Origin of the sequence: Pseudomonas japonica (genome assembly GCF_013522925.1) — a bacterium.
Taxonomy (GTDB): domain Bacteria; phylum Pseudomonadota; class Gammaproteobacteria; order Pseudomonadales; family Pseudomonadaceae; genus Aquipseudomonas; species Aquipseudomonas japonica_A.
The window spans coordinates 56,881-111,713 of record NZ_JAAMQU010000011.1 but is presented as its reverse complement, the minus strand read 5'-3'; the positions used below and the strand labels follow the sequence as shown (position 1 = coordinate 111,713).

General features: G+C 62.3%; 60 protein-coding genes and 1 riboswitch (2 of these 61 only partly in view). Of the genes, 27 read left to right on the top strand and 33 right to left on the bottom strand.

Annotated elements, in window-relative coordinates:
• Positions 1-516, bottom strand: the beginning of a protein-coding gene (locus G7016_RS17950; protein ID WP_181117078.1) for a nucleotide sugar dehydrogenase. Its footprint begins 804 nt before the window's first position; the window shows 516 of its 1,320 coding nt (coding positions 1-516); it begins with the start codon at positions 514-516; its stop codon lies off the left edge, out of view.
• Between the two features lie 842 nt (positions 517-1,358).
• Positions 1,359-2,129 carry a peroxide stress protein YaaA gene (gene yaaA / locus G7016_RS17945; RefSeq protein WP_181117077.1) on the bottom strand — a complete coding sequence of 257 codons (771 nt, stop codon included), beginning with the start codon at positions 2,127-2,129 and terminating at the stop codon, positions 1,359-1,361.
• A 141-nt stretch (positions 2,130-2,270) separates the two neighbouring features.
• Between yaaA and G7016_RS17940 the strand changes: the two genes are divergently transcribed.
• The 3 genes from G7016_RS17940 (at position 2,271) to G7016_RS17930 (ending at position 6,072) form a co-directional block, all read left to right on the top strand.
• On the top strand, positions 2,271-3,401 hold the full coding sequence (locus G7016_RS17940) for a polysaccharide deacetylase family protein (RefSeq protein ID WP_375139706.1): 1,131 nt from the start codon (positions 2,271-2,273) through the stop codon (positions 3,399-3,401).
• 373 nt (positions 3,402-3,774) lie between these two features.
• Positions 3,775-5,169, top strand: coding sequence for a PhoH family protein (locus G7016_RS17935; protein ID WP_181117076.1), 1,395 nt, complete (start codon positions 3,775-3,777; stop codon positions 5,167-5,169).
• A gap of 72 nt (positions 5,170-5,241) precedes the next feature.
• Positions 5,242-6,072, top strand: a complete 831-nt coding sequence (locus G7016_RS17930; RefSeq protein ID WP_181117075.1) for an SDR family oxidoreductase — start codon at positions 5,242-5,244, stop codon at positions 6,070-6,072.
• Between the two features lie 91 nt (positions 6,073-6,163).
• Here the strand turns inward: G7016_RS17930 and G7016_RS17925 are convergent, their stop codons facing one another.
• Genes G7016_RS17925 through G7016_RS17910 form a run of 4 tightly spaced genes read right to left on the bottom strand, consistent with a single transcriptional unit; the run spans position 6,164 to position 10,910 of the window.
• The gene (locus G7016_RS17925; protein ID WP_181117074.1) at positions 6,164-7,012 is read right to left on the bottom strand and encodes an efflux RND transporter periplasmic adaptor subunit; all 849 of its coding nucleotides are present in this window, start codon (positions 7,010-7,012) and stop codon (positions 6,164-6,166) included.
• A 10-nt stretch (positions 7,013-7,022) separates the two neighbouring features.
• Positions 7,023-7,223 (bottom strand): DUF1656 domain-containing protein, encoded by a 201-nt coding sequence (locus G7016_RS17920; RefSeq protein WP_181117073.1) that lies wholly within the window; start codon positions 7,221-7,223, stop codon positions 7,023-7,025.
• A complete protein-coding gene (locus G7016_RS17915; RefSeq protein WP_181117072.1) occupies positions 7,213-9,381 on the bottom strand; it encodes an FUSC family protein in 2,169 nt (722 codons plus the stop codon). The genes G7016_RS17920 and G7016_RS17915 overlap by 11 nt, the downstream gene beginning before the upstream one ends.
• On the bottom strand, positions 9,378-10,910 hold the full coding sequence (locus tag G7016_RS17910) for an efflux transporter outer membrane subunit (RefSeq protein WP_181117071.1): 1,533 nt from the start codon (positions 10,908-10,910) through the stop codon (positions 9,378-9,380). Before G7016_RS17910 ends, G7016_RS17915 begins: the two co-directional genes overlap by 4 nt.
• Positions 10,911-11,166: 256 nt before the next feature.
• Here G7016_RS17910 and G7016_RS17905 point away from each other — a divergent pair, with 256 nt between their 5' ends.
• Together G7016_RS17905 and G7016_RS17900 are read left to right on the top strand one after the other, a co-directional pair.
• The gene (locus G7016_RS17905) at positions 11,167-12,120 is read left to right on the top strand and encodes a LysR family transcriptional regulator (RefSeq protein ID WP_181117070.1); all 954 of its coding nucleotides are present in this window, start codon (positions 11,167-11,169) and stop codon (positions 12,118-12,120) included.
• A 124-nt stretch (positions 12,121-12,244) separates the two neighbouring features.
• A complete protein-coding gene (locus G7016_RS17900) occupies positions 12,245-13,219 on the top strand; it encodes a 2-hydroxyacid dehydrogenase (RefSeq protein ID WP_181117069.1) in 975 nt (324 codons plus the stop codon).
• Here G7016_RS17900 and G7016_RS17895 read toward each other — a convergent pair.
• A complete protein-coding gene (locus tag G7016_RS17895) occupies positions 13,209-14,123 on the bottom strand; it encodes a DMT family transporter (RefSeq protein WP_181117068.1) in 915 nt (304 codons plus the stop codon). The genes G7016_RS17900 and G7016_RS17895 overlap by 11 nt on opposite strands.
• Before the next feature lie 137 nt (positions 14,124-14,260).
• Between G7016_RS17895 and G7016_RS17890 the strand changes: the two genes are divergently transcribed.
• Entirely contained in the window at positions 14,261-15,148 is an 888-nt protein-coding gene (locus tag G7016_RS17890; RefSeq protein ID WP_181117067.1) for a helix-turn-helix domain-containing protein, read from the top strand.
• Here the strand turns inward: G7016_RS17890 and G7016_RS17885 are convergent.
• From G7016_RS17885 to G7016_RS17875, 3 genes are read right to left on the bottom strand one after another with little or no spacing between them, the layout of a single operon-like run.
• A complete protein-coding gene (locus G7016_RS17885; RefSeq protein ID WP_181117066.1) occupies positions 15,142-15,462 on the bottom strand; it encodes a DUF3325 domain-containing protein in 321 nt (106 codons plus the stop codon). The genes G7016_RS17890 and G7016_RS17885 overlap by 7 nt on opposite strands.
• The gene (locus tag G7016_RS17880) at positions 15,462-17,018 is read right to left on the bottom strand and encodes a PepSY-associated TM helix domain-containing protein (protein WP_181117065.1); all 1,557 of its coding nucleotides are present in this window, start codon (positions 17,016-17,018) and stop codon (positions 15,462-15,464) included. Before G7016_RS17880 ends, G7016_RS17885 begins: the two co-directional genes overlap by 1 nt.
• A complete protein-coding gene (locus G7016_RS17875) occupies positions 17,015-17,317 on the bottom strand; it encodes a DUF3649 domain-containing protein (RefSeq protein ID WP_181117064.1) in 303 nt (100 codons plus the stop codon). Before G7016_RS17875 ends, G7016_RS17880 begins: the two co-directional genes overlap by 4 nt.
• A 391-nt stretch (positions 17,318-17,708) precedes the next feature.
• Here G7016_RS17875 and G7016_RS17870 point away from each other — a divergent pair, with 391 nt between their 5' ends.
• Positions 17,709-18,047, top strand: coding sequence for a DUF3509 domain-containing protein (locus tag G7016_RS17870; protein ID WP_181117063.1), 339 nt, complete (start codon positions 17,709-17,711; stop codon positions 18,045-18,047).
• Between the two features lie 32 nt (positions 18,048-18,079).
• On the opposite strand, the gene G7016_RS17865 is transcribed toward G7016_RS17870, so the two are convergent.
• A complete protein-coding gene (locus G7016_RS17865; RefSeq protein ID WP_181117062.1) occupies positions 18,080-18,577 on the bottom strand; it encodes a phosphate-starvation-inducible protein PsiE in 498 nt (165 codons plus the stop codon).
• A gap of 151 nt (positions 18,578-18,728) precedes the next feature.
• On the opposite strand from G7016_RS17865, the gene G7016_RS17860 reads away from it, so the two are divergent.
• Entirely contained in the window at positions 18,729-18,974 is a 246-nt protein-coding gene (locus tag G7016_RS17860) for a YebG family protein (RefSeq protein WP_181117061.1), read from the top strand.
• Positions 18,975-18,983: 9 nt separating this feature from the next.
• Here G7016_RS17860 and G7016_RS17855 read toward each other — a convergent pair whose 3' ends face one another.
• Positions 18,984-20,147: an MFS transporter gene (locus G7016_RS17855; RefSeq protein WP_181117060.1), complete on the bottom strand. Its 1,164-nt coding sequence runs from the start codon at positions 20,145-20,147 to the stop codon at positions 18,984-18,986.
• A gap of 117 nt (positions 20,148-20,264) precedes the next feature.
• Between G7016_RS17855 and G7016_RS17850 the strand changes: the two genes are divergently transcribed.
• Positions 20,265-21,650 (top strand): aminotransferase-like domain-containing protein, encoded by a 1,386-nt coding sequence (locus G7016_RS17850; RefSeq protein WP_181117059.1) that lies wholly within the window; start codon positions 20,265-20,267, stop codon positions 21,648-21,650.
• A 7-nt stretch (positions 21,651-21,657) separates the two neighbouring features.
• Here the strand turns inward: G7016_RS17850 and G7016_RS17845 are convergent, their stop codons facing one another.
• Positions 21,658-22,686, bottom strand: a complete 1,029-nt coding sequence (locus G7016_RS17845; RefSeq protein ID WP_181117058.1) for a Glu/Leu/Phe/Val dehydrogenase family protein — start codon at positions 22,684-22,686, stop codon at positions 21,658-21,660.
• 167 nt (positions 22,687-22,853) lie between these two features.
• On the opposite strand from G7016_RS17845, the gene G7016_RS17840 reads away from it, so the two are divergent.
• Complete coding sequence (locus G7016_RS17840; protein WP_181117057.1) at positions 22,854-23,660, top strand: transglutaminase family protein; 807 nt, start codon at positions 22,854-22,856, stop codon at positions 23,658-23,660.
• Positions 23,661-23,893: 233 nt separating this feature from the next.
• Here G7016_RS17840 and G7016_RS17835 read toward each other — a convergent pair whose 3' ends face one another.
• Positions 23,894-24,349, bottom strand: coding sequence for a flavodoxin (locus tag G7016_RS17835; protein WP_181117056.1), 456 nt, complete (start codon positions 24,347-24,349; stop codon positions 23,894-23,896).
• Between the two features lie 120 nt (positions 24,350-24,469).
• On the opposite strand from G7016_RS17835, the gene G7016_RS17830 reads away from it, so the two are divergent.
• Together G7016_RS17830 and G7016_RS17825 are read left to right on the top strand one after the other, a co-directional pair.
• Entirely contained in the window at positions 24,470-24,925 is a 456-nt protein-coding gene (locus G7016_RS17830; RefSeq protein ID WP_181117055.1) for a PAS domain-containing protein, read from the top strand.
• Between the two features lie 67 nt (positions 24,926-24,992).
• A complete protein-coding gene (locus G7016_RS17825; protein WP_181117054.1) occupies positions 24,993-25,598 on the top strand; it encodes a hypothetical protein in 606 nt (201 codons plus the stop codon).
• A 1-nt stretch (position 25,599) separates the two neighbouring features.
• Here G7016_RS17825 and G7016_RS17820 read toward each other — a convergent pair whose 3' ends face one another.
• On the bottom strand, positions 25,600-26,550 hold the full coding sequence (locus G7016_RS17820) for a MerR family transcriptional regulator (protein WP_181117053.1): 951 nt from the start codon (positions 26,548-26,550) through the stop codon (positions 25,600-25,602).
• A gap of 237 nt (positions 26,551-26,787) precedes the next feature.
• Here G7016_RS17820 and G7016_RS17815 point away from each other — a divergent pair, with 237 nt between their 5' ends.
• The 5 genes from G7016_RS17815 (at position 26,788) to G7016_RS17795 (ending at position 29,258) form a co-directional block, all read left to right on the top strand.
• Positions 26,788-27,372 (top strand): antibiotic biosynthesis monooxygenase, encoded by a 585-nt coding sequence (locus tag G7016_RS17815; RefSeq protein WP_181117052.1) that lies wholly within the window; start codon positions 26,788-26,790, stop codon positions 27,370-27,372.
• Positions 27,373-27,454: 82 nt separating this feature from the next.
• Positions 27,455-28,162 (top strand): dihydromonapterin reductase, encoded by a 708-nt coding sequence (gene folM, locus G7016_RS17810; protein ID WP_181117051.1) that lies wholly within the window; start codon positions 27,455-27,457, stop codon positions 28,160-28,162.
• Between the two features lie 18 nt (positions 28,163-28,180).
• Entirely contained in the window at positions 28,181-28,552 is a 372-nt protein-coding gene (gene folX / locus G7016_RS17805) for a dihydroneopterin triphosphate 2'-epimerase (RefSeq protein WP_181117050.1), read from the top strand.
• Positions 28,553-28,618: 66 nt separating this feature from the next.
• A complete protein-coding gene (locus tag G7016_RS17800; protein WP_181117049.1) occupies positions 28,619-28,915 on the top strand; it encodes a DUF1244 domain-containing protein in 297 nt (98 codons plus the stop codon).
• Positions 28,908-29,258 carry a HopJ type III effector protein gene (locus G7016_RS17795; RefSeq protein ID WP_181117048.1) on the top strand — a complete coding sequence of 117 codons (351 nt, stop codon included), beginning with the start codon at positions 28,908-28,910 and terminating at the stop codon, positions 29,256-29,258. The genes G7016_RS17800 and G7016_RS17795 overlap by 8 nt, the downstream gene beginning before the upstream one ends.
• 57 nt (positions 29,259-29,315) lie before the next feature.
• Here the strand turns inward: G7016_RS17795 and trxB are convergent, their stop codons facing one another.
• The gene (gene trxB / locus G7016_RS17790; RefSeq protein WP_181117047.1) at positions 29,316-30,281 is read right to left on the bottom strand and encodes a thioredoxin-disulfide reductase; all 966 of its coding nucleotides are present in this window, start codon (positions 30,279-30,281) and stop codon (positions 29,316-29,318) included.
• Between the two features lie 289 nt (positions 30,282-30,570).
• Here trxB and cysZ point away from each other — a divergent pair, with 289 nt between their 5' ends.
• Complete coding sequence (gene cysZ / locus G7016_RS17785; protein WP_181117046.1) at positions 30,571-31,320, top strand: sulfate transporter CysZ; 750 nt, start codon at positions 30,571-30,573, stop codon at positions 31,318-31,320.
• Between the two features lie 86 nt (positions 31,321-31,406).
• Complete coding sequence (locus G7016_RS17780; protein ID WP_181117045.1) at positions 31,407-31,769, top strand: hypothetical protein; 363 nt, start codon at positions 31,407-31,409, stop codon at positions 31,767-31,769.
• Positions 31,770-31,790: 21 nt separating this feature from the next.
• Here the strand turns inward: G7016_RS17780 and G7016_RS17775 are convergent, their stop codons facing one another.
• The 3 genes from G7016_RS17775 to G7016_RS17765 form a co-directional block, all read right to left on the bottom strand.
• Complete coding sequence (locus G7016_RS17775) at positions 31,791-32,909, bottom strand: NADH:flavin oxidoreductase (RefSeq protein WP_181117044.1); 1,119 nt, start codon at positions 32,907-32,909, stop codon at positions 31,791-31,793.
• A 93-nt stretch (positions 32,910-33,002) separates the two neighbouring features.
• A complete protein-coding gene (locus G7016_RS17770) occupies positions 33,003-33,485 on the bottom strand; it encodes a glutathione peroxidase (RefSeq protein ID WP_181117043.1) in 483 nt (160 codons plus the stop codon).
• 19 nt (positions 33,486-33,504) lie between these two features.
• Positions 33,505-33,990: an FKBP-type peptidyl-prolyl cis-trans isomerase gene (locus G7016_RS17765; RefSeq protein WP_181117042.1), complete on the bottom strand. Its 486-nt coding sequence runs from the start codon at positions 33,988-33,990 to the stop codon at positions 33,505-33,507.
• Between the two features lie 12 nt (positions 33,991-34,002).
• On the opposite strand from G7016_RS17765, the gene G7016_RS17760 reads away from it, so the two are divergent.
• Both G7016_RS17760 and pta read left to right on the top strand, forming a co-directional pair.
• Positions 34,003-34,284, top strand: coding sequence for a DUF3565 domain-containing protein (locus G7016_RS17760; RefSeq protein WP_375139705.1), 282 nt, complete (start codon positions 34,003-34,005; stop codon positions 34,282-34,284).
• A 55-nt stretch (positions 34,285-34,339) separates the two neighbouring features.
• The gene (pta, locus tag G7016_RS17755) at positions 34,340-36,436 is read left to right on the top strand and encodes a phosphate acetyltransferase (protein ID WP_181117040.1); all 2,097 of its coding nucleotides are present in this window, start codon (positions 34,340-34,342) and stop codon (positions 36,434-36,436) included.
• Positions 36,437-36,451: 15 nt separating this feature from the next.
• Here pta and G7016_RS17750 read toward each other — a convergent pair whose 3' ends face one another.
• On the bottom strand, positions 36,452-37,159 hold the full coding sequence (locus G7016_RS17750) for an OmpA family protein (protein WP_181117039.1): 708 nt from the start codon (positions 37,157-37,159) through the stop codon (positions 36,452-36,454).
• A 289-nt stretch (positions 37,160-37,448) separates the two neighbouring features.
• On the opposite strand from G7016_RS17750, the gene G7016_RS17745 reads away from it, so the two are divergent.
• Positions 37,449-38,105, top strand: a complete 657-nt coding sequence (locus G7016_RS17745; RefSeq protein WP_181117038.1) for a polysaccharide lyase family 7 protein — start codon at positions 37,449-37,451, stop codon at positions 38,103-38,105.
• Positions 38,106-38,182: 77 nt separating this feature from the next.
• Here the strand turns inward: G7016_RS17745 and pstB are convergent, their stop codons facing one another.
• From pstB to G7016_RS17705, 8 genes are all read right to left on the bottom strand, one after another.
• The gene (gene pstB, locus G7016_RS17740; protein WP_181117037.1) at positions 38,183-38,956 is read right to left on the bottom strand and encodes a phosphate ABC transporter ATP-binding protein PstB; all 774 of its coding nucleotides are present in this window, start codon (positions 38,954-38,956) and stop codon (positions 38,183-38,185) included.
• A complete protein-coding gene (pstA, locus tag G7016_RS17735) occupies positions 38,956-39,801 on the bottom strand; it encodes a phosphate ABC transporter permease PstA (protein WP_181117189.1) in 846 nt (281 codons plus the stop codon). The genes pstB and pstA overlap by 1 nt, the downstream gene beginning before the upstream one ends.
• A 26-nt stretch (positions 39,802-39,827) precedes the next feature.
• Positions 39,828-40,823 (bottom strand): phosphate ABC transporter permease subunit PstC, encoded by a 996-nt coding sequence (gene pstC / locus G7016_RS17730; RefSeq protein WP_181117036.1) that lies wholly within the window; start codon positions 40,821-40,823, stop codon positions 39,828-39,830.
• Positions 40,824-40,892: 69 nt separating this feature from the next.
• Positions 40,893-41,906, bottom strand: a complete 1,014-nt coding sequence (gene pstS, locus G7016_RS17725; RefSeq protein ID WP_181117035.1) for a phosphate ABC transporter substrate-binding protein PstS — start codon at positions 41,904-41,906, stop codon at positions 40,893-40,895.
• Between the two features lie 155 nt (positions 41,907-42,061).
• Positions 42,062-43,426: a DUF1329 domain-containing protein gene (locus G7016_RS17720; protein WP_181117034.1), complete on the bottom strand. Its 1,365-nt coding sequence runs from the start codon at positions 43,424-43,426 to the stop codon at positions 42,062-42,064.
• 16 nt (positions 43,427-43,442) lie between these two features.
• A complete protein-coding gene (locus tag G7016_RS17715; RefSeq protein ID WP_181117033.1) occupies positions 43,443-45,374 on the bottom strand; it encodes a DUF1302 domain-containing protein in 1,932 nt (643 codons plus the stop codon).
• A 327-nt stretch (positions 45,375-45,701) separates the two neighbouring features.
• On the bottom strand, positions 45,702-47,396 hold the full coding sequence (locus G7016_RS17710) for a fatty acid--CoA ligase (RefSeq protein WP_181117032.1): 1,695 nt from the start codon (positions 47,394-47,396) through the stop codon (positions 45,702-45,704).
• 94 nt (positions 47,397-47,490) lie between these two features.
• Positions 47,491-48,120: a LysE family translocator gene (locus tag G7016_RS17705; RefSeq protein ID WP_181117031.1), complete on the bottom strand. Its 630-nt coding sequence runs from the start codon at positions 48,118-48,120 to the stop codon at positions 47,491-47,493.
• A 99-nt stretch (positions 48,121-48,219) separates the two neighbouring features.
• Between G7016_RS17705 and G7016_RS17700 the strand changes: the two genes are divergently transcribed.
• From G7016_RS17700 to G7016_RS17690, 3 genes are all read left to right on the top strand, one after another.
• Entirely contained in the window at positions 48,220-49,185 is a 966-nt protein-coding gene (locus tag G7016_RS17700) for a 2-hydroxyacid dehydrogenase (RefSeq protein WP_181117030.1), read from the top strand.
• Positions 49,186-49,230: 45 nt separating this feature from the next.
• Positions 49,231-50,229, top strand: coding sequence for a class I SAM-dependent methyltransferase (locus tag G7016_RS17695; protein ID WP_181117029.1), 999 nt, complete (start codon positions 49,231-49,233; stop codon positions 50,227-50,229).
• A gap of 37 nt (positions 50,230-50,266) precedes the next feature.
• Positions 50,267-50,383: riboswitch (yybP-ykoY riboswitch) on the top strand.
• Between the two features lie 88 nt (positions 50,384-50,471).
• Positions 50,472-51,059, top strand: coding sequence for a TMEM165/GDT1 family protein (locus G7016_RS17690; RefSeq protein WP_181117028.1), 588 nt, complete (start codon positions 50,472-50,474; stop codon positions 51,057-51,059).
• Positions 51,060-51,081: 22 nt separating this feature from the next.
• Here G7016_RS17690 and G7016_RS17685 read toward each other — a convergent pair whose 3' ends face one another.
• The 4 genes from G7016_RS17685 to G7016_RS17670 all read right to left on the bottom strand — a co-directional run bounded on the left by G7016_RS17685 (position 51,082) and on the right by G7016_RS17670 (position 53,069).
• On the bottom strand, positions 51,082-51,927 hold the full coding sequence (locus tag G7016_RS17685; RefSeq protein ID WP_181117027.1) for a M48 family metallopeptidase: 846 nt from the start codon (positions 51,925-51,927) through the stop codon (positions 51,082-51,084).
• Positions 51,928-51,992: 65 nt separating this feature from the next.
• Positions 51,993-52,613, bottom strand: coding sequence for an SOS response-associated peptidase (locus G7016_RS17680; RefSeq protein ID WP_181117026.1), 621 nt, complete (start codon positions 52,611-52,613; stop codon positions 51,993-51,995).
• 13 nt (positions 52,614-52,626) lie between these two features.
• A complete protein-coding gene (locus G7016_RS17675) occupies positions 52,627-52,887 on the bottom strand; it encodes a putative signal transducing protein (protein WP_181117188.1) in 261 nt (86 codons plus the stop codon).
• Entirely contained in the window at positions 52,887-53,069 is a 183-nt protein-coding gene (locus tag G7016_RS17670) for a CPXCG motif-containing cysteine-rich protein (RefSeq protein WP_181117025.1), read from the bottom strand. The genes G7016_RS17675 and G7016_RS17670 overlap by 1 nt, the downstream gene beginning before the upstream one ends.
• A gap of 74 nt (positions 53,070-53,143) precedes the next feature.
• Between G7016_RS17670 and G7016_RS17665 the strand changes: the two genes are divergently transcribed.
• Together G7016_RS17665 and G7016_RS17660 are read left to right on the top strand one after the other, a co-directional pair.
• Positions 53,144-54,313, top strand: coding sequence for a 1-acyl-sn-glycerol-3-phosphate acyltransferase (locus G7016_RS17665; RefSeq protein WP_181117024.1), 1,170 nt, complete (start codon positions 53,144-53,146; stop codon positions 54,311-54,313).
• Between the two features lie 74 nt (positions 54,314-54,387).
• The gene (locus G7016_RS17660; protein WP_181117023.1) at positions 54,388-54,594 is read left to right on the top strand and encodes a hypothetical protein; all 207 of its coding nucleotides are present in this window, start codon (positions 54,388-54,390) and stop codon (positions 54,592-54,594) included.
• A gap of 70 nt (positions 54,595-54,664) precedes the next feature.
• Here the strand turns inward: G7016_RS17660 and G7016_RS17655 are convergent, their stop codons facing one another.
• On the bottom strand, positions 54,665-54,833 hold the 3' portion of the coding sequence (locus G7016_RS17655; protein ID WP_181117022.1) for a YajG family lipoprotein. 416 nt of this gene lie beyond the right edge of the window; only the last 169 of its 585 coding nucleotides appear in the window; its start codon lies off the right edge, out of view; its stop codon occupies positions 54,665-54,667.

Sequence of the window (54,833 nt, the reverse complement as noted above, 5' to 3'; positions counted from 1 at the left end):
GGGCGGGTGGTCGTAGTCTTTGATAGCGGTACTTTCGCGCAGGAACTCTGGGTTCACTGCTACGCCGAAGTCCACGCCAGCTTTTTTGCCGGAGTACTGTTCCAGGGTAGGAATGACCACGTTCTTCACGGTGCCTGGCAGCACGGTGCTGCGCACGACTACGGTGTGGCGCTCGGATTTCTCTTTCAGCACTTCACCGATGCTCTTGCATACGGCTTCAATGTAATTGAGTTCGAGGTCGCCGTTCTTTTTGCTTGGGGTAGGTACGCACAGCATCGAAACATTGGTCTCGCGGACCGCTTTAGCGAAGTCAGTGGTACCGCTCAACTTGCCTTTGCTCACTGCGCTGGCAAGGAGTTCTTCCAGGCCAGGCTCGACGATTGGCGACTTGCCGTCGTTGATCAGATCGATCTTGACTTGCGAAACGTCAACCCCAACCACGTCGTGACCACGAGCTGTCAAGCAACCCGCACATACCGCGCCAACATAGCCCAAACCAAAGATGCTGATACGCATCGCTTCACCTCATGTGTTTATCACGCCAGCTCACTCAGGAGCCAGACTGGGGGTTAATTAACCAGCAGTATTCGGGCACTCGGATGCGTGACAACTAAATGTGTCATTCCGACTGTCGCACAACCTAATGCAGGCATAATAAGTCCGAGTGCCCCAGAATGTGCACTCAACAAGGGCATATGGAACCCTGTTTTTCAGGTCCGCCCTGGAATGTAGCCAGCCTTTATGACAGAACGGCTCACTTACTTTCGCTACTTGCCTTCGCGGGGTATTGTTATGCCTTGCGAATCAAGCATTAAGCCGCATGCATGAGTTTGCTGTGCAAACTCGGGACTGGCCTTGCGCTGAGGGTAGTTATGGTGCGTTCTCTCCTGAGATTAACTTTCGGGCTGCCTTGACAGTTCCCTTCGAGTCACACGCCTGGATCACTACATCCAGCCGCTTCGATCTCCTGCCGTGTACGTCATCTCTCACACGCTGAGTGATTCAGTACGCGTCGTATGAGCTACAGATACCCCGGGAAGTTCCTGAGCGCTAGCACCGCGCATACAATTTTCCAGTGGATTTTTCCTACAAAACGTAGTGGCACAAAGCCATAAAATCTCGATATTTTCCTTTAAAATCAACAGCTTGAAGCACCAAAAACCCAAAGCGCCAGCACCCAAAAAATTTTTGGCTTTTTTGGACTTTTTTCAAGCTGGGAGACACTAGCGTCGGTTTGACTCCTACACTTTGACCGGTATTTGGCGCCGGACTTCCGTCAACTTGCAGCTTGCACGAGCTGCAAGCCCGGAAAACGTCACAGAAATGAGGCAAAGACGCAGTGTGACTGCGATCACAGTTTAGCTATCGCGCAGGAAAACCAGATTATTGGCACCCGAACGCTCCGGCGCATAGCGGTAACCGGCCTCGTCGAACGCTGTCATCGCCTCGGGGTGCTCCAGGCGATTGCGAATCACGTAACGCGCCATCAGGCCCCGCGCCTTCTTGGCGTGAAAGCTGATGATTTTGTACTCGCCGTTCTTGAAGTCGCGGAACTCGCAGTCGATCACCCGTGCTTTCAATGCCGGCCGCTTCACGGCAGAGAAGTACTCCTTCGACGCCAGGTTGACCAACACGTCATCACCCTGCTCTTTGAGTGCCAGGTTCAGCCATTCGCTGATCCGATCTCCCCAAAAGGCGTAAAGGTCTTTACCGCGGGCGTTCTTGAAAGCCGTACCCATTTCCAACCGGTAGGGCTGCATGAGGTCCAGCGGCCGTAACAGGCCGTAGAGGCCCGAGAGCATTCGCAGGTGCTGCTGCGCGTAGTCGAAATCCGCTTCGGAAAATTCCTCGGCCTGCAGGCCCGTATAAACGTCACCTTTAAAGGCCAGAATGGCCGGACGGGCGTTTTCAGGGGTAAAGCTGGGCGACCAGCTGCCAAAGCGCGCTGCGTTTAGGCCGGCGAGCTTGTCCGAGATGCCCATCAGCTCACTCAACCGGGCCGGTGAAAGCTCGCATAGCCCAGCGATCAATTCCTTCGAATGCTCGATAAAGGCGGGCTGGGTATGGCGCCGGGTTGGCAAGGGGCTTTCGTAGTCGAGGGTCTTTGCAGGCGAGATCACCAACAACATGAAGGGCGCTCCAGAAAAAAGGAGCGAGCTTGGCGCGTTAACGGCCTCGCTTCAACACTGTTGTGGCTATCTCCGTGATTGATTCGCCAGCGGCCAGGTGGGTGGCTATCATGCGCGCATACTGCTCAAGGAGGACTTTCGTTGCGCCTGCTCCCATTGATGCTTGCCTTTGCCCTGCCCTTCGCGCCTGCCGCCGTGCAGGCCGCGCCCGCCGAAGTGGCCCTGATGGACCGTAGCCAGTGGCCAGAAGCGCTGAGTACGCCTGCGCTGTTCGATGTGGCATCCCGGGCACAGATCCTGAGCTTCTCCCGCGAGCTACTGGCCAGCGAGGCCCTGGACGAAACCGCGCTGGCCGATCGCCTCGGGCTGCATCAAATCAACATGGCAGCGATCAACACGCTACGTGAGCAATGGTGGCAACGCCTTTGGGCCAATTTCGACCACGCGCAGCAAAGCTGTGCCGAGGATGCCTCCTTCTGTTATGCCGTGGATAACCTGGACGACCTCAAGGCGCAGGCGGGCCAGTTCAAGGTGGAGTCCGACTCCTTTTATGCACCCTGGGCCGAACCCGGCCGCGCCTTCAGCCGGACCTACCTGGACGAGCAACTGCACATGGCGGCGCTGCTGCCGGAAATCAGCAGCGAGGTGGTGAAGTTCTCCAAGGCCGAGCATAACGGTGATGAACTTGAAGACCGGGTGTTCCTGCTGTCGTTCGATGGAGGCCCTGGCCCGGCGGAGGGCAACACGGACTGGATTGCGGACTTCCTGCGCCGGCAGAAAATGAACGCGACCTTCTTCGTACTGGGCAACAGTGTGCAGTTGCGCCGGCAAAGCGCCCCGCCCGAGGAGCTCGAAGCGCTATACCGCGATCAGTGCGTGGGGGTGGAGGGCTGGCAATACCGATCTCATAGCCAATGGCTGGACTGGCAGGATTCGGTACTGCGCAGCGTGGCGCTGGTGCAAAGCCAGCTGCCGGAAAGCTACGTACCGCAATTCCGCCCTCCTTATGGCCAACGCCGGCCAGACAGTGGCGAATTCTTCGAAAGCCAGCAGCTGGACGTCGTGCTCTGGGACATCGACTCTCAGGACAGCAACACTCAACTCAGCGCCGAGGACAGCGGCGATCGCGTGCTGACCCTCATGCTGCTATGGCGAAAAGGGATCATCGTGTTCCACGATGCCCAGCTCAAGGCGCGCACCGCCGTGCCGGCGCTGCTGGCCGCGACGGCACAGAGCGGGATTGCGTGGGAGGATTGTCGGGATTACCCGTGACGGCGAGCTGCAAGCTGCAAGGGGAAAGCGGTTCGGCGACGTCTTGTAGCTTGAAGCTTGTAGCTTATAGCCCCAAGCGAAGCGGCGGGTCAGCCAAGGCCGGTTGACTTCGGACTGTAACGGTGTGGCTCATGCGCGCCAAGCGCTATTCGTCACACCGAAAAATAAACATGAAACATCGTTCAAAAGGCTTTGTTCGGTCACAGGTTTTGGAGTACTAAGAAACAGACCGCCGAACCCTGCCGACACAGGTGGCGTCCACACCCGACCCCGCTTTTTGTCGCCAGGTCTCCCATTGGAGTAACGGCGGCCGTTCGAGGCGCAGCACCGCATGGGTATTGCGTCGACTGGCTCCCACGAAAGGTGACCGAGTATGGATGAACAAGGACGCACTCTCTCCACCCACCAGCCCATCCTGTATGTGCTGGACACCAACGTCCTGATCCACGATCCCAACGCACTGCTCAACTTCCAGGAACACCACGTAGCCATCCCGATGACCGTGCTCGAGGAGCTGGACAAGCTCAAGGACGGCAAGCACTCGGTGGCCGCCGAATGCCGGCAGGCTATTCGCTTGATCGACAAGGTGCTGGGCGAGGCCTCGCCGCAGGATGTCGAACAAGGCGTGCCGATACAGCGCGGTAAAGGCGATCCCAAGGGTTATCTGTCCATTCTCATGAACAAACGCGGCGCACTGGAGAGCCCGCTGCCGGATCACTTGAACGACAACGTCATCATCAATCAGTTGATCGACCTGCATGCGCGACGCCCTCAGCTGGACGTGGTGTTGGTAACCAAAGACATCAACATGCGGCTAAAGGCCCGCGCCTGCGGCATTGCCGCCGAGGATTACAGCACCGACCAGCTGGTGGACGACGTTTCGCTGCTATCAAGGGGCTACCACACTGTGTCGGGCTCCTTCTGGGACCGTGTTCAGAAAGTGGACACGCGCCAGGACCATGGCCGTACCTGGCACCGGGTGCAGCTGGCCGAAGTATTGCCCTCCGCGCACATCAACGAGTTCATCATCGATGAGCAAGGTTTTGTCGGCTGGATCAAGGCTGTGCGCAACGATGAACTGATGATCCTGGACATGCATCAAGAGCCACTGCTGCACCAGGAAGCCTGGGGGCTCAAACCCAGGGACATCCACCAGGCGCTGGCGCTGTTCGCGCTGCTGGACCCAGACATTCACCTGGTCAACCTCTCTGGCGCGGCGGGCTCGGGCAAGACGATTCTTGCCTTGGCCGCGGCGATCGAGCAGACCATGGTGAGCAAGCGCTACCGGCGCATCATCGCGACCCGCAGCGTGCAGGGGCTGGACCAGGAAATCGGCTTTTTGCCGGGGACCGAGGCCGAGAAGATGGAGCCGTGGCTGGGAGCCATCACCGACAACCTTGAAGCCTTGCACATGGACGACGAAAACACCCACGGTAGCGTGGATTACATCCTGAGCAAGGTGCCGCTGCAGTTCAAATCCCTGAACTACATCCGCGGCCGCAGTTTCCAGCAGAGCCTGATCCTGATCGACGAGTGCCAGAACCTCACGCCACACCAGATGAAAACCATCATCACGCGTGCCGGTGCGGGGTCCAAGGTGGTCTGCCTGGGCAACCTGGCGCAGATCGACACCCCGTACCTGTCTGCGACGAGTTCGGGCCTGACCTACCTGACCGAACGCTTCAAGGACTTCCCGCACGGCGTGCACATCACCCTGCAAGGGGTGCCGCGCTCGATCCTGGCCGAATACGCCGAATCCCACCTGTAATCGCACGGCCTGGCGGTTTCGCCAGGCCCCTTCCTTGGCTAGCATGGCCGCTTCCATTCACTGGAGGCGCCCATGCCTGTTTCTTTGATCACCGGTTGCTCGAGCGGCATTGGCCTGGCGCTGGCTCACGCCCTGCGCGCGGCCGGCCATCATGTATGGGCCACCGCCCGCCAGCCAGCAGATGTTGCCCAACTGGCCGCGGCGGGCTTTTCGGCGCAGGTATTGGACGTAACGGACGAGCAACAGTGCCAGGCCCTTGCGGCGCTGTTGACCGCCGAAGGCCATGGGCTTGATGTGCTGGTCAACAATGCAGGCTATGGCGCCATGGGCCCGCTGCTCGATCAAGGCGATGCCCTGTTGAGGCGCCAGTTCGATGCCAATGTGGTGGGCCTGGTAGGCGTAACGCGTGCATTGTTTCCACTGCTTCGGCAAAACCGCGGCGTGGTGGTGAACATCGGGAGTGTGAGTGGTGTGATGGTCACGCCGTTTGCCGGGGCCTATTGCGCGTCCAAGGCGGCGGTGCATGCGCTGAGCGATGCATTGCGTATGGAGCTGGCGCCGTTCGGGGTGCGGGTGATGGAGGTGCAGCCGGGGGCCATCGCTACCCGCTTCGCTGATAACGCCAGCGCGGCAGCCGAACAGGTGATCGCCGAAGGCTCGGCGTGGTGGCCCATGCGTGACGGCATTCGCCACCGGGCCCGCGCGTCACAGAACCACCCTACCCCAGCCGCCGAGGTGGCCGACCGTATCACCCAGGCCCTGGCCCGCCCTGGCCCGCCTCGCCTGCTAAGGGTAGGCCGCGGCAGCCGAACGCTGCCGCTGCTGGCGGCGCTGGTGCCCAAGGCGTTGCTGGAATGGGGCTTGCGGCGGGCATTCGGGTTAGCGAAGCGCAATCCGTTGTAAAAAGGCTCTTGACCTGTAGTGCCCCTGTAGGAGGCCTCTAACCCTGTGGGAGCTGGGCGCAGCCGCAGGCGTAGCTCGCGAAAAACCGCGATCAGTGGATGAGAACGGTGCAGGTTGTGCCCGCCGCCAGCAACATGCCTTCAGGTACTTCATCCAGGTGGATTCGCACCGGCACGCGCTGGGCCAGGCGCACCCAGTTGAAGGTAGGGTTCACGTCGGCGAGCAGTTCGCGGCTTTCCGGGTTGTCGCGGTCGTAGATCCCGCGGGCAATGCTTTCAACATGCCCCTTGAGGGTTTCGCCGCTCATCATCTGCATCTCGGCGGCGTCGCCGACATGCACATGGGGCAGTTTGGTTTCCTCGAAGAAGCCGTACACCCAGAACGAGTGCTCATCCACCACGGCCATCTTGGCCTCCCCTGCGCGGGCATAATCGCCAGCATGCACATTCAGGTTGGTCACGTAACCATCGACCTGGGCCACCACCCGGGTGCGCGCCAGGTTCAGCTCGGCCGCCGCCAGCGCGGCCTGGGCCTGCTGGTATTGGGCCTGGGCGGCGTCGGCGATGCTGCCGGCATCTTCCTGGTTCTCTTTGGAAATCACCATGGCGTCGAGGTCGGCGCGGCGGCGGGCGTTGAGCTTGCGCATGTCCCAGGTTGCCTTTCGGGCGGCCACCAATGCCTTGGCCTGATCCACCGCTACCTGATAATGCGCTGGGTCGACCTGGATCAGCAGGTCCCCCTTGCGCACGCGCTGGTTGTCTTTCACCGGCACCGCGACCACATAGCCGGACACATCGGCGGCCACATTGATGATATCCGCCCGCACGCGGCCGTCCCGGGTCCACGGGGTATCCATGTAATCGACCCACAGCAGGCGCCCGAGGAACACGGCCACGCCGAATACGACCAAGGTGCCAACCAGGCTGAACAGCTTTTTCATCGCGTCGATCTCAACGGTAAACGGTTAGCGCCAGCGCGCCGAAAATACAAAAGAACAGGCTCAGGCGCAGCAAGGCGGGGTGCCAGAACCAGCGGTATACGTCCAGGCTGGCGAGCACGCGGTCCAGCACCCAGGCCAGGCCCATCGCCAGCAGCAACAGCACGGTCAAAACGGGCATGTACACGCCATGGAAGGCTATTTCACGCGGCATGGGCGGTTCCTGACGAAGCTGGCAGATCGGCCAGCGGTGAGCGGGGGTCAAGCAGGCTGCTGCGAATGAAGTGCAGGTAGCTCTGCACACGCCGCAGCACCGAGGTATCGAAATGCCGGGCGAAGGGCTCGTCTGCCTCGCGCACGCTGCCGATGGCTTGGTCCACCGCCGCCAGCGCTCGCTCGCGGTTCGCGGCCACCGGCTGGATGAACAACCGGATCAAGGCCCGCCCCATGGCGCGGATTGCCTGCCGCCACGGCTGCCCCTCGGCATAAGCGGGGTGTACGAACAGGTCATCCTGCTCCCGGCGAATCTCGATTACCGCATGGCCGATTTCAAGCACCAGCAGCATCCAGCGCATCAAGTCACGCTGCACCCGCGGCTGGGCCGCAGCCAGCCCATAAGCGTGGTGCACAATATCCCGCGCGCGGCTTTCGAAGCTGCTCGCCAGCCGCCGCGACTCGCCACTGACCGCGAACACCATCAGGCGCCGCAGTTCGGATTCGAGCCGGCGCCACATCCAGCCGGCATTGGGCGGCAGAATGATCGCGCCTGCGGCGGCGCAGATCAGCATGCCGATCACCATGGCGATGTAGTCGTTGATAAAGCCGTAGGGGTTGTACACGGTCAGGTTGTCGGGCACCGAGCCGATCGAGAAGAAAATCAGCAGCCCCAGGCCATACCCTGCCAGCGGTGGGCGCGAGGCGAGAAACGCACCGAAGGCGAATACCGGGGCCAGCACCAGACACAACAGCGGGAACCCATCAATGTGCGGGTAAATGAAGAAGTGCTCGACAAAGCCTGTGCAGGCGCCGAGCAAGGTGCCGCAGGCCATCTGGAACGACATCCTTCGCGGGTTTGGCATGGCCGCCGACAGGCCTACCGTGGCGGCCGCTACCAGCGTCATGGTGCCGCCGCTGGGCCAGGCGGTGGCGATCCAGTAACTCCCCAACCCCACCAGCACCAGTGCACCGCGGAACCCCGCCGCCAGGGAGGCCAGCCAGGATGTATGCGTTGCATAGGGCTGGTCCCATTGTTCGCGCTCATGCCGATGGGACGCCAACGAGGCATGGGTCAAGGCGTAGCCGTGAAGGGTATCGGCAAAGCGGAACAGCAATTCGAACGCGGTGTGAAAGTCCAGCAAGTCTGCTTCGCTGGGGCTGGTCTGCAGAAAGCCGGCGCGCAGGGTGCGTACCTGCTCGGCGAAACCAGCCTGATGGTGCTCCAGCGCGACCGCCAGGCGGCTGGCATCGTCCACGGTCAGCGGCCGGCCACCGAACGGGGCGAGGCACGCGGCGAAACGCTCCAGCCCCGGCGCGATGAAGTCGCGCACCTGGCCATTGTCGCGGGTGCGGGCGAGCAGCTGGTGCAGCGCATTGAAGCGAGTAGTCAGGGCCATGAATTCGCTGTTGAGCCGGCTCACGCGGCCGCTGCGGCGGCGCATATGCGGGTCTTCGAATGCCGTGGCGCTGCGCAGGCCTTCCAGCCCCACGGCCTCGGCGAGGAAACGTACGTTGCTGGCTTCAAGCCCCTGGTCGGTGGCCACCCCGCGCAAGCCGTCCACCACTACGGCCGCGAATACGCCGAAGCGTTGATACAAGGCGTTGCGCATGGCAGCGCTCGCCGATTGGGGCAATACCGCGGCGCTTACGCTGGTGGCCACCAGCAAGCCCAGGCAGATCTCCAATACCCGCCAGGCCGCAGCGAAAAATGCGCCCTCCGGGTGGGCCAACACTGGCAGGCCGATCATCGCGGCGGTGTAGCCGGCCAACACAAAGCCATAACCGCGGAAATTGCGCTGACGCACAGCCCCGGCCGAGCACAGCCCTACCCACAGCGCCAGGCTGGGCAGGAACAGCTCGGTATTCTGAGGAAACAACGCAATCAGCAGTACCGTCACCACAGCGCCGGCCAAGGTGCCCAGCAGCCGGTAAAAGCTTTTGGCGAACACCTGCCCGCTTTGCGGCTGCATCACGATAAACACCGTGATCATGGCCGTGCGCGGTTGCGGGAACTCCAGGCGCATGGCCAGCCACAGCGTGAGAAACGCTGCCAGCAGTACCTTGAAGATAAACACCCAGGTCACGCCGTCGCTGCGTGCCCATTCCAGCCAACCGCGGCGCAACTGTTCGCCCAGCGGCATGCGCGCTGTGGTCATGGCTGCACCGCGCCACGCACGGTATCAAGCCGGGTAAGCACGGCGGGCGTGGCAGGCGGGTTCAAGCGGTCGGCGGCGGGGGCATCCCGGCCAGCCTCCAAGCCACCTCCCAGGGCGGTGATCAGGTCGGCCTGGGCTGCGAGCCTGGAAGCCTGAACCTGCTGCTGTATGGTTTGCTGGCGCAGCAACGCGGTTTGCGCCTGCAGTACGTCAAGGTAGCCGGTAAGCCCGCGCTGCCAGCCCACCCGTGCCAAATCGTAGGCGCGCTGGGCATTGGCGACCGACTCATCAGCGAACGCCGCCTGATGCGTCAGTGATTCACCGCGAATCAACTGATCAGAAACGTCCCGCAACGCATCGGCAAGCACCTGCCGGTATTGCGCCACGGCAAGATCATAGCCCGCCGCCGCTTCGCCCAGCTCGGCGCGCAGGCGGCCCCCGTCGAAGATCGGCAAGCTGAACGCAGGCCCCACGCTGTAACCCAGCTTGTTGCCGGTGAGAAATTCCAGCATGCCGCCGCCGGTGGTCATATAGGCGAGGCTGGCGCTGAGGTTCACGTTCGGATAGAAGCCCGCGTGTGCCACGTCGATCCCGCGGGCCTGTGCCGCCACTTGCCAGCGACTGGCAACCACGTCCGGGCGCTGACCCAGCAATTGCGCAGGCAGGCCACTGGGCAAACCAAGGGGCGCGGCCAACTGCAAGCGGGGCCGCTGAATAGCAGCGGCGTCTCCCGGCCCCTTGCCGGCCAAGGCCGCCAATTGGTTGCGGGCCTGGGCGATCTGCTCGTCGAGTTCGTCCAGCTGACGATGGGTTTCCGGAATCACGGTTTGCGCCTGGCTCACTTCCAGCTGAGTACCAATCCCCGCCCGCAACCGCTTGTTCGCCAGCTCCAACACCTGGGATTGCTGCGCCAACGTCGCTTGCAGGATGTCTTGCCTGGCATAGCTCAGCGCCATGCCGATGTACACGCGCACCACATCATGGGTCAGCGCCAGGCGGGCTTGCCGTGCTTCGGCGGCGGCTTGATGGGCAAGGTCCAGCGCACGCTCGCTGAAGTTGCGGTCGCGGCCCCACAGGTCGAAGTCGTAGCTCAGGCTGAGCCCGGCGTTATTGTCCCAGGTGGTTTGATTGGCCAGGTCGCCCGGCCCGTAAAAGCCATCGGAGGGCCAGTTGCGACGGTGCAGGGCACCCTCGGCACTTAACTGCGGCGCCTCGCGTGCTTCGGCCAGCCCAGCGGCGGCGCGGGCCTGGCGCAATCGCGCGGAGGCTACCGCCAGGCTCGGGCTACCCTCAACCGCCGTCGCCACCCATTGGTTCAATTGCGGGTCACCGAAGCCTTGCCACCACTGCGCGCTCGGCCAGCGTGCCTCTGTGGCCGCAGCGCGTATCGCTTCGTCGGTAGCCAGTTGATCAGGTTCGGGCACGGTGGCGTTCGGGGCGATGCCACCGGTGCCGACGCAGCCGCTTATACAGGTTGAAAACGCACAGGCAATGAGTGCTTCAAGCGCACGGGAAAAGCGACGCGGCACAGCGGCGGGTTCCGAAGAAGGGGGTTGGGCAGGGTACTGAGCGAGGCCATTCTAGGGTGCGCGTGAGCGGGCGATAAGCGGCACTTGCGGTGATTCTTTGTTACGTGGCCGGAGATAATCCAAGGTGACAGCGGCCCCGCCGCTTCCCACGAGATAAGCAGGCAACATGGATGAAACCTGGTTTCGCCAAGCCGGGCGAGGGTTACGATTGTGTAACTTCATGCGACAATCAGCCGGTTCATTCAGAGAGCGAGCCATGGACACCCTGCAAAACATGCGCGCCTTCACCTGCGTGGCTGAAGCTGGCAGCTTCACCGCGGCGGCCGTGCAGCTGGACACCACTACTGCCAATATTTCCCGCGCCATTTCCAACCTCGAAGCACATTTGCAAACCCGGCTGCTTAACCGCACTACCCGGCGTATCGCCCTGACCGAGGCAGGCAAACGTTACCTGCTGCGTTGCGAGCAGATTCTGGCCTTCGTGGAGGAAGCGGAAGCCGAGGCAAGCGATGCGCACGCCCGCCCGGCTGGCCAATTGAAAGTGCATACCATGACCGGGATCGGCCAGCACTTCGTGATCGACGCCATTGCCCGGTACCGCAAGGTCCATCCGGACGTGACGTTCGACCTTACCTTGGCCAACCGCGTGCCGGACCTGCTTGACGAAGGCTATGACGTGTCCATCGTGCTGGCCAGCGAGCTGCCGGATTCAGGCTTTGTGTCGCAACGGCTGGGGATTACCTACAGCATCGTGTGCGCCTCCCCCGACTATGTGAAAACCCATGGGGTGGCGCGTAAACCCGGCGACCTGCGCAACCATGCCTGCCTGCGCCTGGTAAGCCCGGTGGTGCAACTGGAGCGCTGGTTCTTCGATGGCCCGGAAGGCCAGGAGATGATCAACATCACCAACGCGCCCTTCCAGGTGAACTCGGCCGACGCCATGAAAACCGCGATTTCCAGCGGCATGGGCGTTGGGGTGCTGCCGATCTACGCGGCCATCGAAGGCCTGCGCAACGGCACGCTGGTGCGGATGATGCCCGAGTACCGCCTGCAAGAGCTCAACCTGTATGCCATCTACCCTTCGCGGCAGTACCTGGATGCGAAGATCAAGACCTGGGTCGAATACTTGCGCGGCTCACTGCCCGACATCCTCGCCGCCCAGGACGCCGACCTGCGCAACCACGAGCAGGTCTTGAGCGGCAAGCTGTAAGCCACAAGCCGCAAGCTGTACGTTTCAAGCTGCAAGTGGCTTCACCGCGCACCGCTTCAAGCTTGCAGCTTGAGGCTTGCAACTTGTAGCTTTCCATCTCCCAGACAACCGGAAACCGTGCCCGATGAGAAAGACCGTACTCGCTTTCAGCCGCATCACCCCGCAGATGGTCGAACGCCTGGAACAGGATTTCGATGTGATCGTGCCCAACCCGAAACAGGGCGATGTGTCGGCACAGTTCAACGAGGCGCTGCCCAGGGCTCACGGCCTGATTGGCGCGGGCCGGCAGTTGGGTGAAGCTCAGCTCAAGAACGCCACACAGCTGGAAGTGATTTCCAGCGTATCGGTGGGTTATGACAACTACGACGTGGATTACCTCACACGCCGCGGCATTCAGCTCACGAACACACCCGACGTACTGACCGAGAGCACGGCCGACCTGGGCTTTTCGTTGATCATGGCCAGCGCGCGTCGCACGGCGGAACTGGACGCCTGGACTAAAGCCGGCCAGTGGAAAGCCACCGTTGGCCCCGACCTGTTCGGCAGCGACGTGCATGGCAAAACCCTGGGCATCGTCGGCCTTGGCAATATTGGCGCAGCCATTGCACGGCGGGGCCGCCTGGGTTTCAACATGCCGGTGCTGTACAGCGGCAACAGCCGCAAGCCCGCCCTGGAAGCGGAACTGGGCGCTACCTTCTGCGAGCTTGACGACCTGCTGGCCAAGGCCGATTTCGTGTGCCTGGTGGTGCCGTTGAGCGAAAAAACCCGCCACCTGATCAGCCATCGCGAACTGGGGCTGATGAAAAAATCGGCGTTCCTGATCAACATCGCCCGCGGCCCGGTGGTAGACGAACCCGCGCTGGTCGAAGCCTTGCAGAACGGCACCATTCGCGGCGCCGGGCTGGACGTGTACGAGCGCGAGCCGCTGGCGGAGTCGCCATTGTTCGCCTTGAAAAACGTTGTGACCCTGCCCCATATCGGCTCGGCCACCGGCGAAACCCGTGCCGCCATGGCAGAGCGGGCAATGGCGAACCTCACCGCCGCGCTCAAGGGCCAGCGACCCACCGACCTGGTGAACCCTGACACCTTCAAAGGCTAGGTTCTGTATGAAAGCGTAGGGGCGGCTGGCTTGACCACCCTCCCTTGCTGAACACCAGTACGTTCCCACCCAGCACCAGCACCAGCCCGAACAGGGCCGGTGCGCTCCAGGTATAGCCTTCGTATCCGGCGGACACGTTCAAGGCCACGATCGGGAACAACACCGTGCAGTACGCCGCCCGTTCCGCACCCAGGCGACCGACCAAGGTGAGGTAGGCAGTAAAGGCAATGACCGAGCCGGGGATAGCCAAGTACAGCAACGCCCCGACATACGTGGGTGCCAGGTCGAAGCCAAAGGGCGTACCGCTGGCAACGCACCACGCGGCTAGCATCATTGCGCCGTAACCCATGCCCCAGGCATTGCTGGTCGCCGGTCGAATGCCATTCTTCTGGTGGAGGGTGGACAGCAGATTGCCTGCCGAAAAACACAACGTACCGAGCAGCGCCAGGCCCACGCCTATCAGTGTCTGCTGGCCTGCGCCATGGCCGGCCACCTCAGGCCAGAACAGCAAACCAAGCCCTGCCAGGCCCAGCGCGCCACCGACCATCACCCGGGGGCTGATCCGCTGGCCGAACCACAGCCGGGCGTTCAGCGCATTCCAGACCGTAGAGGTAGAAAACACCACGGCCACCAGCCCGCTGGCGATGTATTGGCTGGCATGCAGGAAGCACACGAAATTCACGCAGAACAGGCACAGCCCCTGAGCAACCGCCAAACCGTGGCCACGCCGGCCCATGGGCTGCAACCGTCGAGTGGCCAGCAATACGGCAAACAACACGACAGCAGCCAGCGCGAAGCGGTAAACGATCGACGCGGCAATGGCCACCTCGCCCAGTTGCAGTTTGAGGGCGATCCAGGTGGTGCCCCAGATCAGCACCGTAAGCAGATAAAGCGCGACAGTCATGACCACCTCCATAATCCGGCAGCCAGTGTGAGGGCGTGACTGGAAGGCGCGCTTTCAGATTCCTGCGCTTTTGATTGGCGTGCTGCTGGTAAACACGCCGGGCCGCGTTAGGATGAGCCACCCGGAAGGAGCGCCCCATGAAAACCCTGCACGAGATCGAGGTATTCGAAGCACTGCGCCAGTCACCGCATGCGCGGCTGGAACAGCGGGCCGGGCTGGGCGATGGGTTGGTGGCCGCGGTATGGAACAACCGCAACGACGCGCGGCATTACCAGGGCCCCGGGCACCATACGCTCTCTTGCTACCTCGCCGGCGGCACTGGCACCCACCGCCGCGAGCGCCCGCAGCGTAACGGCGCCCCCGGCAAGCTCTGCGTATTGCCCGCCGGGCACGACTCGGCGTGGGTCATCAATGGGCCCATTCGCCTGGCGCATCTGTATTTCAGCGAGGAGCAATTGGCCCTTGGGTGCATCGCTTTGTTCGATCGCGAGCCCCGCGCCCTGGCGTTGAACGAGCGAACTTTCGTGGATGACGCCGAACAGGCTCGCCGTTTCGCCCGCCTGGTGGCGCTGGACTGGAACGAGCCCGCCGAGCGCCTGCTCACCAGCAGCCTTGCCCATGAAATGCTGGGCCATGCCCTGCATACCCAGATAGCGCCGCGCAAGGTGTTCGAATTCAAAGGCGGCCTGGCGCCCGCGCAACGCCGCCACGTGCTTGAGTACATCGAAGCGAACCTTGCGGCGCCGCTAAGCTTGGGTGAACTGGCCGCGGTGTGCTGCTTGTCCGAATTCCATTTCGCCCGCATGTTCCGCCTCAGTCTGGGCGTGCCGCCTCATCGCTTCGTGCTGGCGCGGCGCATTGCCATGGCAAAACGCTTGCTGGCCGACCGAACCCGGTTACTCGCTGATATCAGCCTTGCGTGCGGCTTTGCCAGCTCCAGCCACTTCAGTACTCGCTTCAGCCAGGCAGTGGGCATGGCCCCGGCGGCCTATCGCGCAGCGTTGGGCACGCCCACGCTTCAATAGGTACCGAACACCAGCGTGGCCGGCACCCCGCCGGTGGCAAGCGCCAATGCCATGCGCGGCCAATAAGGTATCAACGCTACCAGCACACCTGCGCTCGCCATCGCCAGCCCCACTGCGCGAACCAGCCCCATGGCCCAACCGGAGGAGGCAATCATCAGCCCCAACGCGACAGCCAGCAGCAGCACCCCTGACAATCGCAGCAGCTGCTTCCGCTGGCGGCCAGGCTTGGCGCCAAGCAGGTCCTGATGGTGGCGATCCATCGCCAGGCACAAGGCGCTGAACCCGGCGTAGCACAGTGAAGCCCCAAGCAGCATCAAGGCATCACCCGCGCAGGCCGAGCCGGCGAGGCCTGCGCGGCCGAACGGCGCGCGACCTTGCGCGCCAGCCAAGCCAGCAGCACGGCAACCAGCACAGAGGTGAGGTCCACCCCGGCGGTCGCCCAGTCACCTTCGGCAACGGCAGTGGCCAAGCCCCGGCCTGTGTAAAAAACTCCAAGCACGGGCAAGGCCGCGAACATTACCGCCGCGGCGCTGAGCTGCTCGACCCAGCCCCGCTGCTGCCCTTGGCGCAGAACGGCATGGGCCAAGGTCAGGAGCCAGGTAAGGAAGAACACCCGAACCTCCCAGCCCGCGCGCTCCTGCAGTTGGACCGGGAGTAAACGATTGGCGCAGAAGAACGCCGCAACGGCCAGTACCAGCCCCGCCATGCTTGCAAGGTTAAGCGTGGCGACACAGCGCACGCCAAACGGCGGCTTCGGTTCGCGTGCGTACTTGAGCTGCCGCTTGCTCAGCCACAGCACCAGGCCGGTACCGATCATCGCGGTGCCGCCCAGGCCGAAGATGAAATATAGCCAGCGCTCCGCCGTAGTCGCGAACTGCCCCATGTGCAGGCCATAGAACCCACCTGCCACCAACAACGCCCCTTTGTCGGCAACGCTGCTGCCCAGCAGGGCCCCGGTAACACCGTCGAATGCCAGGCTGGCGCCAGGTACATAGGCGATGCGGTCGCCGGGATGGCGATAGAACACCACACGCGCGGCACCGTCCCCCGGGTTTTGTACCTCTACCCGGGCAAAGCGCGCGCCAGGCCACTCGGCCATCGCCTGGTCGTACAGCCGGGGCAGCGATGCCGCCGACGCTGTCTGCCCGGATGCGGCCCCAGGGAAAGCGTTAGGGAACACATCCTGATAAAAAGCGGCGGGCGCCCCTTTATAGACAGTGAACAGGGTGGCGGGCAGCAGCATTGCCATGAATATCACCAAGCCGCTGTACGTGATCATCAGGTGAAACGGAAGGGCCAACACGCCCACGGCGTTGTGGCCGTCAAGCCAGGAGCGTTGCCCCTTGCCGGGGCGGAAGGTGAAGAACTCCTTGAAGATCTTTTTGTGGGTAATGATGCCGCTCACCATGGTAACGAGCATCGCCAAGGCGGCAAAGCTCGCGACCCAGCGGCCAAACGGGTAGCCAAGCTCGAGTTCGTAATGGAAGCGGTAGAAAAAGTCGCCGCCTTTGCTGTCCCGAACCGCCAGTAACTGCCCCGTGGCCGGGTCTAGCAACTTGCTGATAAAGGCCCCGCCCTGTTCGGCTGGCGCCTGCCACATCACTTCCAGCCCCGGGCGGCGATCGTCGGGTGGCATGATGTACCAGTTCGAGGCGCCAGGCGCCGCCTGCTGCATGAAGGCTTGGGCATACCCCAGCGCCGCACGGGTGTCGAGCGGGCGCACGGGTACTTCCGGCTGCGCCCAGTGGGTGACTTCGTCCTTGAAATAGCTGAGCGTACCGCTGAGAAACATCGCGAACAGCAGCCAGCCAAAGGTCAGCCCCAGCCAGGTATGCAGCCAGGCCATCGCCTGCCGGAAGCTCTCTCTCATGCGGTTGCAATCCGATACAAGCCGATGTCTGCCAATGCGAGCACCAGCGTACCGGCGCCTATGCCCAACCAGGCCCTGGCCGCGCTGCGGCAGGCGAACACCCAGAGGGTTGCGGCCACATAGATCACCAGGCCCAGCATCATCGCACCCGCTGCTGCCTGCGCCGGCGGGCTGGGCCAAACCGCGCCCACAAAAGCACTGGCGGCAGTGGTGAGCGCGTAGCCACCGAGGCTGGCGGCCAGGCAGCGGGACAACACACCCAGCCGATAACGGGCGGGAACGGGGGCAGGCTTTTTCATGGGCAGCCAGTCAAGGCGGAGGCGGAGCGTGCGATTCTATTGATAAACATTCTCATAAGCAAAGAAACCTCATGCGCGCGCACCGCCGCAGTGCGGATCCTTGCCGAGGAAGGGAATGCATGCCCGAAGGGTAGCGTGCTAATAGATGTTAAATAGCCATACCGCTCAATGGCTTAACGCCACTTTTCGAGGCAGGGCCCCGTTGAACCGGCCATTGCTGAAGGTAAGGTAGATAAAGGCCAGGCTACGGCACGCCCCTTGCACATCACTGGTACAAGCCAGCAGCAAGGGCTTGAGGGTTGATCGTGGGGTTGAACCGACGGTCAGGATCGCGAGAACTATCACTGGCCGCCCCAGTCAATAGGTGCAGTCTCGACCAGTCAGGTGAAGTATGGACAACCCCTTTCAGATCATCAGCGAAGCATTTCAACCCGACTACCGCGTGAACCTGAGTATTCAGGGCCTCGACGGGACTATCATGCTCACCTTGTCCAACGAGACGGGGATGGTCGCCAAGCGGATGATCAGCCCTGCCCAGCGCAACGATCCCAAGCGCTTGCAGCGGTTGATCGAGAGCATCAAGTTCGGCATTGCCATCGAGCACGGTGGCAGCGCGATGGAGATGCTCACGGCAATGACCGACGGCAGCCGCCAGCCTCTACTTCCTCAAGGTACCGGTGCCTCCGCCTGGCGCGCCGAACACACGACGGCGCGCGGCGCGGGCTTGTAAGCCAGCCCGCAAGGCACTGGCTGAAGGCTGACTCAGGTTTCGCCCTTCTCCAGCTCCACCACTTCGACCTTGCCCGCTCGCTTGCGCTGAGGGCCCTCGATCTTGATCGACGGGAACCGCGACGACGCGTAGCGCACCACCAGAATCGCGAATGCCAGCAGCAGAATCGCGCCTGACAGGTACACCACCCCCAGGTCTGCTGGCGCATGGTGGGACACGTCGGAAATCAGCAGGCGCGTGAGTGCGGTGATCGCCACGTAGATCAGGAAACGTACAGGCATGTGGTTGGTCTTGAAATAGATCCCCACCATGGCGCCCAGCTCCAGGTAGATGAACAGCAGCAGGATATCGTCCACGCTGATCGAGCCCTTTTCGAGCATCTGCATGAACGCCAGCACCGCCGCCCAGGCGGTAACCCCGCCGATGGCGAACAACGCCAGGTAATGAAACCCCTCTACCAGCAGGTTTCCGAGCGACTCCGCGCAATCATGCACGCGCCCTCGCAACGCGTCGGCCCAATTGATCTTCACTGTCTATCATCCTTCTGCGGTGACCCGGGCAGCGTGCCCGACCGGTGTTACAACAGATGGCGCATGCAGAATCAAGGCCACAGGCTTGCCTGCGCGCTCATGACACTGTATAAATAACCAGCATATGCACCTACACGCTTGAGAGGCCCTCATGGCTGTTGAAGTCCTGTACCGAAGTACTCGTGACCTGGAGACCATATTCTTGGATAGGAAACTCGCAGACGCTCACGATCAAATGCTGGAGCTGGCCGAAGTGGTTGGCCAGGTTCTGGAAAAGAACATCGAAGGCCTGAGCGAGAACCAGGCCGAGGAAATCGGTATTTTCCTCGCGAAAAACCGCGCCGTCTTCGCCGCGGCGTTCAAGAGCAATGTCGAGGCACTCGCCGAGCTCAAATAGCCCCTGGCTTCATGCCTTGGCAATGCTCGCCCGCAAGGGTGGGCGCCTGGCCATTGCCGCCAGCAGCGCCAAGGCGCCAAGCGTCAAGGCGCCTCCGAACGCCCAGAGCCCGGTTGCCGGCGTAAAGCGGTCCGCGATCAGCCCGGTGAACACCACGGGCACGCTGAAGCCTGCATAGGCCAACAGGAAAAAGCCCGCACTGGCACGGGGCATTTCCGCGCCAGCCTGGGCGGCAATCGCGCCCAACCCGCCGAGGTAAATGAACCCGTAGCAAGCGCTACTGGCCGCGACCGTACCCACCAGCACCACCGCCAGTTGGCCATTCAGTGCGCCCCAGGCAATCAGGGCGTAACTCGGCGGCAGTATGGCCAGGCCAAGCGCCACGGCACGGCGTGCAGGCATTCGCCGCGCCAGCGGCTGGAACATCAGCCCGCAGCTGATCACGCTGAATGTCGAAAAGCCCGCCCACGCTCCCAATCCCGCCACTTCCAGCACGGAAGGAAGAATGGCGATCACCACGCCCGATGCCGCCCAGGCCAGCAGAATGGCAAGCCCATATCCCACGCACCCCGCCGGGTAACAGGGCAGGCGTACCATGGCTGAAGCGCGACGGGGCGCGGGGTCGGGCAGCTTGAGCATTAACATCAGGGCCAGGCCGGCGAGCACCAGCTGTATCCAGAAACTGGCCGGTGCCAGCCCTGGCGTGTGCAACAGGCATACGCTGGTGGCCGCAGCGCCCAAGCCAAACCCCAGCGATGTGCTGGCCGTGACCCAACTGGCGGCACGGGCCGCGTCCTGGCGTTCCAGCGCCAGCAGTTCGGTCATATAGGCAGTGCCGGTGGCCGATGCCAGCCCGGTACCTAGCCCCAGCAAGCAGCGGGCAATGGCCAGGCTGTAAAGGCCAGGCGCTCGCAATAGCAACACTGTGGCCAGCATCGACAGGGCGAGCGCAGTCACGATCAAAGGTTTACGGCCCACCCGGTCCGCTAGCCCGCCCAACAGGAGCAACACCGGCAACACGCCTAAAACGTATGCCGCAAATGCAACGGCCGTAGCCCCGGCGCCAGCGCCCGACAGTTGCGCATACGCAGGGTACAACGGCGCTGGCAGGTTGACCGCAGCCGTGATCAGGCATAGCGCTATACACAACAAGCGAGCAGGCAAGCGGGTCATCGAGGCGTTCCAGTAACAGGGGCCTGCAGGCTAGCGCCGGGGTGTTTTTTAACAAGGCACAGTGGTGCGAGATCGTGATTAACTGTGTGGCGAAAACTTCCGTACAGTGGATGACGCATGCAGCTAGGCCTTGATCGCGAGTCTGATACTCCCCTCGTCGAGCAGATTGTTCGCGCACTTGCCCGCTGGCTGATGGAGGGCAAGGTCCGCGCTGGCGCGCGCATGCCCTCTATTCGGCAACTGGCCACGGACAATAAGGTGAGCCCTTCGAGCGTGGTAGAAGCCTATGCCCGGCTGGTAGCGCAAGGCGCGGTGGTGCCTCGCCAAGGCAGTGGCTTTTTCGCCAGTGAATCGCCCGCCAGCGTCGTCAGCGAACAGCCTGGCAACCTTGAAGACCCTCGCTGGGCTCAATTCGACGCCTCCCCTGTCCTGCTCCGCCTGGGCTGTGGATGGGTGCCGACTGACTGGCGGGACGCCGACTGCCTTGGCCATGCCATCCGCCGCGTCACGCGTGAAGACCCAACCGCCCTGTTCAGCTACAACTCGCCCATGGGCCTTCCGGCATTACGCACACAGTTACAACGGCGCCTGTCGCAGGTGCATATCCATGCCGAAACGCAGCAGATACTGACCACCCAAGGGGCCAGCCATGCGCTCGACCTTATCGTGCGCACGCTCCTTCGCCCCGGCGACACGGTGATCGTGGAGGATCCGGGCTACTACAACCTGTTCAACCTGCTGGCGCTGCAGAAGGTTCAAGTGCTAGCCGTTATTCGTGGAAAAGAGGGCCCTGACCCCGACAGGCTGGAGGCCTTGCTGCGCGATCATCGGCCGAAGCTGATGTTCGTGAACAGCATGTACCAGAACCCCACCGGAACAAGCCTGTCTCCTCGAGTGGCGCATCGCCTGCTCAGGCTGGCCGAGCAACATGATTTTCTGCTGGTCGAGGACGATATCTATGCAGACTTCCAGAACGGCCCAAGCGCCCGGTTGGCTGCGTTGGATGGCCTGAACCGCGTGATTTACCTCGCCAGCTTTTCCAAAACCCTCAGCTGTTCGCTGCGCGTAGGTTATGTGGCCGGCCCGCCGACGATAATGCCTCGGCTGGCGGAGGTAGCCCAAGCCACCGGCCTGGGCACACAGCGTTTTGCCGAGAGCGTGGTAGCGACCCTGCTGGCGAGCGGCGCCTGGCGCAAGTCACTGGAGCGGCTGCGCCAGCGCCTCGCCACCTCCATGGCGCATACGCTGAAATACCTGGCGGAGCATCGCTGGGAGGTCTTCGCCGAACCCCAAGGAGGCATGTTCCTGTGGGCCAGGTACCCCGGGGCCACGCCTGTGGAGTACGCCGCCAAGGCCGCTGCGCTGGGAATATTGCTCACCCCGGGCGAGGCTTTCCGACCATTTGGGCAGCCTACTGACTGGTTGCGATTGAACGTTGCCTATTGCGCGGACTCACGGGCCCGAGCGTTTTTCAAGGCAGTGGCAACGCCCAGGCCCGGCTGACGCTACGCTAGCCTTCGCCGCCGTACACCAGCCGCTCGGCGATCTCTTGCGCCACCCGGGCAGGCGAGCGATGCGTAGCCTGTGCCTGGGAGTAGATATCGGTCAGCCGCGCACCGATCCGGCTGAGGTGAGTGGTAATCGCGCTGGGGTCGGCACTCTGGTATTGCAGCGCTACCTGGATCAGGCCGCCCGCGTTGATGACGTAGTCGGGCGCGTACAGAATGCCACGGCTTTCCAGTTGGTCGGCCACATCAAGCGACGTGAGTTGCGCATTGGCCGAGCCGGCGACCGCGGCACACCTCAGCTGGGCAACGGTCTTGGGGCTGAGCAAGCCACCGTTGGCACAGGGAGCAAAGATGTCGCAGGGGGTGGTAGGCAGCGCATCGCCAGCAATCGGCCGGGCGTTGAACTGCTCTACTGCCAGTTGCACTTTGCCCGCGTCCGTGTCGCAGACCAACAACTCGGCGCCTGCCGCGTACAGATGTTCGGCCAGGCTGTAACCCACATGCCCAAGGCCCTGGATGGCCACCCGTAGCCCTTCGAGGTTATCGCTGCCCAGCCTGGCCATGGCTGTGCTGCGTATGCCGGCAAACACGCCCAGTGCGGTGTGCGCCGAAGGGTCGCCGGCTGCGGTGGTACTGGTCACATAACGCGTGGCCTGCGCCACGCAGTCCATGTCCGCCGTACTGGTGCCACTGTCCACGGCCGTGATGTAACGCCCTTGCAGGCTGTCGACGAAGCGTCCGAAGGCTTCGAACAGCTTCGCACGGTCCTCTACATGAGGCCCACGCAGGATCACTGCCTTGCCGCCATTGAACGGCAAGCCCGCGAGCGCAGCCTTGTAGGTCATGGTTTCGGCCAGGCGAATGGCATCGGTGAGTGCGCTTTCGTCGTCGGGATAGGCCAGGTAACGGCAGCCACCAATGGCTGGCAACGGCCGCCCGGCGTGTACGGCGATGATTGCCCGCAGCCCTGTAACCGGATCGACGGTCAGGTGCACGGTTTCCACGCGGGTGCGTTGCATCAGCGCGAGCATGGGAATGCTTCCGAATAGGCGGTATTGGCAAGAGTATAGGTGGCCCGCGACAGCTTGCCCGGCCACTACATGACACTGGACGAAACCGCCGCCGAGGGCTACAAAAGCTGAAGCACTGTACGCTGGCACCCGCTGGCCGTGCCGTCGGAGGAACGGAGCGTTCATCCATGAACCCACGCCAAGCTTGCCTCAATTGCATTGCCCGCCAGCCCGCCGCCCCGTTCGAGGCCGCGCTGTGGGTGGCCGCCGAGCACGATCCCGGCGTTGCACCCGCCCAATTGCTCAGCGACCTGCAAGCGCTGCAATTGACCGTCAGTGCGGGCTTGCCGCTGCTCCCGGTTCGAGAGCTTGCGCAGCCGCTGCTGCGAAAACTGAACGCCCTTGGCTACGCCCAGGACGAGTTCCATCCGCTGCGCCCCGACGCCGCCTTGCTGCATAAAGTACTCACGCGCAAACGTGGCCAACCGTTGGCGCTGGGCCTGCTGGCGCTGGAACTGGCAAGGCGCCTGGACATTCCATTGGTGGGGGTTAACTTCCCCGGGCACTTTCTGCTTCAGGTGCCCGGTGCCGACCACCTGCTCGACCCCTGTGGAGGCCGCCGGTTGTATCCACAGGATTGCCGGGAACTGCTGGCCCGGCAGTTTGGCGCTGGCATGGAACTGCGTGCCGAGCACATGGCTGCGGCTTCGGCAGCCCAGATGCTGCAGCGGCTATCGCGCAACCTGCGCCAGTTGCATAGCAGCCAGGACCTGTATATGGCCGCCTTGAAAGACGCCGAACGGGTATTCGAACTCGGCCCGGCGACGGCAGCGGATTACCTGGCGCGTGCCGGGTTGTACCAGCGGCTGGATTGCCCTCAGGCCGAACGCTTCGATGTGCAGCATGCGCTGCTGTTGACTGATGACCCCGTACAACGACTGCGCCTGGCGGAGCGGTTACAGGGCTTGCCCGGCGCGGTGCAACGCCTGCATTGACTGCTTGCAGTATTGTTACGCTCAACGCAACGGTGATTGTCAAACAATCCGATTTATCCAGGCGGCGCGGGGCCGTATCCTTTGAAAGGTCGAACATCGTTCAACTTAATGTTGGCTTAAGCCTTTTGCGCCAATATTGCTCCAGTGGTGTTCAACGTACCCCCGACGTTGTTTGGTAGCTCCTGAACCAACGTCTTGCTTGGCCGCTGTGTGCGCAGCGGCCTTTTTTTCGCCTATTGCTCCAACCGCTGCATGAATTCAGCCAGCCATGGCTCGGCATCGGTTTCCGGGGTAACGCTTTCGCTGGCGTCCAGCCGTAGCATTGGGGTTGTCTGCCGTATCCCCAACTCGTCGAACAGTTCTGCAAGCAGTTCGCCGCCTCCGCAAAAGCTGTCGCTGTAGCTGGAGTCGCCCAGGCCGATCACGCCGCCAGGCAACCCACGCAAAGGCGCCGGCAACTGGTCTCGCAGCTCACTGTAAAGCGGCAGCAGGTTGTCTGGAAGTTCGCCCATGCCGGTGGTGGAGGTGATACCGATCAGGGCGTCGGGCTGCGAAGCAAGCAAGACGGCAAGATCGCCCCGGGGGTTGTAATAACACTGATGCCCAGCGGCTTCGAGCAGCTGAACCATATGGCGGGCGACGTCTTCGGCAGCACCGTAGACAGAACCGGAAAACAGGGCAACCTTCATGCCGGGCTCCTTTTGGACGAGGCAGGCAGTTTACCAGCGGAACGAATGCGGTTCCCGCATGCCAGAGCCCATCGGGTAAGTTAAAATGCCATCTCACCGAGGCGGCTGGCCGGAGGACCTATGATTGGCCCAAACCTGTTGCAACTTGTGGTCGATGCGTCCAACGACGGCATCGTTATCGCTGAGCAGGAAGGCTCGGATAACATTTTGATTTATGTTAATCCGGCCTTCGAACGAATGACGGGCTACAGTGCCGAGGAAATCCTCTATCGCGACTGTCGCTTTCTGCAGAACGGCCAGGCTGAAGAAGCTATCCGGCAGCAGGTGCGCGACGCCATCGATACAGGGCAGCCCTGCCGGCAGATCATGCGTAACTTTCGCAAGGATGGCAGCCAATTCTGGAATGAGCTGTCGATTGCGCCCGTTCACAACGAAGGCGACGGCCGACGTTATTTCATCGGAATCCAGAAAGACGTCACCGCGCAGGTAGCAGCGCAGGAACGAATAATGCAACTGGAAGCAGAACTGGCAGCAGCGCGCCAGGAAATTGTCCGCCTCAAAGACGCTGAACAGTGAAACGCTACGGAACCCCGAGGGCCTCATGCTAACCACTTCGCTCTTGCGACACTAACCGGGCCGAATCATGCAACCTGACTCTCTGCTGACCCAGGACGAACTCGATTTCCTTCAGGGCATCCATCACAGCCTGGCGGCCGACAACGGCGACGTCTCTACCGGCTTGATGGTAAACGGTGGTAGCCAACTGCAGGAACTGCTGACGCGCCTGGTTGCTCACGAGCACGTTACCATCCAGGCCCAGTATGAAAACCAGCAGCTGAGCTTCCCGTTACGCCTGGAGGAGGATGAATTCCACGCGCAGCATATCAAGCTGGGCGCGCCTACCATCTACGAGGACGGCCCGATGATCCGCCCATGGCGCCTCGCCCTGGCCGATGCCATTGCGTTGCAGGACCGGCGCGCCAGGCCCGTGTCGCTGTGGGTAGTCGAAATTTCGGTAAGCGGCGTAGTGCTTCAGCTGCGAGATGGCATCGAGGCGCCGGAGGTTTTCTCTCTGTGGTTCGCGCCCGAAGGCTACGCGCCGATCGCCCTGCGCGGCAGCCTGGAGCGTGAGATTGCCGAGGGCCTGATGGCTTACCGGCTGATCCCGCACGATGCCCAGGAAGCCGAGCGGTTGCGCCATTACATTCTCGAGCAGCATCGGCTGGCGCACCCTGATCTGCATGCCTGAATCAGGTATCCAGATGGCCCGCGATGTACTGCAACAGCCGCCGCTTCATCAGGTGCCCGCTAGCACCCAGACAGGCCACCGACGAATTCACCAGCTGATCCTGAATCAGCTCGCTCATCTCCCCCGCCAGTAACAAGGGGCATTCAAGGGTCAATGCCAGCTTGATGAACCGCTTGGCGGCGTCCGTGCCCGGGGCGTGGTTGGAAAACAGCACCACGGCGTGAGGCTGAATACGCTCAGTTACCAGCCCCAGTTCTTCAAGCGGCTGGCCCTTGCCCAAGGGCTGGACCCAAACCTGGTCGTTCCCCAGCAACAGCGCTGTTACCAGCAGCTCGAGTTCGTGGCACTGGCCTGGCACTCCGCAAAGCAGCACATGGCTGTCTACCGCTTCTCGCTGAACGAACTGCAAGCGCTTGAGCACTTGCCCACGCAGGAAGTGATCGAGAAATGCCCATTCGCTGGCCAGCCCGAAGCCCTCCTGGCGAAGCCGCGCCTGCTCCCACACGGGTATGAACACCTCCTCGAAGGCCACGGCCAAGGGATAGGTCGAGAAGACCTGCCCGTAAAGCCGCGTGAGGGTGAGCTCATCGAAACGATGCACGACAGATGCGATCCGGTCACGCCACTGTCCATATTCGCTGAATGCCGAGGCCGGCTCGGTAGGGGCTGGCACCCTGCCTTCCTGGCTGCGGGCCAACAGAGTGCCTACCTTGCTCACCGCTACGCCGCGCTCCAGCCACCCCAGGACTGCCCGCACTTCCGCCACGTCGGCAGCGGAATAGAGCCTGTGCCCGCTTTCGGTGCGAGTGGGCTGGATAAGCCCATAGCGCCGCTCCCAGGCACGCAGCGTTACTGGATTCACACCTGTGAGGCGCGACACCTCGCGAATAGGAAACAACTCCTGTTCGCTATGGGCGCGGCTGGTGGCCGCATAGTGTTCGTTGTCGCTCATACGAAGGAAAACCGGCGGTTTCAGGCTGTTGAACGATTGTAACTGTTTGTTGAGACCTTATGCGCGATGGAACATGCACCGCAGCGATGGTTCCCCCGACAGGCGTGGCGCATGGGAGCAGACGGCTTGGTTCGAATAAGGAATAATCCTTGCTTGAATTCCATTGCGCCCCACCACCCCGGGGCGCGATTGCGACGCCCTTACCCTGGGCGGTTGCCTGCAGCCGGGAGATACACAATGTCTACGCCACCTGTGACCATGCTGGTCGCGCGCCGCGCCGCCAAAGGGCGGTACCCTGAATTGATCGCCTGGCTTCAGGAAGGCGAGCACCTCGCTACTGACTTTCCGGGCTATCTGGGCTCGGGCATTCTTGCGCCGCCTGAGGGCGATAACGAATTCCAGATGATCTTCCGCTTCGCCGACCCCATTACACTGCATGCGTGGGAGTTTTCCGCGTCCCGGCAGGCCTGGCTTGCGCGCGGCAATGGGCTGTTCGCTCAGCCGTCGGAGCACCGCGTGCATGGCATGGATGGCTGGTTCGCTACCACATCCAGCTCGGCACAACCGCAGCGCCCGCCTCGCTGGAAACAAGCCGTGGCGATCTGGCTGGCGTTCTTCCCGGTGTCGCTGCTGTTCAACTTCGCTTTTGGTGCGTGGCTGGGGGAGTTGACGCTGGCACCCCGTATCCTCGTCAGCACACTGGCGCTTACACCGCTGATGGTGTTTATCTTCATTCCGCTTTCAACCCGCTTGCTCTCGCCCTGGTTGAACGCGCCCCCGCGCACTACTGCAGTGGCCAAGCCCAGCGCCCAGGCAAGGTAGGCGGTTGGCGCAGCGTCCCGGGTACGCTACTGTCGCTGCTCAGCCGCCGCGGTGAACGCGGCGGCCACACAGCGACCCTTACATGCCTGAACATTTCCCAGTCCTCATTACCGGCGCCGCGCAGCGGCTAGGCTTGCACTGCGCGCTGCGGCTGCTGGATGACGGCATTCCAGTGGTGGCGACCTACCGCCGGGAGCACCCGGGCATCGAATCGCTGCGCGCGGCGGGCGCGATGACCCTGCCGGCAGACTTCGCCGACGAAGGCGGTATCCGGGCCTTCATCGGGACGCTCAAGGCCAGCGTCAGCGGGCTACGGGCCATCGTGCATAACGCTTCGGCGTGGCTACCTGATAACGGTGGGGCCGACCCCGACGCGTTCCTCGGTATGTTCAATGTGCACATGCTGGCGCCGTACCTGATCAACCTCGAATGCGAAGCCCTGCTGAAGGCAAGCCCGGTTGCAGATATCATTCACATCAGCGACGACGTCACCCGCAAGGGTAGCGCCAAACACATCGCTTACTGCGCCACCAAGGCGGGCCTCGACAGCCTGGTATTGTCCTTCGCGGCGCGCTTCGCGCCGGCGATAAAGGTCAATGGCATCGCCCCTGCCCTGATTCAGTTCAACGAGGGGGATGACGAGGCCTACCGACGCAAGGCGCTGGCCAAATCCGCCATCGGCATCGAGCCCGGCGCAGAGGTTATCTACCAAAGCCTGCGCTACCTGATGGACAATGCCTACGTGACGGGAACCACCCTGACCGTGAACGGCGGTCGGCATCTGAAATAGCCCCTGGGAGTTTGCACCATGCCACATCTGGAGCCAGGAATGGCCCGCATCCGGGTGAAGGACCTTCGCCTGCGCACCTATATCGGCATCAATGAGGACGAGATCCTCAACAAGCAGGACGTGCTCATCAACGTGACGATACTGTACCGCGCCACTGATGCCGTGCGTGATAACGACATCGACCACGCGCTCAATTATCGGACAATCACCAAAGCGATCATTCAGCACGTGGAAGGCAACCGCTTCGCGCTGCTGGAACGCCTTACACAGGAAATCCTGGATCTGGTGATGAGCTATGAGGCTGTGGACTACAGCGAAGTGGAAGTGGACAAACCCCACGCGCTGCGCTTTGCCGAATCGGTGTCGATCACCTTGGCGGGCCGTCGCTGACGCCGTGATTGCCCACGGCGGGTACGCCTTTTATCATCGCTGCCCTACTACCGGAGGAGCCCGAACATGAACGAGCAACAGCGCCTGGAGCTCGAGGCCGCGGCCTTTCGCCGCCTGGTTGCACACCTGGGCAACCGTACTGACGTGCAGAACATCGACCTGATGAACCTCGCAGGGTTCTGCCGCAACTGCCTGTCGAAATGGTACAAGGCCGCCGCAGACGAACGCGGGCTGGAACTCACCCAGGACGCCGCCCGCGAGGTGGTGTATGGCATGCCCTACGACGAGTGGAAACAGCGTTACCAGACAGAAGCCAGCCCGGCCCAGGCCGCTGCCTTCGCCCAAGGAAAACCCCATGACTGATTTGAATGCGTTCCGGGCCAGCCTGGAAACCGGTGAAAACCTGTTCGCCGATACCCTCGCCTTTGTGGCCGACCATTACGATTACAGCCCACAGGCCTTCACCAACGGCCCGGTGACCAATGCTGCGGGCCAGAACGAAGGTTCTTGCAAAACCCTGGGGCTGGCCCAACTGGAGGGCTTCAGCGACCAGGAAGCACTACTGGCATTCGGTGAACATTACCGTGCCGTGCTGGCCACGCCGGAAGGCAGCGACCACGCCAACATTCGTGCGCTGATTGCCAACGGAATGAGCGCTGTGCGTTTCGAGGCCGCTGCGCTGGTGCGCAAGGTGCCGGTGGCCTGATCCCGCCTGAAATGAAAACGCCCGGCCATTTGCCGGGCGTTTCGTATCACGCTGCGCTTATTCGAACGTCGCGTTCTGCAGGCCGTCGAGGTAGCGCTCCACATCCAGTGCGGCCATGCAGCCGGCGCCCGCAGAGGTGATGGCCTGGCGGTACACGTGGTCGGCCACGTCGCCAGCGGCGAACACGCCTTCGACATTGGTGGCGGTCGCATTGCCTTCACGGCCACCCTTGACCACAAGGTAACCATCCTTGAGCTGCAGTTGCCCTTCGAACAGCGACGTGTTGGGGGTATGGCCGATCGCGATGAACACACCGTCCACGTTCAGCTCGGAGGTGCTGCCATCGTTGTTCCTCAAACGCGCCCCGGTCACGCCCATATTGTCGCCCAGCACTTCGTCCAGCACGGCATTGAGCTTGAGCTCGATCTTGCCCTCGGCAACCCGCGCATGCAGCTTGTCGATCAGGATCTTCTCGGCGCGGAAGGTTTCCCGACGATGTACCAGGGTGACCTTCTTCGCGATATTGGCCAGGTACAGCGCTTCTTCCACCGCAGTGTTGCCGCCCCCTACCACCGCCACGTCGCGGTTACGGTAGAAGAACCCGTCGCAGGTGGCGCAGGCGGAAACGCCCTTGCCCATGAACGCTTCTTCGGAAGGCAGGCCCAGGTAGCGCGCACTGGCACCGGTAGCAATGATCAGGGCATCGCAGGTATAGGTACCGTTGTCGCCAGTGAGGGTGAACGGCTTGGCAGCCAGATCCACCGCGTTGATATGGTCGAACACGATTTCGGTCTCGAAACGCTCGGCGTGTTCTTGCATCCGCTGCATCAGCGCAGGGCCAGTAAGGCCGTGAGGGTCGCCTGGCCAGTTGTCGACTTCGGTCGTGGTAGTCAGCTGGCCACCTGCTTGCATGCCGGTAATCAACAGCGGCTTGAGGTTGGCGCGTGCCGCATACACAGCGGCGCTGTAACCGGCTGGGCCGGAGCCGAGGATGATCACTCGGGAATGACGAAGCTCAGACATGACACACTCCTGTCGACCGGCCAAAGGGTGCCGCGTCGTAGTGCCGGCCTAGCCGGCTGAAAATGACAGGCCACTATCGCGGCCCGGTAAATCGAAGTGGGTGAAGCTTAACGAGGACCGGCCATATAGGGAAATACCCTTTGGCAATTCTGCTGATAGGGGGCCGCTATGCGCACGCGCCACTACGCCTGCATGGTTTCATGATGTTGCTACGGGGCGCCGCAGGGTTTTACCGTTACGGCAAAGCCGGTACCGTGCGCCAACTTCATCGCTTTTGGAGAATCGATTCATGCCACTACCCGCATTGTCCGGGCCAGAATACCTGCGCCAGGGCCTCAAGCTGGTTCTCAGCCCAGGCTTGCGGCTTTTTGTGCTGTTGCCGTTGGGCATCAACCTGGTGCTGTTCGTGGGGCTGATCTATTTCGCCGGCCACGAATTCAGCCTGTGGGTAAACCAGCTGATGCCGGAGCTGCCCACATGGCTGAGCTTCCTCAACTACATCCTCTGGCCGCTGTTCGTGACACTGGTGGTGTTGATGGTGTTCTTTACCTTCACCATGGTCGCCAACATCATCGCCGCCCCGTTCAACGGGTTTCTGGCAGAAAAGGTAGAAGTAGTAGTAACCGGCAAGGATGAATTTCCTGCCTTCAGCTGGGCCGAGCTACTGGCCATGGTGCCGCGTACCCTGAGCCGTGAAATGCGCAAACTGGCCTATTACCTGCCCAGGGCGGTCGGGCTGCTTGTGCTGTCGCTGATCCCGGGGGTGAACGTGATCGCGGCGCCCCTGTGGCTGATGTTTGGCGTGTGGATGATGGCCATCCAGTACATCGACTACCCCGCCGACAACCACAAGCTGAGCTGGCAGGACATGCTGGCCTGGCTGCGCCGCAAGCGCTGGGCCAGCCTCAGCTTCGGAGGCAGTGTGTACCTTGTACTGCTGATACCGGTAGTGAACATCCTGATGATGCCTGCAGCGGTCGCTGGCGCAACCGTGTTCTGGGTTCGTGAACGAGGCGACGCCCGCCTTGTTCCGGCGTAGTTATGTACACCCTCGGCAATGATGAGCTCGTTTTAAATGGCCCTGTCGGCGATTGGCGCCGGCGGAACATTTAAAAGGGCATAGCCATGATCAACGAAACAACCGAGAACAAAGGGGCGCATGAGGGCACTGATGAACTGGCCGCACGCGTGCGCACTGAACTGGAAACGGTGCTGGCCGAGCGAGGCCTGAATAACCTTCCGGCCCCTGACCGGATTTACCTCAATGGCGTCAATAACCTGGAGGAGCGTCTGGTCATTTACTCCCAGACACTCACCGAAGAAACCACTCGGCGGATCCAGGAGCAGGACCCGCCCTCGGCTTGGGTATCCGACACCTTCGGCGTGTTTTTCGTAGCGTATAGCTTCGAGGACGAACACCGGATCCCTGATGTCAGTGGGTTGCTGATGGGCGAAATCGTGGGCGAGGTGTATCAGCGGCTTGTATAACGGCCGCCGCTTCTCTTCCGTTCAGCTCAATTGGCCCAGCGCCTCGCGGCTGAACGGAAGAATGTCCTGCTCACGCCCGTCGCGCACCTTGGCGGCCCAGTCAGGGTCTACCAGCAATGCCCGCCCTACCGCCACCAGGTCGAACTCGTTCTGGGCCAGGCGCGTCACAAGGTCATCCAGGCTGGCGGGCTTTGCCACCTCGTCGGTCTGCACCATGAATTTCAGAAATTCGTCATCCAGCCCTACACTGCCTACCGTGATCACGGGCTTGCCGCTAAGCCGGCGGGTCCAGCCCGCGAGGTTGAGCGCCGCACCGTCGCCTACTGCCTCAGGAAATTCCGGCTCCCAGAAACGGCGGGTGGAGCAATGGAAGATATCCACGCCCGCCTGTACCAACGGTTGCAGGAACGCGTCGAGCGCCTGGGGCGAAGTCGCCAGCCGAGCGCTGTAATCCTGCTGCTTCCATTGGGAGAACCTGAAGATGATCGGGAATTGCGGCCCCACGGCCTCGCGAACCGCACGCACGAGTTCGATGGCGAAGCGGGAGCGGTTCTCGTCCGACCCGCCATAGGCGTCTTCGCGCTGATTGCTGGACGCCCAGAAGAACTGGTCGATCAGGTAGCCGTGCGCACCGTGAATCTCGATAGCATCCATGCCGATGTCTTTGGCGGCCGCGGCGGCACGGGCGAAAGCAGAGATCACCGCGTCGATATCTTCCTGGGTCATGCCATGGATAACCACACGGCCGTCCTTGCGCTTCTCCATCGGGCCGTACCCTGGCACCGTGCCATCGGGCTCCGTACCCAGGCGGCGAACGTTACCGACATGCCACAGCTGCGGAGCAATCTTGCCACCGGCCTGATGAACCGCCTCGACCACCTTGCGCCAGCCGGTCAGGGCGTCTTCACCATGGAAGCGGGGAACGTTGGGGTAGCCATTGGCAGCCGGGTGGTCGACCGTGGTGCCTTCGGTAATGATGAGGCCTACGCCGCCCGCCGCGCGGCGGCGGTAGTATTCCACCACTTGTTCGTTCGGCACGCCGCCTGGGGAAAAGGATCGGGTCATGGGCGCCATCACGATACGCGACGCCAACTTGAGTGGCCCTGAAACGAATGGTTGGAACAATGCGTGTACTGACATCTGCGCGCCTCCGTGAAGTTCAGCGCCACAGCTTAGGGGCAGCGCATCGGGGGGCACAGCACTATTGATGGGCTTGATTTCCCCGGTCGGGGTTCAGGCGAGGGCCTGTTCGATAGCCTCGAGCACGGCAGAATCTTCCGGTAGGGTCCGTGGCGAAAACCGCGCCAGCACCTGCCCGTCCTTGCCGATAAGGAATTTTTCGAAGTTCCAGGTGATGTCACCGGGATGCGCTGCTGCCTCGCCGGCCAATAGCGTGTAGAGCGGATGACGCTGAGCGCCATTTACCTCGACCTTGCTGGTGAGGGGAAAGCTTGCGTTATAACGGGTGGTGCAGAAGGCCTGGATCTCGGCCTCGGTACCCGGCTCCTGCCCGGCGAACTGGTTGCAGGGCACACCCAGCACCGCGAAGCCACGAGGGCCGAAGCGCTGCTGCAAGCGCTCCAGGCCTTCGTATTGGGGGGTAAGGCCACACTCTGAGGCAACATTCACCACTAGCACCACCTGACCGGTGAAACCGCTCAGCGGCAGTGGTGCGCCATCAATGGCCGTAGCCTGTAGCTCGTGAAACGCGCCCATGTGCCTTCCCCCCTTCGGATCAGTGGTGGTGACCGCCTTCGCCGTGAACGTGGCCGTGCGCGACTTCTTCTTCGCTGGCATCACGTACGTCGATGACCTTGACCTTGAAGTTCAGGCGCTGGCCGGCCAACGGGTGGTTGCCGTCAACGGTGACGTCATCGCCATCCAGGTCGCGGATGGTCACGATCTGCATCTGGCCATCCGGCGCGGAAGCATGGAACTGCATGCCGACTTCGAGCTCGTCGACGCCTTCGAACATGCTGCGGCTGAGGGTGCTGACCAGCTCTGCGGAATATTCGCCGTAGGCGTCTTCCGGCTCGATGGTCACGTCCACTTCATCCTGAGGCTGCTTGCCTTCCAGGGCTTTTTCCAGGCCAGGGATGATGTTGCCAGCGCCATGCAGGTAAACCAGCGGCGCACCGCCGGCCGAGCTGTCGATGACCTCACCAGCATCATTGGTAAGGGTATAGTCGATGGACACAGCCTTTTTGGCGGCAATGAGCATGGGGTAAGACCTTTGCACAAGAGATTGGAAGACCTCAGTGTAAACAAGCACGGGGACGATTGCGAATGTGACGGGCCGCGCACTGACGACTGCGTGATCCTCGGGTTCGACCAGGATGCACAGGGTGACTGGTTCGCGCGCCTGAGTTGCGGGCACACCCAGCACCTTCGCCATGCACCCCCCTGGCAATCACGCCCGTGGGTAGTGGACCCCGACGAGCGCAAGCGCCGTATCGGCAAGCCCTTTGCCTGTGGCTGGTGCGCACGGGGCAGCTTTGGCGGTAACCTTGGCTGATCCGGCCATCGCGGCGAAGATACGCCGCCGCCTGTTTCGCTGACCGAGACATACCATGCAAACCTTTTTCATCGCGCCGACCGATTTCGGCGTAGGCCTGACCTCCATCAGCCTGGGGCTGATACGCACCCTCGAACGCGCCGGCCTCAAGGTGGGTTTCTTCAAGCCCGTGGCGCAGCATCATCCGGGCGATACCGGCCCGGAGCGTTCCAGTGAGCTGGTTGCCCGTACCCATGGGCTCAAGCCGCCCGCCCCGCTTGCGCTTGGCCACGTGGAGCGAATGCTCGGCGACGGCCAGCTCGATGAGCTGCTGGAAGAAATCATCACCCTTTACCAGGCCGCAGCCGTTGGCAAGGACGTGCTGGTGGTAGAAGGCATGGTGCCCACGCGGCAGGCCAGCTATGCGGCGAGGGTGAACCAGCACCTGGCCAAAAGCATGGATGCCGACGTGATCCTGGTGTCGGCCCCTGAAAACGAAGCCTTGGCGGAACTGTCCGGGCGGGTCGACCTGCAGGCACGGCTGTTCGGCGGTGCGAGCGACCCCAAACTTATCGGTGTCATCCTCAACAAGGTGCGCACTGAAGAAAGCATCGAGCAGTTCTCCGTGCGGCTGCGAGAACATTCACCGCTGTTCCGCGGCGGGGATTTCCGCCTGCTGGGCTGCATCCCCTACCAGCCCGAGCTCAACGCGCCACGTACCCGCGACGTCGCCGAGCTGCTTGGGGCGCAGGTATTGAACGCCGGGGACTACGAGCAGCGGCGCATGTCGCGCATCATCATCTGCGCGCGCACCGTGCTCAATACCCTGCAGCTGCTCAAGCCAGGCGTGCTCGTCGTGACCCCCGGGGACCGCGACGACATTCTGTTGGCCGCCGCCCTGGCTTCGCTCAACGGCGTGCCCCTGGCAGGCGTGCTGCTTACCAGCGATACCCGCCCCGACCCGCGTGTGATGGAGCTGTGCCAGGGCGCCTTGCAGGCGGGCCTGCCGGTGTTGTCAGTGAGTACCGGTTCCTACGACACGGCCACACGGCTCAACCAGCTGAATAACGAAATCCCGGTGGACGACCGGGAACGGGCGGAGCACATCACGGATTTCGTTGCCAGCCACCTGGACGCCGCCTGGCTGCATCAACGCTGCGGCACCCCGCGGGAATTGCGGCTTTCGCCCGCCGTGTTCCGTTACCAGCTGATTCAGCGCGCGCAGCACGCCAACAAGCGCATCGTGCTACCAGAGGGCAGCGAGCCCCTTATGGTGCAGGCGGCTGCAATCTGTCAGGCCCGAGGCATCGCGCGCTGCGTGCTGCTGGCACGGCCAGCGGATGTGGAAGCGGTAGCGCGTGCCCAGGGGCTGGAACTGCCACCGGGGCTGGAGGTGCTCGACCCGGATGCTATCCGTTCACGCTACGTGGCGCCTATGGTCGAGTTGCGCAAGAGCAAGAACCTGAATGCGCCCATGGCCGAACAGCAACTTGAAGACCCTGTGGTGATCGGCACCATGATGCTGGCACTGGATGAAGTGGACGGGTTGGTGTCCGGGCTGGTGCACTCCACCGCCAATACCATCCGCCCTGCCCTGCAATTGATCAAGACCGCCCCGGGCTGGAGCCTGGTTTCGTCGGTGTTCTTCATGCTGTTCCCCGATCAGGTGGTGATGTACGGGGACTGCGTGATGAACCCCCACCCGGATGCCGCCGAGCTGGCCGAGATCGCCCTGCAAAGCGCCGATTCCGCCCAGGCACTGGGCATTGCACCACGGGTTGCCATGCTCAGCTATTCCAGCGAGCAGTCCGCCACGGGCGAGGAAGTGGAAAAGGTGCGTGAAGCGACCTTGCTGGCACGGGAGCAACAGCGTGGGCTGCTGATTGATGGCCCGTTGCAATATGACGCGGCAGCGAACGAGGCGGTGGCGCGGCAGCTGGCGCCCGACAGCGACGTGGCGGGCCGCGCCACGGTGTTCGTGTTCCCGGACCTGAACAGCGGCAACACTACCCACAAGGCTGTTCAGCGCAGCGCCGACTGCGTGAGCCTGGGGCCAATGCTGCAAGGGCTGCGCAAGCCGGTGAACGACCTGCCGCGTGGCGCGCAGGTCGATGACATCGTGTACACCATTGCCCTTACCGCCATCCAGGCCAGCCGCGGCCTGGAGGGCTAGGCGAAAGGCGAGCGGTTACTGCTGGGCCGGCTGCTGGTACTGCTGGCCCGGGATGGGCTTGAGGTTGACCTCTACGCGGCGGTTCTGCGCGCGCCCATTGGCATCGGCGTTGCTGGCGATGGGTTGGTCGGGGCCGGCACCACGCACGGTCAGGCGCGCGGCATCCACGCCCTGTGAGCTCAGGTAGGTGCTCACGGCCTGGGCTCGCTGGAGGGACAGGTCCATGTTGTGCTGGCGGCTGCCGGTGCTGTCGGTGTAGCCCACGATCTCGATGGTGTTTTCGTTGAATTGCTTGAACGAGCCCGCCAGGTTGTTGAGCGGTGCATAGAAGCTTGGCGCGATAGCCGACGAATCCGTGGCGAAAGTGATGTTACCCGGCATGATCAGTTTGATCTGGTCGCCCTGCCGCTGCACTTCCACACCCGTATTGGCCATGCTTTCGCGCAAGGCTTTTTCCTGACGATCCGCGTAATAGCCGTAACCGGCGGAGGCCGCGCCCACCACGGCGGCACCGATCAGCGCGCCCTTGCCGCGGTTGTCGTGCCCGATGGCGGCGCCCGCCACCGCACCGGCTAGCGCGCCAAGGCCACCGTATTTGGCGGTGTTGCTGACACCACCGCTCTGGCCTCCCTGCCCCTGATCAGCGTACGGGTTTTGCCCGGCGCACCCGGACAAAATGGCGGCGGCAGTGGCGGCGATGATCAGTCGGCTTGGGGTAAGCATGGCGAACTCCTGGGTTACACATTCAAGTAGCAGGCAGCAAATACTGCGTAAGGGGCAATTTGAGCGCGGTGAGCTGTGTGAATTCCAATGATATTTGTTTCACGGTCTTTCCCAGCGCCCCAACCGCTATACCAGGGGGGTTCAACCGTACCGCTTGTCAGAATGCCATCAAGCCCGGCCGCGCCATGCCGTTAACAGCGAGGTAGCGCCACGGACGGCGGAATAGTGCTACGTATCGCCCGGCTGAATACCTCCAGAGTGAGGCACAGCCCACCCGAGCTTTCTACGCATGATCGACCTCGCCCCCTGGAACCTGACCCTTCCGATTGAAACGCCTGCGCTGACCGTGGCCACTGCCGCGTTGCCGGGCCTGCAAACCTCTTACTTCACCAATACCGGCGACAAGATCGTTTTCTGGGCGCCAGTGACGGGCTCGCATTCCGGTAGCAGCGACTACCCCCGTAGCGAGCTTCGCGAAACCTCGAGCGACGGCAAGGCACGCAACTGGCTGTACAACAGCGGCCAGAACACCCTCAAAGGTACCCTTAGCGTGAACCAGGTGCCGTCCGCCGGCCGTGTGGTGGTTGCGCAGATTCACGCCAAGAACGCTACCGCGCCGCTGCTCAAGGTGGTGTACCGCTACGCCAATGGCACCGGCAATATCGACCTGGAATACCGGGTCAACCCCTCGGACGTGAAAAGCCCGGTGGCCTACACCGTGCCGAACGTGCCGCTGAACAAGGCCTTTGCCTACGCTATCCAGATGAACAAGCAGGGCAAGCTGACTGTACTGATCAACAACGCCGGCCCGCAAATCCAGCTGGCGCCGTCGTGGTACGGGTATGCGTTCTACTTCAAGGCGGGCGTGTATACGCTGGACAACGTGGGCTATGCCACCGAAGGTGGGAAAGTGACCTACACCCGGCTGGAAGTAAGCCACTTGTAAAAGCCTTGTTCGCAAGCTCGGCCTACGGCTTCGCCGGATGGCCGACGCAGCCGCAGGCGAAGCTCGCAAACTGGCACTCAACCAAACCGACCGGTGATGTAGTCCTCGGTCTGGGTCTTGTTCGGTTTGGTAAAGATGGTGTCGGTGTCGCCGTGTTCGATCAGTTCACCCAGGAACATGAACGCGGTGTAATCGGAGCAGCGCGCGGCCTGTTGCATGTTGTGGGTCACGATGATCACGGTGAACTGTTCTTTGAGTTCGGTGATCAGCTGCTCGATCCGGCCGGTGGAGATCGGGTCCAGCGCGGACGTGGGCTCGTCTAGCAGCAGCACCTGTGGCCGCAACGCGATGGTGCGAGCGATACACAGGCGCTGCTGCTGCCCACCGGACAGGCTTTGTGCGCTCTGCTTCAGCTTGTCCTTCACCTCATCCCACAGGGCTGCCCCGCGCAGTGCCTGCTCTACCCGCTCTTCCATTTCCCGACGGTTCAGCCGCTCATGGTGGCGTACCGCATAGGCAACGTTGTCGAAGATCGACATCGGGAACGGTACGGGCTTCTGGAACACCATCCCTACATGGCTGCGCAGGCGGTTCATTGAGTACCCGGGCGCGAGAATGTTCTCGCCATTGAGTAGCACTTCCCCTTTCGCCTCTTGCTTGGGGTACATCGAATAGATGCGGTTGAACACCCGCAACAGGGTGGACTTGCCGCAACCGGACGGCCCGATGATAGCCGTGACGTGTTTTTCCGGAATGTCCATGTTGATGGACTTCAGCGAGCGATGGCTGTCGTAGAAAAACTCAAGGTCGCGCACCTGGATCTTGGTTCGTTTCGGGGCGAGGTTATTCATCAGTTGGACCTGTCGCGCAAAAGAATGAGGCGGGAGAGCAAGCTGAGCGTGAGTACGAACATGGTCAGTACCAGGGCACCGGCCCAGGCCAACGCATGCCAGTCATCGAAGGGGCTCATCGCGAATTGGAAAATCACCACTGGCACGCTGGCCATGGGCTTGAGGATATCGCTGCTCCAGAACTGGTTACCGAAGGCGGTGAACAGCAGCGGCGCGGTTTCACCGGTGATTCGAGCCAGCGCCAGCAACACACCGGTTACCACGCCCGCGCGAGCGGCACGCAATACGATCTGCAGGGTCAGCTTCCATTGCGGCACACCCAGGGCCAGCGCGGCTTCACGCATGGTTGAAGGCTGCAGCTGGAGCATTTCGTCGGTGGTGCGCACCACTACCGGGATAACCAGCAGTGCCAAGGTGAGCGCACCGGCCAGCGCGGAGAAGCCCACCTGGTGGTTGGTCATGGCGCTGACCGGGAGGATGAACGCGGTATAAACGAACAGACCCAGCACGATCGACGGCGCCGACAACAGAATGTCGTTGATGAAGCGTACGACGGTACCCAGCTTGGTGTGGCGGGCGAACTCAGCCAGCCATACCCCAGCCATCAGGCCGATCGGCGTGCCGATGGCCAAGGCAATCAGCGACATCAGGGCACTGCCGTAGAATGCGTTGGCCAAGCCACCCGGGCTCCCCGGCGAAGGGGTCATCTGCGTGAAGAGTGCGGTGCCCAGTGCACTGAACCCGTTGATCAGGGTAGTGGCGAGAATCCACACCAGCCATCCCAAGCCAAACAGTGTGGCGCTGCAGCTCAATACCATCGCCAGCTTGTTCTTGAAGCTGCGCATCCGATAGAGGTTTTCGTTGGCAGAACTCACAGGCCCTCCTTGCGCGACAGGCGCATCAGCATCAGGCGGGCACAGGCCAGCACGATGAAAGTAACGACGAACAACAGGAAGCCCAGGCCGATCAGCGACGAGCGGTGCAGGTCGGTGTAGGCCTCGCTGAACTCGTTGGCGATCACCGAAGCGATCGAGCTGCTTGGCATGAGCAGTGACGCAGACAGCTGATGCGCGTTACCCAGCACGAACGTCACCGCCATGGTTTCACCCAGCGCCCGGCCCAGCCCCAGGAAAATCCCCCCTACCACCGCCGTGCGGGTGTACGGCAGCACGATGTCCCACACCACTTCCCAGGTGGTGCCACCCAGGGCGTAGGCGGATTCCTTCAATGCCACCGGAACAGTACGGAACACTTCGTTCATCACCGAGGTAATGAATGGGATGATCATGATGGCCAGCACGATGCCGGCGGTCAGCGTACCGATGCCCAGCGGCGGGCCTTGGAACAACACCCCGATCCCAGGAATGGCGCCCAGGTTGTCATTGATCCAGGGGCTGAGGTGTTCGGCCATGAATGGGGCGAACACGAACAACCCCCACATGCCGTAGATGATCGAAGGGATCCCCGCCAACAGCTCGATGGCAGAAGCGATCGGCATGCGCAGCCATGGCGGCGCAACTTCGGTCAAAAAGATCGCGATGCCGAAGCTCACCGGGACGGCGATCAGCAGCGCGAGGAAAGAAGTCACCAGGGTTCCGTAAACAGGCACCACGGCGCCGAACTTGCCGGCGACGGCATCCCAGTCGGTGGTGGTCAGGAAATCCAGGCCAAAGGTTCGAAAAGCTTCACTGCCGCCCCACAGGGTCGAGCCGGCGATGCAGGCCAACAGGAACAGCACCAGCATGGCGGCGCCACACACGGTGCGGCGGAACCATAAATCGTGGCGTTGATCCCTGGCCGCGCGGGCTTCGCTTTCGCTTTGGCGGTCGGCGGTCATGTTGGTCAGCACTTGAGAATTGTCGGTCATCGGTAGGGCCACTCATGGCAAATCCCCCAGCCCGCGTGATGCCGGCTGAGGGATGGCTTCAGGTTGCGGTTACTTGGCGAACTCGGACTGCCAGTAGCCTTCGATGCGTTTCACCAAGCTGTCCGGCAGCGCTACGTAATCCAGCGCTACTGCTTGTTCCTGGCCTTTGTCCAGGCTCCACTTGAAGAAGTCGAAAGCGGCCTTGCTCTGCTCGGCGTTTTTCGGCTGCTTGTACATGATCACCCAAGTGGTGGCGGCGATCGGCCAGGCGTTGTCGCCCGGGGCGTTGACCATCAGCAGGTTGAAGTCCTTGGCATTGGCCCAGTCAGCGGTATCGGCAGCGGCCTGGAAGGTTTTCATGTCAGGCGACACGAACTTGCCGGCAGCGTTCTTCAGCTGGGTGTGAGTCATTTTGTTGGTCTTGGCGTAGGCGTATTCCACGTAGCCAATGGAGCCTTTGATCTGCTTCACATAAGCCGCGACGCCTTCGTTGCCCTTGCCGCCCACGCCCACCGGCCATTGCACCGTGCTGCCCGCACCGGCTTTCCACTCAGGGCTGGCCTTTTGCAGGTAGTTGGTGAAGTTGAAGGAAGTGCCCGAGCCGTCCGAACGGTGTACCACGGTGATCTTGTCACCTGGCAGGTTCACGCCGCTGTTGAGCGCCGCAATGGCCGGGTCGTTCCAGGTGGTGATGGTGCCCTGGAAGATCTTGGCCAGGGTATCGCCGTCCAGCTTCAGCTGGCCAGGTTCGATGCCTGCAACGTTGATGACCAGCACGATGCCGCCGATCACGACCGGGAACTGGCCCAGGCCACCGGCCTTCAGGTCGTCAGCACTAAGGGGAGCGTCGGAGGCGCCGAAATCAACGGTTGCTGCCTTGATCTGCGCGATGCCACCGCCCGAACCGATCGACTGGTAGTTGATACGGTTGCCGCTGTTCTTATTGTATTCCTGGCTCCACTTGGAAAGCACGGGGAACACGAAGCTCGAGCCCGCGCCGGTAACGTCGGTCGCATGGGCAACACCAGAAAGGCACAGCGAAGCCAGCAAAATCGATAGGCGATTTTTGGTCAGCAGTTTCACGGCAACACCTCAGTTTGGCTCCATGGATTCATTCCATGGAAGTTTGCCGTGCTGATTTAATGCTTTGAATGTGACCTTTTGATGACAGTCTGTTTAAAACATGGCACTAAGACATTGCCCAGCCACAAAGGCATGGCCGGGCAACATGGGCAGGGTCAGCGGATGCCGTCCTGGCGCAGGGCAGCAGGGGTGTAGTCGGATGAATTAGCGGTGTATTCGAAGTTGTAAGCGCGTTTTTCCTCGTTCTTCATACCCAGTGCCAGGTACCGGCCGCTCTGCAGGTCGTAGAGTGTTTCCAGTGTTGTCCATGGCACTTGGTAGTTGTAGTAAGTCTGCGCGTGGGCTTCAGCCACCCGCCACAGTTGGCCACGGCCGTCATAGTGGTCGATCACCGCAGCCTGCCAGGTGTCTTCATCGAAGTAAAAGTCGCGCTTGGCGTAGATATGGCGCTGCCCTTGCTTGAGCGTGGCTACCACATGCCACACCCTGCGCAGTTCATAGCGGGTAAGGTCCTGGTTGATGTGGCCGGGCTTGATGATGTCGGCGTACTTCAGCGAAGGTGAATCCAGCTTGTAGCTGTTCACTGGTATGTACATCTCCTGCTTGCCCACGAGCTTCCAGTCATAGCGGTCGGGCGCGCCGTTGAACATGTCCAGGTTGTCGGAGGTACGCATGCCGTCCGCCGCGGTGCCCGGGCCGTCGTAGGCCACCTGAGGCGCCTTGCGTACCCGCCGCTGCCCGGCGTTGTAGATCCATGCCTCGCGGGGTTCCTTGATCTGATCCAGAGGCTCGTGCACCAGCAGCACCGTACCGGCAAGGCGCGCCGGCGCGGTCACGGCCTGCTTGAAGTAGAACAGGATGTTGCCGGGGTTGTTGGGGTCAAAGTCCTTCATCCGGTCCCGGAACACGAAGGAATCCTGGAAGTACACCAGGCTGTAGTCGCCGTTCTGCTGTGGTGTGGCCTGGGTGATGGTGCGGCTTACAGCCCCGCCGCGGTAGCGGGTAATGTGGTTCCACACCACTTCCAGCCCGCTTTGCGGGACCGGGAACGGAATGGCGGTCCTGAAGTTTTCCAGGCCGTTGCCGTCGCTTACCAGCTTGGTCTGAGTGGCGTTGTCCTTGATGGCGGCAAATACCGCGTCCGGCACAGTGGCGTTGCGGTGGCCCGGGTATACCGGCAAGCGGTACGTATCCGGGTAGCGCTTGATCATGGCCACTTGGCCGGGCGCGAGTTTGCTGGCGTATTTATCCACGTTCTTGCTGTCGATCACGAACAGCGGCTTTTCACTGCCGTAAGGGTCAGCCAGGAAGCCTTTGGCGTCCACCGCGCCGGCATTTTTCGGCATTGCCGCCCAAGCCGGGATAGATCCGTCTGCATTCCCAGCCTTCTCTGCCCCCATGGGCGTCAAGGTCGTGCCCAGCTTCCCCGCCTCGGCGGGCGACACGGCCGCCCAGCCATGGCTGGCCCCCAGCAGCAGCCCGATTGCCGACCCCCAAACCACGTTCTTGATGTTGTTCATATGTGTAGTGTCCCGGTCAGAAATTCACGCCGAAGCTCATGGCCACGAAGTCACGGTCATCCACGGTGGTGTACTTGCCGTCGAAGAAGTTGGTGTAGTACAGGCTGGCCGTGTAGGTGTTGAGGTAGTCGGCGTCCAGGCCAATGCTGATTGCCTTGCGCCCTTCCTCGAAGTTGCCACCCGGGCCGGGCGAGTAACCGTCCACGTCATGGGACCAGGCCAGGCTGGGCCTGAGGTTGACCCCGGCGATGGCATTGTTGAAGTCCCAGATGGCCCGCATGCGGTAGCCCCAGGAATCGGTGGTGGTAAAGCCGTCGTTCTCGCAATAGCGGCTCACGTTGTTCTGCGCGGCGCCCGCGAGGGTGCTGGCATTGAGCGTTTGGCACTGCCCGTTGGGCAGCGGCCCAGGGCCATAGCTGGGGTCGCGGCCATAGCGCAACTTGGAGGTGCTTTCCAGGCCGCCCACATGGGTCCAACCCACCTCCCCTACCACCGTGAGCCGGTCGGCCCACATCACCTGGTCGAAGAAGTGGGTGAAGGTGGTCTGGAACTGAGTGATCTCCTTGCGCCGGTAGCCGGGCTGGTCAGTGCCTGGCGAGCCCTGCAGCTGGGAAACGTTGGGGTTGAGCGGGGACAGCCCCGAATAGAGGATGTCCGTGGTGTTGATCTGTACTGGCGCGTTCGGCCGGTAGCTCAGTTCGCCGCTCCAGGTGGTGCCGGTGGGCAAGGTGGTCGAGAAGCTGAGGCCATAGAGGTGGATGTCCTCGGGGTACTCCACGTAATAACTGCCGTTGCCCGCCGCCACCACGGGCAGCAGCGTCGATGCCAGTGCCCGGGCGGTGGCCGCAGGAATACCCGAGCTGGCTAGCGAGGTCACCAGGTTGGCAGCGCTGTAGGCACTGGCCGATCCGCCGTGGCCGCTGAACACTGGCAAGCGGCTGTGGTAGTTCATGTAATACGCGCCGAATTCGGTATCCAGCGGTTCGAAGTTGTAATGCATCGCCAGCCCGAACTGGCCGCTGTCGCGCGCATCACGGTCGGGGTCCCGGCTTACCACTACGCCCTCATTGCTGAAGGTCACGCCCTGCCTGCCCAGGCTGCTTAGTACGGCCGATCGGGCTGCGGCTGGCAGGCCTGCGCCGGCCAGTGCGCCGCTGAGCCCGCTGCTGGTGCGCAACACCGCCAGGTTATTGCTGCAACCGTCGGCGATCACGTCAGGCTGAGAGAAGAACGTGCCGCAGTTGTCGACCACGGTCTGGTCCCACTCCAGCTGGTAGAAGCCTTCGGCGGAAAGGTTGTCGGTAAGGTTTTGCGACAGGTAGAACATGTTGACCGGGATCAGCCCTTCCTTGATTTCGGAACCCGGCCGGCGGAAGGCGGACACATCCACCGGGTTGATGCTGTTGATGGAGTTGCCGATGAAGGTACTCTCGCCCCAGTTCACGACCTGCTTGCCGAAGCGCACGCTGCCCGGCAGGTCGCCAATGCTGTAATTGTGGTAGATGAACGCATCCAGCAGCTGAGCCCCGGAGGACTTCGCCCCCTCCTTGCGGCCCGAATCGCTGATGTCCTTGAAGCGCCGATCCTCGTCCTTCAGCTCGAAGTCGTACCAGTACTTGCCACGCAGGAACACCCCAGTGTCGCCGTACTTGAGTTCCAGGTCGTGGACGCCCTTGAATATCTTCGAGAAGGTTTCGCCGCGCTTGAAGTTCAGGTGGCCGTCGTCCGAAGTTTGCGACAAGCCGTGGCCGCCGTTATTCACGCCGATGAGGTTCTTGTTCGGGCTGGCCGTGGACCAGCTTGAGCCGATGGACAGCGACGAATCGAACTGACCTTCGATTTCACCAATGTTGAAACTTACCGCAAGCACCGGGGTGGCGAAGGTAGAGGCCAGGCTGACAGCCAGTGGCAGCCTGCCCCTTTGCCAGAGGGAACGGATCGGGTTCATCGACACTACTCCATATACATTCTTGTTATTGGGAGCGGCCAGACGCGTGAGCGCTGGCGGCCGTGCGAACGGCACACGGCCTCAAAGCCGGGCAGCAGCGACCGGTTAATCGAATCGCGGGGGCATGGCCCGAAGTCGACTATAGCCAGCCCAGCGAGGGTGCTCTTGCGGTGATGTATCACAATATTTACCAGTGATGGCGAAATGGGTCACAACCGGCGCATCACCCAGCCTGCGACGGCGCTTCCAAGAATGGCGCAAACGGTGCAATACGCAAGCCCGCCTGTGCGCGAAAGCGCTCTGCGGCGGGCATTGGAGAGGTGATAGCTAGAGCGGGATAATGACCACGGCGCCGTCCTGCTCCCATTGCTTGATGTCGGCGCGGATACGCTTCTTGTCGAGTTTGCCGACGCTGGTCTTGGGAATTTCCGCGACCACCGCCATGTGCCCGGGAATCGCCCATTTGTTGATATGCCCTTGGGCGACGAACGGCAACAGGTGGCCTTTCAGGTCAGCCGCCAGGCCGGTCCCGTCCCGTGGCTGCTCGGCCCTGGCTACAAGAAGAGCAAAGGGGCGTTCCCCCCATTGCGCATCTGGCATGCCCACCACCGCCACCTCTCGCACCTCGGGGTGCAGGGCAATGAGCGCTTCGAGCTCCAGGGAAGAAATCCACTCTCCACCGGTCTTGATCACGTCCTTGATGCGGTCGCGGATATCAATGATGCCGTGATGGTCCAGGGTGGCAACGTCGCCGGTGTGCAGCCAGCCGCCTTCCCATAGCTCCGCGCCGCGCTCGGGTTCGTTCAGGTAGCCCATGCTCAGCCAGGGCGCCCGGAGTACCAGTTCGCCCTGACTTTCGCCGTCGGCCGGCAGAAACGCGCCTTCGCTGTCCACCACCGCCGCTTCGACCAAGGGCACAGGTACACCCGCCTTCAGCCGGAAGTTGGCCCGCGCATCGTCGTCGGCGGCCATCAGTTCCTGGTCGAAATAGGCACAGGAAATCATCGGGCAGGTTTCGGACATGCCGTAGGCAGCGGTCAGCTGAATGCCCCGGGCCAATGCGGCGTCATACAGCGCACGGTTCAGCGCGCTGCCGCCGATGATGATGCGCCAACCGGCAAAATCCTTCTCCCGGCCACGCTCGCAGTTGAGCAACATCTGCAGGATGGTGGGCACGCAATGGGAAAAGGTCACTTTTTCCGTTTCCCACAGCCGCACCAGCATGTCCGGCTCATACCGCCCCGGGTACACCTGCTTGATGCCGAGCATGGTCGCAACGTAGGGCACGCCCCAGGCGTGCACATGGAACATCGGAGTGATCGGCATGTACACATCGTCGGTACCCATCAGCCGCACACAATCCACGCTACCCAGCAAGGTGGACATCGACAGCGTGTGCAGTACCAACTGGCGGTGGGTGAAGTACACACCCTTGGGGTTACCCGTTGTACCGGTGGTGTAGAAGGTGGTGGCGACCGAGTTTTCGTCGAAGTCGGGGAAGTCATACACAGGGCTGGCCGCAGCGAGCAGTGTCTCGTATTCGCCCAGCGATGCGGGGAGCTCCGGCTGCTGTTCCGGAGTGTCGGTCAGCAGCACGGTATGCGCAACGGTAGTCAACTGCCCCGCCAGGGCTTGATATAGCGGCGCGAAGTCCGCGTTCACCAGCACGTAGCGATCCTCGGCGTGGTTCATGGTGTAGAGGATCTGTTCGGGTGACAGCCTTACGTTGATGGTATGCACCACGGCGCCGATCATGGGGATGGCAAACATGCACTCCAGGTAGCGATGGCTGTCCCAATCCATCACGGCCACGGTATCGCCGGGCTTTACGCCCGCGTTCGTGAGCACATTGGCCAGCCGCGCGATGCGCTCGTTCAAGGTTTTGTAGCTGTAGCGCAGCTGGTCGCGGTACACGATTTCTCGAGCTTGTTCGTAGCGGCTGCCCGACATCAACAAGCGCTTGATCAGCAAGGGGAACGCGTAGGCGCCTGAAGCGGGGGGAATGATCCGGGTCTGCATCATCGGGTTCCTTCTTGGCAAGCGGAGTGGCCAGCAAGAAGCCTAGCAGCAAGCCCGCAGCCTGCCGGTTCGCTTTGCAGAACCGGCGGCGTGGGGCTCACTTCATCTGAGTGAAGGCAATCTTTACCCCCAGGGCGATCAGCACCGCGCCCATGGCCCGGTCGAACCAGTGACCGATGCGGGCGAAGCCGGCGCGCACCCGGTCGTTGCTGAACAACCGGGCAACCAGGCAGAACCACACGGCCGTTGCGATTGCCAGGTAAACCCCATAGCCGGCCTGCACAAGCAGTGGCGTATGGGGATTGATCACGACCGTGAACAGCGACAGGAAGAACAGCGTGGCCTTCGGGTTCAGGCCGTTGGTCATGAAACCGGCCACATAGGCATCCCGTGGCGAACGAACTTGCCGCTCTGTGTGCAGTTCATTGGGGCTTTCGCTGCCCGGCCTGGCCCGCAGCGCCTTGAAGCCGATGTACAGCAGGTAGGCCGCGGCCAGCCATTTCAGCACATTGAACAGCATGATCGACTGCGAAACGATCAGCCCGATACCCAGCAACGAATACCCCACGTGGAGGAAGATCGCCGAGCCCACCCCCAGGGCTGTCCAGGTGCCGGCACGCCGACCATGGGTAACGCTTTCACGCACCACCACGGCGAAGTCCGGGCCGGGGCTCGCCACCGCCAACAGGTGAATCGCCGCCACCGCCAGAAACTCACTCCAATACATATCCAACCCCTAAGAGATGTAACAAACCGGTACAGCAGGTACCTTACCCCTTCGAATGCTACCCCGACAGATACAGTTGACCGCGAACAAGAGGGCCACATGACCACATCCCGCCGCGCCGTTTTTCTGGATTACAGCTCACTGGACCTGGGCGACCTGGACGCAACGCCTTTGCGCGACGCCTTCGAGAGCCTGGAATTGCATGAGCGCACCGCCCCGGCTGAAGTGGCCGGGCGGCTGGCGCTGGCGGAAGTGGCCATTACCAACAAGGTTGTGATCGACGCCGAGGTGATAGCCCGATGCCCGAATCTGAAGCTGATCCTGGTATCAGCCACCGGCACCAATAACGTGGACCTGGCCGCTGCGGCCCAGCGGGGTATCACAGTGTGCAACTGCCAAGGCTACGGCACACCCTCGGTGGCCCAGCACACGATCATGCTCCTGCTCGCCCTGGCCACTCGGCTTGCGGATTACCAGCGGGCCGTGGCCGAAGGGCGCTGGCAGCGCTCGCCGCAGTTTTGCCTGCTGGATTATCCGATCATGGAGCTGGAGGGCAAAACCCTGGGTTTGCTGGGCCACGGTGAGCTGGGCAGTGCCGTAGCGCGCCTTGCGCAGGCGTTCGGCATGCGCGTGCTGCTGGGGCAGTTGCCAGGCCGCCCCACGCAGCCTGGCCGGTTGCCCTTGGACGACCTACTGCCACAAGTGGACGCACTTACCCTGCACTGCCCGCTCACTGAACACACCCGTAACCTGATCAGCGCGCCGCAGCTTGCCCTGCTCAAGCGAGGCGCGCTGCTGGTGAACACCGCACGCGGGGGTATCGTGAACGAGCAAGCACTGGCCGAGGCATTACGCAGCGGTCACCTGGGCGGTGCTGCCACTGACGTGCTCACGGTAGAGCCGCCGGCACAGGGCAACCCGTTGCTGGCACAAGACATCCCGCGGTTGATCGTCACACCTCATTGCGCCTGGGGCAGCCGTGAGGCCCGCCAGCGGATCATCGGGCAGATGAGCGAAAATGCACGCGGTTACTTTGCCGGCCAACCCTTGCGGGTAGTCGGCTGAACCGGCGGGTCTGGTAAACTCCGCGTTTTTTGCCAGGAGTTCGCCATGGACCCGCGCAGTGAAGTGTTGCTTCGCCAGGCCCATCTGTTCGAGGGCCGGTTGTTGTTGGCCGGTTTGCCCGCCGATGGGCTGTTAGGTGAGTTGCCGAACGCTTGGGGCTGGAGCTGGAACGCCGCCGACCATACCGCCCTGGCATCGCGCCACAGTGACCGGGTGAGCTTCGGCGTGGCCCCGCCCGACGGTAACTTCGAGGCAGCCGTGCTGTTCTTGCCCAAGGCCCGGGACCTTGCCGCTTACGCCCTCGACGCGCTGGCCAGCGGCCTGCACGGCCGTAGCCTGTTCCTGGTGGGCGAAAAACGCGGCGGTATCGAGGGTGCCGCACGGCAGCTCAGCACATTTGGCCGGGCCCGCAAACTGGACAGCGCCCGCCATTGCCAGCTGTGGCAGGTGGATATCGAGCACGCGCCCGCCAGGCCAGACCTGCACAGCCTAGGCCAACGCTTCAGCCTGGACGTGGAAGGCGCGCCCCCACTGGAAGTGATCAGCCTGCCCGGGGTGTTCAGCCATGGCCGGCTGGACCGCGGCACACGCCTGCTGCTTGGCCATCTGGAGGGGCTCAAACCTGCGCACCTGCTGGACTTCGGGTGTGGCGCAGGCGTACTCGGCGCCGTGCTCAAGCGCCGCTACCCACAGGCGGCGGTCACGCTGCTGGACGTGGACGCCTTTGCCATCGAGAGCGCCCGCCTGACCCTGGCCGCCAATGGCCTTGAGGGGCAACTGATTTGCGCAAACGGTATCGACGCCGCCCCGTCCGGGCTGACCGCGATCATCAGCAACCCGCCCTTCCATACCGGTGTGCACACCGACTACCGCGCCAGTGAGGCCTTGTTGCAACGCGCCGCGCAACATTTGCTTCCAGGCGGGGAAATCCGGCTTGTGGCCAACAGCTTCCTGCGTTACCAACCGTTGATCGAGGCACACCTGCGCGAATGCACAGTGTTGGCTGAAGGCGAGGGGTTCAAGGTTTACCGCGCAATACGGTGATTCCGCGCTTGCGCTTGTTGGCCAGCGTAGGCAGAATCCGCTCCGTCCTAGGGGAGTAGTCTCCGCGAGCTCAGCTCACAGGCATGCGTCAACATACTTGGCCCTCAGGCCATGGCGCTGCGACCCCCGTGCCCATCTGCGGCACCGGCCGGTTTGACAAGACCTATGACACGTTCACCTCACCCGGGGCGGGAAGGTAGTACGTGTCATAGCCGTGTTGACCCGCCCCTGTAGGAAGCCTGATGCTCGAATCCCTGCTTGTCCCCACCGGTGTAGTGGCACTCGCCGAAATCGGTGACAAGACCCAACTGCTGGCGCTTATCCTCGCCGCACGTTTCCGCAAACCCTGGCCAATCATCGCCGGTATCGTTGCCGCCACCCTTGCCAACCATGCCGCTGCCGGTGCGGTGGGTGCCCTGGTCAGCAGTTACCTTTCCGAAACCATGCTGCACTGGATTCTCGCGGCCAGCTTCACGGCCACGGCGCTCTGGACGCTGGTTCCCGACAAGATCGATGACGAGGAAACCCGCACCGGCAAGGCCCATGGGGCGTTCGTGACCACCCTTATCGCCTTCTTCATCGCGGAAATCGGCGACAAGACCCAAGTGGCCACGGTGATGCTGGCCGCCCAGTACCCTCATTTGCTGCTGGTTATCGTGGGCACCACCCTAGGCATGCTGGCGGCGAACGTGCCGGTGGTATTGGCGGGCAACTTCGCCGCCGACAAGCTGCCCCTTACTCTGATTCGCCGCCTGGCGGCGCTGTCGTTCTTCGTGCTGGCGGCCTTCGCCGTGTACGAGGCCATGAAGGTGAGTGGCTGGGTAGGCTAAGCCGCCCTGCCACTTACTGGGCCTAGCCCTTCTTCGCGGCCTGGTACAGCGGCTGTACCTTGGGGATGGCCGCTTCCAGGGCCGCGATACGGTTGGCGCTGGAGGGGTGGGTGCTGGTGAATTCCGGCGGTGCACTCCCCGCCTCGGCCGCGGTCATTTTCTTCCATAGCGAAATGGCCGCGTTTGGATCGAAGCCTGCCCTGGCGGCCAGTTCGAGGCCCAGCAGGTCCGCTTCGTTTTCATTGGCGCGGCTGTTGGGCAAGGTGAGGCTGTATTGCACCACGGTGTCGGCCAGGGCCAGGCTGTCCTGGCCCAACCCCAGCAAGGCGCCCGCGCCGGTCCTGGCCATTTCGATCCCGTAGGCCTTGGACATGGCTTCGCGGCCATGCTCGCGAAGGGCGTGGGCGATTTCATGGCCCATCACTGCGGCCAGCTCATCATCGGTAAGCTTGAGCGTGTCGATGATGCCGGTGTATACGATGATCTTGCCGCCCGGGCCACAGTTGGCGTTCAGCTCGTCGCTTTTGATCACGTTCACTTCCCAGCTCCACTGGGCCGAATCCGGGCGCAGCTTGGGCGCCTGGGCGATCAACCGGTCGGCGATGGCCTGCACCCGCTTCGCTTCGGCGCTGCCCTTTTCCAATACCCCTTTGCTGGACGCTTCGCTCAGGGTTTGCTGATACGACTGGGCGTACATCTGGTTGACCTGCGCCGTGGACAGCATGCTGAACATGTACTGCTTGCGCTCTACACCCACGGCATCGCCGCTGGTGGTATTGACGGCCTGGCAGGCGGTGAGCAACAGGCTGCAGCTCAAGGCCAAGGTGGCTAGTGGCTTGCCGTATGGCTTGCCGATCGGATGGCGCATCGAAGGCTCCCCTGTGATTGTCGCGGGCGAGCAATGCTATCAGCTATGTATCAACCCTGACACGATCAAGCGGGCGTAAGGCATTCAGGCGCATTGAGCGCGGGGTCGTTCACCAGGTTGGCCAATGGCCGCTCCATCAGGGCTGCGGGCGGCTGGGCCAATAGCGAGTGAAGCAGCGGCAGGGGCGTATCAAGGTCAAGCCAGGCGGCCTGGCCCGCGGCGTCGAGGATCAGCGGCCTGCGCTGGCTGGCGGCCGCCTGAGTCACGATGGCCATGCTCAGCCATACCTGTTCCTGCACCGGGAAGGCTTCCCAGATGGCTGCGAAATACAGGAACGAACCCTGCGCGGGTGTAAGCCAGTAGGGCCGCTTGCGCACATCGCCGCGCCACTCGTAAAAGCCATTGGCGGGGATCAGGCAACGGCGTGCCGCGAAGGCCTCACGAAACATCGGCTGTTCGGTGAGCGTTTCCGCCCGGGCATGGTTAGGCGTACGGGACATGTCGGTCAGCCATGGCGGCGTAAGGCCCCAGCGTGCGGTGGCAAGCTCTCGACCGGCTTCGCCCTGCCGCTCGATCAGCACCCGCTGGCCAGGCGAAATATTCCACTGCGCCCTTTGTTCCGAAGGAAAGCCTGGCAACGCGGCAAAGGCCGAGCCCCAACGAAACAACGCATAACGACCACACATGGATAACTCCGGCTCAGCACAACAAACTACCTGGGTAGCTGTCCGGCTCTTCAGCCGGTAGCACGAGGGCTGCATTGTACGCACCGATCAGCGCTCGTGCCTGCTCGGCCTGCGGGTCCTCGACCAACAGTGCCAACAGCCCCAGGGCGGGCAATTCACCTACACCGCCCACCAGATGGCGGCCGCTCAGATAGGCGTCTATACCCTCACTGGCGAGCATGCTTAACAGCATCTCCGCCTCCAACAGGCTTTCGGGTTCGTAGATCCGCCGCATCATTCATTCTCGCCGCGTACTTCGAGCGACCAGTCCACGCCGTCGGTGTAAACGCTGAAGTTCAGCGGCCGGCAGCATACGGGGCAGTCCTCGATATAGTGTTGGTCGCCACCGGACAGGTCGAGCACGGCTTCCACCGGCTCCCCGCAGCATGGGCATTGATAACGCTCGGTTTCCAGCATCGGGCCACCTCTGCAAGTTATGCGTATAATGCTGCGTCTGTTTATAACCCTAGCCGTTTCCAACAAGAGAGCATATGGGCGAATTCGATACCATCCGGCCCTACGATGATTCCGAGGTTAAGGCCGTTCTCAAACGCCTGCTGGCGGACCCGGCCTTTCTCGACATCCTTACCCGTTTTCGCTTCCCGCGCTTCGCGGGGTCGCTCGGCTGGGCACTGCGCCCGCTGATCGCGCGCAAGTTGCGCAACGAGTTTGCCGGTATCGAGAGCGTTGCTGCCTTGCAGGACAAGGTAGAGGTATACGTCGATCACACCATCGAGCGGGCCACCGATGGCGTTACCTATACCGGCGTGGAGCAGCTCAAGCGCGGTAGCGCCTACCTGTTGCTGGCCAACCACCGCGACATCGTGATGGACCCGGCCTTCGTCAACTATGCGGTATACCACGCCGGGTTGCCTACGCCGCGCATCGCCATCGGTGACAACCTGCTGCAAAAGCCGTTCGTCAGCGACCTCATGCGCCTGAACAAGAGCTTCATCGTGCATCGCTCGATCAGTGGGCGCCGTGAAAAGCTCGCGGCCTATCAGCTGCTGTCAGCGTATATCAACCACTCCATCCGCACCGATTGCCAATCCGTGTGGATCGCCCAGGCCGAGGGCCGCGCGAAGGATGGTGATGACCGTACGGATTCGGCCATCCTGAAGATGTTCCACATGAGCCGAAAGGACGAGCCGTTTGCGGACGTGGTTCGCTCGCTCAACCTTACACCCGTGTCGATCAGCTACGAATATGACCCGTGCGACCTGGCCAAGGCGCGCGAGCTGTATATCCGCGCAACCACCGGTGGCTACGTGAAAGCACCGGGCGAGGATGACGTCAGCATTGCGATGGGAATTACCGGCTACAAGGGCCGCGTGCACATCAATTTCTCTGCGCCCATCACCGAGCTCTTCGCGGATGCGAGGCAGTTGGCGACTGAAATCGACAGCTGCGTGCTGGCGGGCTACCGCCTGTTCCCCGTGCATTACCTCGCCTACGCGCAATGGGAAGGCGCCGATCCCGCCCTGGACGTGCCAACCGCCGCCAGCCTGTTCGCCGGAGAGGAGCTGGAAAAGGCACGGGCCGAATGGCAACGCCGGCTGGAAGCCTGCCCCGCCGAGCACCGGCCATGGCTGGTAGCCCAGTACGCCTGCCCCGTGCGCAACCAGTATCGCGTGAAGGCCGGCCTGCCGCTCGACGCCTGACCTGTCATCACCCCGTCATACCGCTACGTCAGGCTGTGCGCCCACATTCCCCTGCACAGCTCGACGGAGCCCCCATGCTGCACGCGAACAATCAGGATCGCCTCTACCTCATCACCCCGAGCGACGAACAGGAAGCCCTGATCGACGGGCTGGCCGTCAATGTCCAGGATCAGGGCTGGCTGGTGTATTGCGCGCTGGGTGGGCACCAGCACGCCCACTGGCCGGATATTGACCCGGCCACCGGGATCAGCGTGCTGGATTGGCACATCGAAGCGGCGTGAAGCCCGCATCCGTCTGCGGCTTTGTAGAATTAACTCGCCCCGCCGCTTCCTACAGGGGGAACGCTACTGCTTACTGCGACAGCTTCTGGCCGATGGTCGGGTCCTTGAACAGGCGGGTCAGGGCATCGCTGAGCACGTCGCTCACCAGCTTGGTGTTGGTTTCCTGGTTCGGCGCCATGCCGAAGCGCTGGTTCAGGGACGCACTGTAGCGACCGGTATAGCGGCCACTGGCGTTTTGC

Bases quoted from the DNA above. Each gene is read 5' to 3' on its own strand.
- G7016_RS17690 (WP_181117028.1), top strand. From the start codon at position 50,472: ATGCTCGAATCCCTGCTTGTCCCCACCGGTGTAGTGGCACTCGCCGAA.
- G7016_RS17745 (WP_181117038.1), top strand. From the start codon at position 37,449: ATGATCGACCTCGCCCCCTGGAACCTGACCCTTCCGATTGAAACGCCT.
- G7016_RS17925 (WP_181117074.1), bottom strand. From the start codon at position 7,012: ATGAAAAAGCTGTTCAGCCTGGTTGGCACCTTGGTCGTATTCGGCGTG.
- G7016_RS17695 (WP_181117029.1), top strand. From the start codon at position 49,231: ATGGACCCGCGCAGTGAAGTGTTGCTTCGCCAGGCCCATCTGTTCGAG.
- G7016_RS17770 (WP_181117043.1), bottom strand. From the start codon at position 33,485: ATGGGCGCGTTTCACGAGCTACAGGCTACGGCCATTGATGGCGCACCA.
- G7016_RS17680 (WP_181117026.1), bottom strand. From the start codon at position 52,613: ATGTGTGGTCGTTATGCGTTGTTTCGTTGGGGCTCGGCCTTTGCCGCG.
- G7016_RS17775 (WP_181117044.1), bottom strand. From the start codon at position 32,909: ATGTCAGTACACGCATTGTTCCAACCATTCGTTTCAGGGCCACTCAAG.
- G7016_RS17705 (WP_181117031.1), bottom strand. From the start codon at position 48,120: ATGTATTGGAGTGAGTTTCTGGCGGTGGCGGCGATTCACCTGTTGGCG.
- G7016_RS17855 (WP_181117060.1), bottom strand. From the start codon at position 20,147: ATGACCCGCTTGCCTGCTCGCTTGTTGTGTATAGCGCTATGCCTGATC.
- G7016_RS17750 (WP_181117039.1), bottom strand. From the start codon at position 37,159: ATGCTTACCCCAAGCCGACTGATCATCGCCGCCACTGCCGCCGCCATT.
- G7016_RS17905 (WP_181117070.1), top strand. From the start codon at position 11,167: ATGGACACCCTGCAAAACATGCGCGCCTTCACCTGCGTGGCTGAAGCT.
- pta (WP_181117040.1), top strand. From the start codon at position 34,340: ATGCAAACCTTTTTCATCGCGCCGACCGATTTCGGCGTAGGCCTGACC.
- G7016_RS17850 (WP_181117059.1), top strand. From the start codon at position 20,265: ATGCAGCTAGGCCTTGATCGCGAGTCTGATACTCCCCTCGTCGAGCAG.
- G7016_RS17895 (WP_181117068.1), bottom strand. From the start codon at position 14,123: ATGACTGTCGCGCTTTATCTGCTTACGGTGCTGATCTGGGGCACCACC.
- cysZ (WP_181117046.1), top strand. From the start codon at position 30,571: ATGCCACTACCCGCATTGTCCGGGCCAGAATACCTGCGCCAGGGCCTC.
- G7016_RS17915 (WP_181117072.1), bottom strand. From the start codon at position 9,381: ATGACCACAGCGCGCATGCCGCTGGGCGAACAGTTGCGCCGCGGTTGG.
- pstA (WP_181117189.1), bottom strand. From the start codon at position 39,801: ATGCGCAGCTTCAAGAACAAGCTGGCGATGGTATTGAGCTGCAGCGCC.
- G7016_RS17875 (WP_181117064.1), bottom strand. From the start codon at position 17,317: ATGAAAAAGCCTGCCCCCGTTCCCGCCCGTTATCGGCTGGGTGTGTTG.
- G7016_RS17675 (WP_181117188.1), bottom strand. From the start codon at position 52,887: ATGCGGCGGATCTACGAACCCGAAAGCCTGTTGGAGGCGGAGATGCTG.
- folM (WP_181117051.1), top strand. From the start codon at position 27,455: ATGCCTGAACATTTCCCAGTCCTCATTACCGGCGCCGCGCAGCGGCTA.
- G7016_RS17715 (WP_181117033.1), bottom strand. From the start codon at position 45,374: ATGAACCCGATCCGTTCCCTCTGGCAAAGGGGCAGGCTGCCACTGGCT.
- G7016_RS17800 (WP_181117049.1), top strand. From the start codon at position 28,619: ATGAACGAGCAACAGCGCCTGGAGCTCGAGGCCGCGGCCTTTCGCCGC.
- pstB (WP_181117037.1), bottom strand. From the start codon at position 38,956: ATGAATAACCTCGCCCCGAAACGAACCAAGATCCAGGTGCGCGACCTT.
- G7016_RS17665 (WP_181117024.1), top strand. From the start codon at position 53,144: ATGGGCGAATTCGATACCATCCGGCCCTACGATGATTCCGAGGTTAAG.
- G7016_RS17765 (WP_181117042.1), bottom strand. From the start codon at position 33,990: ATGCTCATTGCCGCCAAAAAGGCTGTGTCCATCGACTATACCCTTACC.
- trxB (WP_181117047.1), bottom strand. From the start codon at position 30,281: ATGTCTGAGCTTCGTCATTCCCGAGTGATCATCCTCGGCTCCGGCCCA.
- G7016_RS17700 (WP_181117030.1), top strand. From the start codon at position 48,220: ATGACCACATCCCGCCGCGCCGTTTTTCTGGATTACAGCTCACTGGAC.
- G7016_RS17835 (WP_181117056.1), bottom strand. From the start codon at position 24,349: ATGAAGGTTGCCCTGTTTTCCGGTTCTGTCTACGGTGCTGCCGAAGAC.
- G7016_RS17825 (WP_181117054.1), top strand. From the start codon at position 24,993: ATGCAACCTGACTCTCTGCTGACCCAGGACGAACTCGATTTCCTTCAG.
- G7016_RS17860 (WP_181117061.1), top strand. From the start codon at position 18,729: ATGGCTGTTGAAGTCCTGTACCGAAGTACTCGTGACCTGGAGACCATA.
- G7016_RS17710 (WP_181117032.1), bottom strand. From the start codon at position 47,396: ATGATGCAGACCCGGATCATTCCCCCCGCTTCAGGCGCCTACGCGTTC.
- G7016_RS17795 (WP_181117048.1), top strand. From the start codon at position 28,908: ATGACTGATTTGAATGCGTTCCGGGCCAGCCTGGAAACCGGTGAAAAC.
- G7016_RS17935 (WP_181117076.1), top strand. From the start codon at position 3,775: ATGGATGAACAAGGACGCACTCTCTCCACCCACCAGCCCATCCTGTAT.
- G7016_RS17685 (WP_181117027.1), bottom strand. From the start codon at position 51,927: ATGCGCCATCCGATCGGCAAGCCATACGGCAAGCCACTAGCCACCTTG.
- G7016_RS17845 (WP_181117058.1), bottom strand. From the start codon at position 22,686: ATGCTCGCGCTGATGCAACGCACCCGCGTGGAAACCGTGCACCTGACC.
- G7016_RS17930 (WP_181117075.1), top strand. From the start codon at position 5,242: ATGCCTGTTTCTTTGATCACCGGTTGCTCGAGCGGCATTGGCCTGGCG.
- G7016_RS17815 (WP_181117052.1), top strand. From the start codon at position 26,788: ATGTCTACGCCACCTGTGACCATGCTGGTCGCGCGCCGCGCCGCCAAA.
- G7016_RS17820 (WP_181117053.1), bottom strand. From the start codon at position 26,550: ATGAGCGACAACGAACACTATGCGGCCACCAGCCGCGCCCATAGCGAA.
- yaaA (WP_181117077.1), bottom strand. From the start codon at position 2,129: ATGTTGTTGGTGATCTCGCCTGCAAAGACCCTCGACTACGAAAGCCCC.
- G7016_RS17880 (WP_181117065.1), bottom strand. From the start codon at position 17,018: ATGAGAGAGAGCTTCCGGCAGGCGATGGCCTGGCTGCATACCTGGCTG.
- G7016_RS17870 (WP_181117063.1), top strand. From the start codon at position 17,709: ATGGACAACCCCTTTCAGATCATCAGCGAAGCATTTCAACCCGACTAC.
- G7016_RS17900 (WP_181117069.1), top strand. From the start codon at position 12,245: ATGAGAAAGACCGTACTCGCTTTCAGCCGCATCACCCCGCAGATGGTC.
- G7016_RS17885 (WP_181117066.1), bottom strand. From the start codon at position 15,462: ATGCTGCTTGGGGCTTCACTGTGCTACGCCGGGTTCAGCGCCTTGTGC.
- G7016_RS17840 (WP_181117057.1), top strand. From the start codon at position 22,854: ATGAACCCACGCCAAGCTTGCCTCAATTGCATTGCCCGCCAGCCCGCC.
- folX (WP_181117050.1), top strand. From the start codon at position 28,181: ATGCCACATCTGGAGCCAGGAATGGCCCGCATCCGGGTGAAGGACCTT.
- G7016_RS17720 (WP_181117034.1), bottom strand. From the start codon at position 43,426: ATGAACAACATCAAGAACGTGGTTTGGGGGTCGGCAATCGGGCTGCTG.
- G7016_RS17890 (WP_181117067.1), top strand. From the start codon at position 14,261: ATGAAAACCCTGCACGAGATCGAGGTATTCGAAGCACTGCGCCAGTCA.
- G7016_RS17780 (WP_181117045.1), top strand. From the start codon at position 31,407: ATGATCAACGAAACAACCGAGAACAAAGGGGCGCATGAGGGCACTGAT.
- G7016_RS17920 (WP_181117073.1), bottom strand. From the start codon at position 7,223: ATGCCGCGTGAAATAGCCTTCCATGGCGTGTACATGCCCGTTTTGACC.
- G7016_RS17660 (WP_181117023.1), top strand. From the start codon at position 54,388: ATGCTGCACGCGAACAATCAGGATCGCCTCTACCTCATCACCCCGAGC.
- G7016_RS17830 (WP_181117055.1), top strand. From the start codon at position 24,470: ATGATTGGCCCAAACCTGTTGCAACTTGTGGTCGATGCGTCCAACGAC.
- G7016_RS17670 (WP_181117025.1), bottom strand. From the start codon at position 53,069: ATGCTGGAAACCGAGCGTTATCAATGCCCATGCTGCGGGGAGCCGGTG.
- pstC (WP_181117036.1), bottom strand. From the start codon at position 40,823: ATGACCGACAATTCTCAAGTGCTGACCAACATGACCGCCGACCGCCAA.